50 protein-coding genes (1 of these 50 cut by a window edge) are annotated in these 56278 nt (G+C 67.3%); 29 read left to right on the forward strand and 21 right to left on the reverse strand.

The genetic code is table 11. From position 1 onward, the window contains the following. Positions 1 to 174 precede the first annotated feature (174 nt). The 6 genes from ACILR9_RS30120 (at position 175) to ACILR9_RS30145 (ending at position 6207) form a co-directional block, all read left to right on the forward strand. Positions 175 to 1632: an IS4 family transposase gene (locus tag ACILR9_RS30120; protein ID WP_395713675.1), complete on the forward strand. Its 1458-nt coding sequence runs from the start codon at positions 175 to 177 to the stop codon at positions 1630 to 1632. Between the two features lie 39 nt (positions 1633 to 1671). Then, on the forward strand, positions 1672 to 2502 hold the full coding sequence (locus tag ACILR9_RS30125; protein ID WP_395713676.1) for an ABC transporter permease: 831 nt from the start codon (positions 1672 to 1674) through the stop codon (positions 2500 to 2502). Further along, a complete protein-coding gene (locus ACILR9_RS30130; RefSeq protein ID WP_395713677.1) occupies positions 2502 to 3290 on the forward strand; it encodes an ABC transporter permease in 789 nt (262 codons plus the stop codon). The genes ACILR9_RS30125 and ACILR9_RS30130 overlap by 1 nt, the downstream gene beginning before the upstream one ends. Before the next feature lie 90 nt (positions 3291 to 3380). Continuing rightward, on the forward strand, positions 3381 to 4391 hold the full coding sequence (locus tag ACILR9_RS30135) for a dimethylarginine dimethylaminohydrolase family protein (RefSeq protein WP_395713678.1): 1011 nt from the start codon (positions 3381 to 3383) through the stop codon (positions 4389 to 4391). Beyond that, a complete protein-coding gene (locus tag ACILR9_RS30140; RefSeq protein WP_395713679.1) occupies positions 4391 to 5140 on the forward strand; it encodes a class II aldolase/adducin family protein in 750 nt (249 codons plus the stop codon). The genes ACILR9_RS30135 and ACILR9_RS30140 overlap by 1 nt, the downstream gene beginning before the upstream one ends. Beyond that, on the forward strand, positions 5137 to 6207 hold the full coding sequence (locus tag ACILR9_RS30145) for a serine hydrolase domain-containing protein (RefSeq protein WP_395713680.1): 1071 nt from the start codon (positions 5137 to 5139) through the stop codon (positions 6205 to 6207). The genes ACILR9_RS30140 and ACILR9_RS30145 overlap by 4 nt, the downstream gene beginning before the upstream one ends. A 118-nt stretch (positions 6208 to 6325) precedes the next feature. Here the strand turns inward: ACILR9_RS30145 and ACILR9_RS30150 are convergent, their stop codons facing one another. Further along, on the reverse strand, positions 6326 to 7432 hold the full coding sequence (locus ACILR9_RS30150; RefSeq protein WP_395713681.1) for an amidohydrolase family protein: 1107 nt from the start codon (positions 7430 to 7432) through the stop codon (positions 6326 to 6328). A 200-nt stretch (positions 7433 to 7632) separates the two neighbouring features. Beyond that, complete coding sequence (locus ACILR9_RS30155; RefSeq protein ID WP_395713682.1) at positions 7633 to 8739, reverse strand: hypothetical protein; 1107 nt, start codon at positions 8737 to 8739, stop codon at positions 7633 to 7635. Between the two features lie 360 nt (positions 8740 to 9099). Between ACILR9_RS30155 and ACILR9_RS30160 the strand changes: the two genes are divergently transcribed. Both ACILR9_RS30160 and ACILR9_RS30165 read left to right on the forward strand, forming a co-directional pair. Then, entirely contained in the window at positions 9100 to 9951 is an 852-nt protein-coding gene (locus ACILR9_RS30160) for a TauD/TfdA dioxygenase family protein (RefSeq protein WP_395713683.1), read from the forward strand. Next, the gene (locus ACILR9_RS30165) at positions 9948 to 10916 is read left to right on the forward strand and encodes a Bug family tripartite tricarboxylate transporter substrate binding protein (RefSeq protein ID WP_395713684.1); all 969 of its coding nucleotides are present in this window, start codon (positions 9948 to 9950) and stop codon (positions 10914 to 10916) included. Before ACILR9_RS30160 ends, ACILR9_RS30165 begins: the two co-directional genes overlap by 4 nt. Before the next feature lie 246 nt (positions 10917 to 11162). Here ACILR9_RS30165 and ACILR9_RS30170 read toward each other — a convergent pair whose 3' ends face one another. From ACILR9_RS30170 to ACILR9_RS30190, 5 genes are all read right to left on the reverse strand, one after another. Continuing rightward, the gene (locus tag ACILR9_RS30170) at positions 11163 to 12878 is read right to left on the reverse strand and encodes a gamma-glutamyltransferase family protein (protein ID WP_395713685.1); all 1716 of its coding nucleotides are present in this window, start codon (positions 12876 to 12878) and stop codon (positions 11163 to 11165) included. Between the two features lie 104 nt (positions 12879 to 12982). After that, entirely contained in the window at positions 12983 to 13582 is a 600-nt protein-coding gene (locus ACILR9_RS30175; protein WP_395713686.1) for a hypothetical protein, read from the reverse strand. 24 nt (positions 13583 to 13606) lie between these two features. After that, entirely contained in the window at positions 13607 to 13972 is a 366-nt protein-coding gene (locus ACILR9_RS30180; RefSeq protein WP_395713687.1) for a hypothetical protein, read from the reverse strand. A 221-nt stretch (positions 13973 to 14193) separates the two neighbouring features. Next, entirely contained in the window at positions 14194 to 14739 is a 546-nt protein-coding gene (locus ACILR9_RS30185) for an ester cyclase (protein WP_395713688.1), read from the reverse strand. Positions 14740 to 14788: 49 nt separating this feature from the next. Further along, positions 14789 to 17134, reverse strand: a complete 2346-nt coding sequence (locus ACILR9_RS30190; RefSeq protein ID WP_395713689.1) for a xanthine dehydrogenase family protein molybdopterin-binding subunit — start codon at positions 17132 to 17134, stop codon at positions 14789 to 14791. A 374-nt stretch (positions 17135 to 17508) separates the two neighbouring features. Here ACILR9_RS30190 and ACILR9_RS30195 point away from each other — a divergent pair, with 374 nt between their 5' ends. Both ACILR9_RS30195 and ACILR9_RS30200 read left to right on the forward strand, forming a co-directional pair. Beyond that, on the forward strand, positions 17509 to 19335 hold the full coding sequence (locus tag ACILR9_RS30195) for a serine/threonine protein kinase (RefSeq protein WP_395713690.1): 1827 nt from the start codon (positions 17509 to 17511) through the stop codon (positions 19333 to 19335). Between the two features lie 409 nt (positions 19336 to 19744). Continuing rightward, positions 19745 to 20653, forward strand: a complete 909-nt coding sequence (locus ACILR9_RS30200) for an SAM-dependent methyltransferase (RefSeq protein WP_395713691.1) — start codon at positions 19745 to 19747, stop codon at positions 20651 to 20653. Between the two features lie 94 nt (positions 20654 to 20747). Here ACILR9_RS30200 and ACILR9_RS30205 read toward each other — a convergent pair whose 3' ends face one another. Further along, complete coding sequence (locus ACILR9_RS30205) at positions 20748 to 21635, reverse strand: LysR family transcriptional regulator (protein ID WP_395713692.1); 888 nt, start codon at positions 21633 to 21635, stop codon at positions 20748 to 20750. A gap of 100 nt (positions 21636 to 21735) precedes the next feature. On the opposite strand from ACILR9_RS30205, the gene ACILR9_RS30210 reads away from it, so the two are divergent. Continuing rightward, positions 21736 to 22137: a cupin domain-containing protein gene (locus ACILR9_RS30210; protein ID WP_395713693.1), complete on the forward strand. Its 402-nt coding sequence runs from the start codon at positions 21736 to 21738 to the stop codon at positions 22135 to 22137. A 282-nt stretch (positions 22138 to 22419) separates the two neighbouring features. On the opposite strand, the gene ACILR9_RS30215 is transcribed toward ACILR9_RS30210, so the two are convergent. Then, positions 22420 to 23415 (reverse strand): LysR substrate-binding domain-containing protein, encoded by a 996-nt coding sequence (locus ACILR9_RS30215; protein ID WP_395713694.1) that lies wholly within the window; start codon positions 23413 to 23415, stop codon positions 22420 to 22422. Positions 23416 to 23530: 115 nt separating this feature from the next. Here ACILR9_RS30215 and ACILR9_RS30220 point away from each other — a divergent pair, with 115 nt between their 5' ends. The 9 genes from ACILR9_RS30220 to ACILR9_RS30260 all read left to right on the forward strand — a co-directional run bounded on the left by ACILR9_RS30220 (position 23531) and on the right by ACILR9_RS30260 (position 32103). Continuing rightward, on the forward strand, positions 23531 to 24571 hold the full coding sequence (locus ACILR9_RS30220) for an ABC transporter substrate-binding protein (RefSeq protein ID WP_395713695.1): 1041 nt from the start codon (positions 23531 to 23533) through the stop codon (positions 24569 to 24571). Between the two features lie 13 nt (positions 24572 to 24584). Beyond that, positions 24585 to 25199 (forward strand): histidine phosphatase family protein, encoded by a 615-nt coding sequence (locus tag ACILR9_RS30225; RefSeq protein WP_395713696.1) that lies wholly within the window; start codon positions 24585 to 24587, stop codon positions 25197 to 25199. A gap of 6 nt (positions 25200 to 25205) precedes the next feature. After that, the gene (locus tag ACILR9_RS30230; protein ID WP_395713697.1) at positions 25206 to 26132 is read left to right on the forward strand and encodes an ABC transporter ATP-binding protein; all 927 of its coding nucleotides are present in this window, start codon (positions 25206 to 25208) and stop codon (positions 26130 to 26132) included. Further along, positions 26129 to 26980, forward strand: coding sequence for an ABC transporter permease (locus ACILR9_RS30235; RefSeq protein WP_395713698.1), 852 nt, complete (start codon positions 26129 to 26131; stop codon positions 26978 to 26980). Before ACILR9_RS30230 ends, ACILR9_RS30235 begins: the two co-directional genes overlap by 4 nt. Positions 26981 to 27145: 165 nt before the next feature. Next, positions 27146 to 27952, forward strand: coding sequence for an ABC transporter permease (locus ACILR9_RS30240; protein ID WP_395713699.1), 807 nt, complete (start codon positions 27146 to 27148; stop codon positions 27950 to 27952). Further along, complete coding sequence (locus tag ACILR9_RS30245) at positions 27942 to 29072, forward strand: NAD(P)/FAD-dependent oxidoreductase (protein WP_395713700.1); 1131 nt, start codon at positions 27942 to 27944, stop codon at positions 29070 to 29072. Before ACILR9_RS30240 ends, ACILR9_RS30245 begins: the two co-directional genes overlap by 11 nt. After that, on the forward strand, positions 29053 to 29346 hold the full coding sequence (locus ACILR9_RS30250; protein ID WP_395713701.1) for a (2Fe-2S)-binding protein: 294 nt from the start codon (positions 29053 to 29055) through the stop codon (positions 29344 to 29346). Before ACILR9_RS30245 ends, ACILR9_RS30250 begins: the two co-directional genes overlap by 20 nt. A 199-nt stretch (positions 29347 to 29545) precedes the next feature. Continuing rightward, positions 29546 to 30955, forward strand: coding sequence for an FAD-dependent oxidoreductase (locus tag ACILR9_RS30255; RefSeq protein ID WP_395713702.1), 1410 nt, complete (start codon positions 29546 to 29548; stop codon positions 30953 to 30955). Between the two features lie 2 nt (positions 30956 to 30957). Next, positions 30958 to 32103 (forward strand): NAD(P)/FAD-dependent oxidoreductase, encoded by a 1146-nt coding sequence (locus tag ACILR9_RS30260; RefSeq protein ID WP_395713703.1) that lies wholly within the window; start codon positions 30958 to 30960, stop codon positions 32101 to 32103. Here ACILR9_RS30260 and ACILR9_RS30265 read toward each other — a convergent pair. Next, on the reverse strand, positions 32082 to 32999 hold the full coding sequence (locus ACILR9_RS30265) for a glutathione S-transferase family protein (RefSeq protein WP_395713704.1): 918 nt from the start codon (positions 32997 to 32999) through the stop codon (positions 32082 to 32084). The two genes, ACILR9_RS30260 and ACILR9_RS30265, sit on opposite strands and share 22 nt — an antisense overlap. Positions 33000 to 33017: 18 nt before the next feature. Then, positions 33018 to 33815: a phytanoyl-CoA dioxygenase family protein gene (locus ACILR9_RS30270; RefSeq protein ID WP_395713705.1), complete on the reverse strand. Its 798-nt coding sequence runs from the start codon at positions 33813 to 33815 to the stop codon at positions 33018 to 33020. Between the two features lie 117 nt (positions 33816 to 33932). Between ACILR9_RS30270 and ACILR9_RS30275 the strand changes: the two genes are divergently transcribed. Continuing rightward, positions 33933 to 35102 (forward strand): alpha-hydroxy acid oxidase, encoded by a 1170-nt coding sequence (locus tag ACILR9_RS30275; RefSeq protein WP_395713706.1) that lies wholly within the window; start codon positions 33933 to 33935, stop codon positions 35100 to 35102. 371 nt (positions 35103 to 35473) lie between these two features. Then, entirely contained in the window at positions 35474 to 36856 is a 1383-nt protein-coding gene (locus ACILR9_RS30280; RefSeq protein WP_395713707.1) for an MATE family efflux transporter, read from the forward strand. Here ACILR9_RS30280 and ACILR9_RS30285 read toward each other — a convergent pair. The 3 genes from ACILR9_RS30285 to ACILR9_RS30295 all read right to left on the reverse strand — a co-directional run bounded on the left by ACILR9_RS30285 (position 36841) and on the right by ACILR9_RS30295 (position 40663). After that, positions 36841 to 37344, reverse strand: coding sequence for an IS1096 element passenger TnpR family protein (locus tag ACILR9_RS30285; RefSeq protein ID WP_395713708.1), 504 nt, complete (start codon positions 37342 to 37344; stop codon positions 36841 to 36843). The two genes, ACILR9_RS30280 and ACILR9_RS30285, sit on opposite strands and share 16 nt — an antisense overlap. Next, on the reverse strand, positions 37293 to 38483 hold the full coding sequence (locus ACILR9_RS30290; RefSeq protein ID WP_395713709.1) for an acetyl-CoA C-acyltransferase: 1191 nt from the start codon (positions 38481 to 38483) through the stop codon (positions 37293 to 37295). Before ACILR9_RS30290 ends, ACILR9_RS30285 begins: the two co-directional genes overlap by 52 nt. A gap of 86 nt (positions 38484 to 38569) precedes the next feature. Continuing rightward, positions 38570 to 40663 carry a 3-hydroxyacyl-CoA dehydrogenase NAD-binding domain-containing protein gene (locus ACILR9_RS30295; protein WP_395713710.1) on the reverse strand — a complete coding sequence of 698 codons (2094 nt, stop codon included), beginning with the start codon at positions 40661 to 40663 and terminating at the stop codon, positions 38570 to 38572. A gap of 170 nt (positions 40664 to 40833) precedes the next feature. Here ACILR9_RS30295 and ACILR9_RS30300 point away from each other — a divergent pair, with 170 nt between their 5' ends. The 5 genes from ACILR9_RS30300 (at position 40834) to ACILR9_RS30320 (ending at position 44066) form a co-directional block, all read left to right on the forward strand. Continuing rightward, the gene (locus tag ACILR9_RS30300; protein ID WP_395713711.1) at positions 40834 to 41814 is read left to right on the forward strand and encodes a Bug family tripartite tricarboxylate transporter substrate binding protein; all 981 of its coding nucleotides are present in this window, start codon (positions 40834 to 40836) and stop codon (positions 41812 to 41814) included. 64 nt (positions 41815 to 41878) lie between these two features. After that, entirely contained in the window at positions 41879 to 42322 is a 444-nt protein-coding gene (locus ACILR9_RS30305; protein WP_395713712.1) for a nuclear transport factor 2 family protein, read from the forward strand. A gap of 12 nt (positions 42323 to 42334) precedes the next feature. Then, positions 42335 to 42562 carry a hypothetical protein gene (locus ACILR9_RS30310; protein WP_395713713.1) on the forward strand — a complete coding sequence of 76 codons (228 nt, stop codon included), beginning with the start codon at positions 42335 to 42337 and terminating at the stop codon, positions 42560 to 42562. Between the two features lie 8 nt (positions 42563 to 42570). Beyond that, positions 42571 to 43425, forward strand: coding sequence for an SDR family NAD(P)-dependent oxidoreductase (locus tag ACILR9_RS30315; RefSeq protein ID WP_395713714.1), 855 nt, complete (start codon positions 42571 to 42573; stop codon positions 43423 to 43425). Between the two features lie 80 nt (positions 43426 to 43505). Beyond that, positions 43506 to 44066: a dihydrofolate reductase family protein gene (locus ACILR9_RS30320; RefSeq protein WP_395713715.1), complete on the forward strand. Its 561-nt coding sequence runs from the start codon at positions 43506 to 43508 to the stop codon at positions 44064 to 44066. Between the two features lie 353 nt (positions 44067 to 44419). On the opposite strand, the gene ACILR9_RS30325 is transcribed toward ACILR9_RS30320, so the two are convergent. From ACILR9_RS30325 to ACILR9_RS30350, 6 genes are all read right to left on the reverse strand, one after another. After that, positions 44420 to 45283, reverse strand: coding sequence for a DUF1932 domain-containing protein (locus ACILR9_RS30325; protein ID WP_395713716.1), 864 nt, complete (start codon positions 45281 to 45283; stop codon positions 44420 to 44422). A 231-nt stretch (positions 45284 to 45514) separates the two neighbouring features. Beyond that, entirely contained in the window at positions 45515 to 46405 is an 891-nt protein-coding gene (locus tag ACILR9_RS30330; protein WP_395713717.1) for a TauD/TfdA dioxygenase family protein, read from the reverse strand. A 332-nt stretch (positions 46406 to 46737) separates the two neighbouring features. After that, the gene (locus ACILR9_RS30335; RefSeq protein ID WP_395713718.1) at positions 46738 to 48369 is read right to left on the reverse strand and encodes a long-chain-fatty-acid--CoA ligase; all 1632 of its coding nucleotides are present in this window, start codon (positions 48367 to 48369) and stop codon (positions 46738 to 46740) included. Between the two features lie 13 nt (positions 48370 to 48382). Further along, positions 48383 to 49531, reverse strand: a complete 1149-nt coding sequence (locus ACILR9_RS30340) for a mandelate racemase/muconate lactonizing enzyme family protein (RefSeq protein WP_395713719.1) — start codon at positions 49529 to 49531, stop codon at positions 48383 to 48385. Between the two features lie 239 nt (positions 49532 to 49770). Beyond that, the gene (locus ACILR9_RS30345; protein ID WP_395713720.1) at positions 49771 to 50763 is read right to left on the reverse strand and encodes an isopenicillin N synthase family dioxygenase; all 993 of its coding nucleotides are present in this window, start codon (positions 50761 to 50763) and stop codon (positions 49771 to 49773) included. 195 nt (positions 50764 to 50958) lie between these two features. Then, on the reverse strand, positions 50959 to 51948 hold the full coding sequence (locus ACILR9_RS30350) for an isopenicillin N synthase family dioxygenase (protein WP_395713721.1): 990 nt from the start codon (positions 51946 to 51948) through the stop codon (positions 50959 to 50961). Between the two features lie 409 nt (positions 51949 to 52357). Here ACILR9_RS30350 and ACILR9_RS30355 point away from each other — a divergent pair, with 409 nt between their 5' ends. Continuing rightward, positions 52358 to 52804, forward strand: a complete 447-nt coding sequence (locus tag ACILR9_RS30355) for a DUF1772 domain-containing protein (protein ID WP_395713722.1) — start codon at positions 52358 to 52360, stop codon at positions 52802 to 52804. Here ACILR9_RS30355 and ACILR9_RS30360 read toward each other — a convergent pair. Next, positions 52783 to 54411, reverse strand: a complete 1629-nt coding sequence (locus tag ACILR9_RS30360; protein WP_395713723.1) for a 3-(methylthio)propionyl-CoA ligase — start codon at positions 54409 to 54411, stop codon at positions 52783 to 52785. The genes ACILR9_RS30355 and ACILR9_RS30360 overlap by 22 nt on opposite strands. Before the next feature lie 92 nt (positions 54412 to 54503). On the opposite strand from ACILR9_RS30360, the gene ACILR9_RS30365 reads away from it, so the two are divergent. Further along, positions 54504 to 56278, forward strand: partial view of a mechanosensitive ion channel family protein gene (locus ACILR9_RS30365; protein WP_395713724.1) — the 5' portion only. The gene runs 286 nt beyond the window's last position; 1775 of the gene's 2061 nt are visible here — the first part of the coding sequence; the start codon lies at positions 54504 to 54506; the stop codon falls past the right edge of the window.

Raw genomic sequence — 56278 nt, forward strand, 5'->3', positions numbered from 1 at the left:
GGCTTCATGGTCGAGGTGGTCAGGAAGGCGGGCTTCGACACGCCGATCCCGCAGGTGATCGCCACCTTCCCGGGCGAGAGCACGACGCCGACGTGCAACACCATGACGTTCAAGGATTGATTTCCTCCCCAGCGAAGCTGCTACGGAGTGGACACAACTATTGGGTGTGGCATTTTGACTCACCTCAACATTTTGTATTCGCAAGCAGGATCGCCATGGGTTTTTATTGGCGGCACCTTTGCCGAAGCGGGGTGCATGGATGTTGGACGTCGCATATTCGATGGGAGAGTTCGGGGATGCACGCCTCGCAAAAAGGGGGCGGAGCTTCTCGAACGTGTTGTCGCGCGCGGAACGAGCTGCATTCGCCATCTGGGTGACGGCGAGGGAGCGCAGACCAAGGCGTTTCGCCGCTTTCTGGCGAACGACAACGTGACGGTCGAGCGGCTGATCGAGAGCTGGCCTCAGCAGACGGCTGGTGCGGCGGCGGGCCGCCACGTGCTGGCGATCCAGGACACCAGCGAGATCGGGTTTGCCGTCACGGCCGAGCGGACGCGGGGGCTGGGCGAGATCGGCAAAGGCAAGGGCCATCGCGGCGCCTTGCTGCACGCCATGATCGCGGTCGATGCCACAGATGGCGCCTGCCTGGGCCTGGTCGGTGGCACGATTTGGACGCGCGATGGCCGGGTCGAGGTCGAGCATGGCAAACGCGCCCTGGCCGACCGGGAGTCGAGACGCTGGCTGGACACGGCGGGCACCGCTCGCAGAGTGCTCGATGCCGCAACTTGCATCACCGTGGTGTCCGATCGCGAGAGCGACATCTACGCCGAATGGGCGACGCTGCCTGACGACAAGCTGCATCTGTTGACCCGGGTCATGCATGATCGTCGACTGATCGGGGGCAGCACCCTCTACAAGACAGCCAGCACGCTCGAGTTCGTCGATCTGCGCACCGTCGAGCTCAAAGCCACGCCGACGCGGCGCGCCCGCACCGCCACGCTGGGCTTGCGCTTCGCCACCGTGAAGCTCAAACGCCCGTCCACGACGGGCGTTAAAGGCTTGTCCCCCTTTGTCCAGCTCACCCTCGTCGAGGCCGTCGAGCTGGAGCCACCTGCTGACGTCGAGCCCGTGCACTGGCGGCTGCTGACGACACATCAAGTCGGCACCATCGCCGACGCTTGGCAGATCGTCGACTGGTACAGGATGCGCTGGACCATCGAGCAGCTCTTCCGCGTCCTCAAGACCCAGGGCTTGCGCATCGAGGACAGCCAAATCGACAGCGCTCCGCCGCTGCTCAACCTCATCGCCGTGGCAACCAAGGCTGCCGCCATCACCATCCAGCTCGTGCAAGCCCGCGATGGCCAGTCCAAATTGGCCGCCTCTGTCGCCTTCGACGCCAACCAGATCGACGCCTTGGCTGCCCTCAACGCCCGATATCAAGCCAGGTCCCCGCGACAGAAGAACCCCCATCCCGTCGCTTCCTTGGCTTGGGCCGGCTGGATCATCGCCCGCCTCGGAGGATGGGACGCCTACCCTTCCTCCAGACCACCGGGCCCGATTACCTTTAAGCGCGGCCTCGATTACTTCCTCGCAATCGCTACTGGATGGGAACTCAGAGATGTGTCCACTCCGTAGCAGCAGAGCTGGGGAGGTGAATGATCGGTCCGCACCCGCATGAGCGAGCGCGGCAAAGCCTGGCTGTTCATCGCGCCGGCGCTGGCGATGGTCGTGTTGTTCTATTTCACGCCGCTGGTGCGCGTGCTGTGGGTCAGCGTGTCGGAGCCGGCGCTGGGCTTCGACAATTACGCCATGCTGTTCACCTCGGCGCCGATCCAGCGCGTGCTGATGACCACGGCGCGGATCTGCGTTTTCACCACGGCGATCACGCTCGTGCTGGCCTATCTGGTTGCCTATGTGCTGACCCACGCCTCGCCGGCCGGCCAGCGCCTGATGATGATCGGTGTGCTGCTGCCGCTCTGGATGTCGGTGCTGGTGCGCGCCTTCGCCTGGGTGACGCTGCTGCGGCGCGAGGGCCTGGTCAACAAGGCGCTGCTCTCGCTCGGCTTGATCGACGAGCCGCTTGGCCTGATGTGGAACGAGGTCGGCGTGACCATCGGCATGGTCCACTACATGTTGCCGCTCGGCATCCTGCCGCTGTGGGCCGCCATGCGCGCGATCGACAATCGCCTGCTTGCCGCGTCCCGCGGGCTGGGTGCCGGCTCCCTGCAGACCTTCCTGCGCGTCTTCCTGCCGCTCAGCCTGCCCGGGCTGATCGGCTCGGGCGTGCTGGTCTTCATCTTCTCGCTCGGCTTCTTCATCACGCCGGCCATCCTGGGCGGCGGCAAGACCGTCATGGTGGCCGAGTACATCAACCACACGGTGCACGAATCGTTGCGCTGGGGCGTCGGCACCATGCTGGCGACGACGTTGATCGCCGTCATATTCCTGATGCTGTTCGGCCTCAGCCGCATCGTCGATCTGCGCACCCTCTTCGGAGCCAAATGATGGAAGGCGCCGTCCGTCCCACCGGCCCGACCCGCTCACTGGGCTGGCTCGTCATCTGCTTCCTGGTGTTGCCGATCACCATCGTCTTCCCGGTGTCGCTGACCGACCGGCGCTACCTCTCGCTGCCGCAGGACGCCATCTCGTTCGAGCACTACGCCAACCTGTTCGGCAGCCGCGAGTGGCTCGGCAGCATCGGCCAAAGCCTCTACATCGGGGTCTTCTCCACCGTGATCGCCGTGGCGGCCGGCACGCTCTGCGCCATCGGCTGCTGGCGGCTGTCGTCGCGCGCCTCGGAGCTCGTGCGCGCCCTGATGCTGGTGCCGATCATCGTGCCGACCATCGTCTACGCCCTGGGCATCTATCGCTTCTGGGTCGATTTCCGCCTGCTCGACACCTACACCGGGGTCATCGTCGTGCATGCCGTCACCGGCATTCCCTACGTCGTCATCACCGTGTCGACGGCCTTGGCCGGCTTCGACGTCCGGCTCGAGCAGGCGGCGCGCAGCCTCGGCGCCTCGACCTGGCAGACGCTGTGGCGCGTCCTGCTGCCCGGCATCCTGCCCGGCCTGGTGTCGGGCGCCATCTTCGCCTTCATCCACAGCTGGGACGAGCTCGTGGTCGTGCTGTTCATCGCCAGCCGCGCCGTCTTCACGCTACCGCGGCGCATCTGGGACGGCATCAACGAGCACCTCGATCCGACCATGGCGGCCGTGGCCGTGATCCTGGTCCTGCTGACCGTGGTGCTGCTGACGGTCGACATCACGGTCCGGCGCAAGGAAGACCGATGAATCCGCAGAGCAAGGCCGATCGACTGGCGCGAGATTTTCTGCCGTCCGTAGACTATCTTGGACCTTGAGAGGATCGGGGAAAGGAAACGGATGATGGGCATCATCAGCGAGGGTGAATACCGCTACAACATGCTGATCAAGACGTTCGCCTCGCGGCCCGAGCCGGCGTTCGAGGCGGAGGTGGAGCAGACCGAGGTGTGGGGCCGGCCGTGGGGCTGCAACAGCGATGTCGGCAACCTGCGCAAGGTGCTGATGCATCGCCCGGGCGACGAGCTGAAGATCGTCGACCCGGCCAAGAAGCTGCCCGACATCGGCGCCTACGGCGATCCCGAGACCGGCTGGTACTGGCGCGGCGACACCGTGCCCGATCTCGCGGCGATGCAGGAGCAGCATGACGGGCTGGTCGAGGCGCTGCGCGAGGAGCAAGTCGAGGTGGTGTTCCTCGACGATTGCGCGCCCGGCAGGATGAAGTCGGTCTACACGCGCGACAGCGTCATCGCCGTCAACGGCGGCGCCATCGTCACCCGCATGGGCCCGCCGATCCGCCGCGGCGAGGAGCTGCCGGTGACCCGCACGCTGGCCAGGATGGGCATGCCGATCCTGCGCACCATCCATGGCACCGGTATCATGGAGGGCGGCTCGTTCGCCTTCATCAATCCCAAAACCGCCGTGGTCGGCATCTCGAGCCGGGTCAACGAGGAGGGCGCCCGCCAGCTCGAGGAGGTGCTGAAGGTCCAGGGCATCGAGCTGATCCGCGTGCATCTCACCGGCTACCGGCTGCACATCGACGGCAATTTCGTGATGATCGACGTCGACACCGCCCTGATCAACCCGACGCAGCTGCCCTTCACCTTCCTCGAGCGGCTGAAGGAGCTCAAGATCCGCACCATCGAGGTCTGCCCCGACGATCCGGTGTGGACCATCAATTGCTTGGCGGTGCGGCCGGGCCGCATCCTGATCGCCGACCAAGTCTCCGACCGCACCCTCGACAAGCTGAATGACGCCGGCATCTCGATCCGGCTCGTGCCCTATGACAAAGTGTACTTGGGCGGCGGCGGCATCCACTGCTCGACCGGCCCTTTGGTAAGGGACCCCGTCTGATGAGCAACCTGCGCAACGTCGATTCGCGCGAATGGGAGCTGCGTTGCGATCTCGCCGCGGCCTATCGCCTGATCGCCCATTTCGGCATGGACGATCTGATCTACACCCACCTCTCGGTGCGCCTGCCGGGCGAACAGCACCGCTTCCTGCTCAACCCGTACGGCCTGATGTTCGACGAGATCACCGCCTCTAGCCTGGTCGCGGTCGATCCCGAGGGCCATGCGATCGAGGAGGAGGAAGAGTCGAAGATCAACAATGCTGGCTTCACCATCCACTCCGCGGTGCACATGGCGCGCGACGATGCGCAGTGCGTCATGCACACTCATACGACGGCCGGCATGGCGGTGGCGGCGCAGGAGCAGGGACTGCTGCCGCTGAATCAGATGTCGATGGAGTTCTACGGCCGCACCAGCTACCACGATTACGAAGGCATCGCCCTCGATCTCGACGAGCGCGACCGGCTGGTGCGCGACCTCGGCAGCAACAGCGCCATGATCCTGCGCAACCACGGACTGCTGACCACGGGCCGCACCGTCGCCGAGGCGTTCCACTACATGTACTACCTGGAGCAGGCCTGCCGCATCCAGATCGCCGCGACCCAGGGCGGCCAGAAGGTGACCGTGCCGCCTGATGCGGTCGCCGCGCACACTGCGGCGCAGTTTGCCAGCTGGTCGGAGACAAAGGGGCAGCGGCCGTGGGCGGCGTTGCGTCGCCTGCTCGATCGTGAGAGCCCGGACTACAAGACTTGAGCGGCGACTGGCTGCCGATCGCGCCCGAGCGGGCGGGGTTTGCAGCGAACCTCAACGAGCGCCTCGACCAGGCGATCGCCGACAAGCGCATCTGGAACGTGCACGGCGTCGTGGTGATGCGCAGTGATCGCGTGGTGCTGGAACGCTACTTCCACGGCCAGGATTATGCGCGCGGCCGGCCGCTCGGCGAGGTGTCGTTCGGCGCCGACACGCTGCATGACCTGCGATCGGTGTCGAAGAGCATCGTCGGCCTGCTCTACGGCATCGCCCTGGAGCGCGGCAAGGTGCCGCCGCCTGAGGCGCCGCTGCTGTCGTCCTTCCCGGCTCATGCCGGCCTCGCGGCCGATCCGGGACGCAAGGGCTGGACGCTCCATCACGTGCTCAGCATGACCATGGGCACCGACTGGGACGAGCTCAGCGTGCCCTACAGCGATCCGGCCAACAGCGAGATCGCAATGGACCGGGCGCCCGACCGCTATCGCTACGTGCTCGAGCGGCCGCTGGTGTTCAGGCCGGGGCAGCGATGGGTCTACAATGGCGGCGCCACGGCGCTGCTCGGCCGCGTCATCGCCGATGCGACGGGAAAGAGCCTGCACGATTTTGCTCGTGAGGCGCTTTTCGATCCGCTGGGCCTCGGCCAGACCGAATGGCTCGCCGACGACAAGGGCGACGCTATCGCCGCCTCCGGCCTGCGCCTCAGCCTGCGCGACCTGGCGCGCCTCGGTCGGTTGATGCTGCGCGGCGGCAAAGTTGCCGGCAAAGGCGTGGTGTCCGCCGAATGGCTGGCCCGATCGACCACGCCCTATGTCGCGGTCGACGAGGTGCGACGCTACGGCTACCATTGGTACCTCAGCCACTTCGCCTTCGCCGTGACCAGCGGCCCGCGCTGGAGCCGCAATCGGCTCGAGCAAGCCTGGGGCGCCTACGGCAATGGCGGCCAGCGCCTCTGGGTGCTGCCCGGCCTCGATCTCGTCGTCGCCATCCTCGCCGGCAACTACGACGACCCCGAACAATGGGTCCCGCCGATGCGCGTCCTGCGCGAGGTCGTGCTGGCGAGTTTGGAATGAAAGGAACGAAAGGTCCCTCGCTGCGCTCGGGATGACACGGGGTGCTGGCCGCAAAAGAATCTGTCATCCCGAGCAGACGCTTGCGGAGCAAGCGTCGTAAGCGAGGGACCTTTTCCTCTTACGTCGCCATGTTGAACAGCTTCGCCGCGGTGCCGCCCAGCACGGCGACCCTCTCGTCGTCGCTGAGCGAATCGCAGTCGAAGATGTGGTCGACCGGGTTCATCTGCCAGGGATAGGGATAGTCGCTGCCGAGCACGATCTGCGCGGGGCCGACCTGGGCGGCGAGATGGCGGATCGCCTGCGGCGAGAAGATCAGCGAATCGAAGTAGAGCTGCTTGAGATACTCGCTCGGCTTCTTCTTCAGCTTGATGTCGGCGTTGCAGCCGGCCGGTCCCACCATGCAGGCGTGGTCCGATCGATCGGCATAGGACGGCAGGAAGCCGCCGCCGTGCGCGGCGATGATCTTGAGGCCGGGGAAGCGATCGAGCGTGCCCTCGAAGATCAGGTGCGACAGCGCGATCGTCGTTTCCAGCGGATTGCCGATCGTGTTGCCGAGCCAGCCATTGCCCGACAGCCGCTTGGACAGTTCCGCCACGCCCTGCGGATGGATGAACAGCGGGACGCCCAGTTCCTCCGCCTTCGACCATACCGGGTAGAACTTCGGGTCGGAGAACTCGACCCCGGCCACCATGCCGCCGATCGCAGCGCCCTTCAGGCCCTGCTTCTTCACCGCCGTCTCGAGCTCCTGCGCGGCGAGGTCGGGCGCCTGCAGGGTGAGCGAGGCGAAGGCGGCGAAGCGGTCCGGCTTGCTCGCGCAGAGCTCGGCCAGCTTCTCGTTCTGCAGCTTGACGATCTGGGCGGCGAGATCGCGGTCGCGGCCGTACCAGAACGGGTTGATCGACAGCACCTCCATGTCGACCGCCTGCGCGTCCATCGCCTTCAGGCGCTTGTCGATCTCGATGAAGGCCTCGGCCGCGCCCCTGACCGGCGGAAGCTGGACGGCCGCGGCGTCAGCGCCCAGCAGCGCGCCGGCCTCGCGAAAGTGGCAATGGGCGTGCACGTCGATGGTCTTGACCTTCTTGCCGTTGACGACGACCGGCAGGGCACGCGGCGCCCCTTGGGCGTGCGCGCGCTCCAGCAGGCCGCAGCTGCAGAAGACAATTCCAGTTGCCGCGGCGGTGCCGCCCTTGAGGAAGTTTCGTCGGCTGGTCGTACGATTGGTCATGGCGCATCGTCCCTCCCAGGACAGGCCGGATTGATTTCAGGCCAGCCATGACTCTACTGCGCTCGTGCACGTGACGGCATCCCCACAGATGCACCTCTCGGAGGTTGTGAATGCAAGCGCTATCGAGCGTGACTCTCATTCTCCTCCCCAGCTTCGCTGGGGAGGAATTTGAGCGCGCGCGCCGCTAACGCGGCATCTTCTCAGCGCGCGTAATACAGCCCCGGCGTGACGCTGCCGTAGCTGCCGCGCAGGCGATTGGTCCAGCCGTAGCCGACGAAGCCGCCGGCGGCGTCGTAGAGATAGTTGAAGCCCTCGAGGAACATGCGGCTGGTGTTCACGAACACGCCGGAATCGTGGACCACCTCGACGTGCCCGGGATGCAGGGGATTGCCGCGCTCGCCGACGGTGAAGGTATAGAAGGCCGGCTGCGGATTGCGCCGGTCGGGCAGGTAGATCGAGACGGTCGTGCCCGACGGCACGCGCGCGCCGCGCCGCAATCGCGTGCCTTCGGGCGGCGACAGGAACATGTAGTTGATGCCGGTATCCATCAGGATCGTGCCGTCGCCCTCCACGCCATCGACCGAGACCGTCATCGGCGCCGGTCCCCAGCTCGGCCCGCCGGTTTCCGTCGTCGGGCCGGGAGTCAGCTTCACGAAGGCGAAATTGCGCGTCAGCTCGGGCGTCATGCCGAGATGGACGGCCGTCCGCGTGATCACGTAGCCGGGCCGGATTGACGAGGCCGGCGCCCCCGACGCCAGCGCCACGATGTTGGTGAACGGATTCTTGGGCGCGTCGGCCTCGGTGCTCTGGGCCGAATTGCGGGCGAAGCCGATGCCCATGAAGGCGACGCCGCGCGGGTTCTGCTCGGGCCGGCAATCGCGGGCGCGCTCGAGGCAGGTGATGCTGGTGACGCGCAGCACCTGGACGCGCGCCGTCGCCGCCGGCATCTCGCCGTTGCGCAGGATCTCGACATTGGTGGTGTAGCGCTCGCCGTTCAAGATGCGACCGCTGCTGGTGTAGACCAGCCGGCCGGGTCCGCCTGGAACGTCGCCCGGCGCCGGCGTGTAATGCTCGGCCGCCACCACGATGCCGGTCGAGCCGGTATCCATGCCGAAGCGGCGCGGCGGCGAGCCGTGCAGCTTCATCCACACATGCGGCACCCCCGCCATGTGGATCGGCCCATTGGCGAACGGCACCTCGATCGCGCTCAGCCCCTGGTATTGCTGCCACGGGGCATCCTGCGCGCGCGCCGGCCCGATGGCGGCCGCAATGCCCAGCGCCAGGCAGAAAATCAGGCATCGACGCATGATGGCCCCTGTCTTCATCGATCTCGACACCTTGTTCCGGCGGGCATCCTTCCTCTCCTCCCCAGCTCCGCTGGGGAGGTGTCCGCGTAATCGCGGACGGAGGGTCATGAGCAACTCCTCCGGTGCCCTTGACCCCTCCGTCGCCGATGACGGCGACACCTCCCCAGCAGAGCTGGGGAGGAGAAGTAAGGACGCGCGCGGTCCAAAAGAAGACCTTTCACCCACTCCCACTGGCACTCTGGAGCGTGGATGCCGGCGATGCAATGCACGCATTGCCGGGAGCGCGCCGCCATTTCTTGACGCTTGGAACCAGCCGGCGCACGATTCGTCGGACCTCATTTCGCCTGCAAGGGATGCCGCATGCCGATATCGACGCGACCGCTTTCTCATGCCCTGGGGGCCGAGGTCATGGGAATCGATGTCGGCCAGCCGTTGAGCAATGCCGATTTCGACCTGATCCACCGTACTTTCCTGGAGCGCGGCGTCCTCCTGTTCCGCGACCAGAAGATCAGTCGCGAGCAGCACATCGCCTTCAGCCGCCGGTTCGGCGATCTCGACAATCACGACTCGCTGCCGCGCGATCGTCATCCCGACTATCCCGAGCTGCTGCTGGTGACCAACATCCCCAAGCCCAACGGCAAGCCGTCGGATTCGAAGTACACCGGCCAGCAATGGCACTCCGACATGTCGTTCACGCCGGTGCCTTCGCTCGGTTCCCTGCTGCGCGGCATCACCATCCCGCCGGTCGGCGGCGATACGATGTTCACCAACATGTATCGCGCCTACGACGCACTCTCCGACGGCATGAAGAAGCTGATCGAGGGGCTGCACGGCATCCATACCGGCAGCCGCAAGATCGACGACCTGAGCTCCGATCGCGCGGCCGAGCAGCGCAAGCTCAATCCGCCGATCGCCCAGCCGGTGGTGCGGGTGCATCCCGAGACCGGCCGCAAGGCGCTCTATATCGGCGAGAAGGTCTCGTGCTTCGTCGGCATGACCGCGGAGGAGAGCCGGCCGCTGATCGATTATCTCGTGCGCCACGCTACGCGCCCGCAGTTCGTCTACCGCCACCAGTGGCGCACCGACGACATCGTGCTGTGGGACAACCGCTGCACCATGCACATCGCCCTGGGCGACTACGAGGACGGCGAGACCCGCCATCTCGAGCGCACCACGGTCAAGGGCACGCCGTCGGGATACTACCTGCAATGAAGCGCGCGTCCTTTCTGCGCGGCGTCGGCGCTCTGGCGCTCGCGGCCCCGTCGATCGTGTGGGCGCAAGGCGCCTGGCCGGACAGGCAGATCCGCATGGTGATCCCGTTCGCGCCCGGCGGCACGACCGACCTGCTGGCCCGCGCCGTCGGCCAGCACATGGCGCAGGTCTGGAGCCAGCCGGTCGTCGCCGACAATCGCGCCGGCGCCAATGGGGTGGTGGCGGGCGAGATCGTCGCAAAATCGCCGGGCGACGGCTACACGCTGTCGATGGTGGCGATGGGCCATGCCATCAATCCGCTGATCTACAGGAAGCTGCCCTACGACGGCGACAAGGATTTCACGCCGGTGAGCCTGGTCGCCACCTTCCCGCAGCTGGTGCTGGTGCATCCCGCGGTCAAGGCCAACACCATCGCCGAGCTGATCGCGTTGGCGAAGTCTTCCGCCAAGCCGATCACCTATGCCTCGGGCGGCAACGGCTCGTCGCAGCATCTCGCCGGCGCGCTGTTCACGCACATGGCCGGAGTGAAAATGACCCATGTCGCCTACAAGGGCGGCAATCCGGCCCAGCTCGACCTGATGGCGGGCAATGTCGACGTGATGATCACCCAGCCCAACTCGAAGGACCTGATCACGTCAGGCAAGATGCGCGCGCTGGCGGTCAGCTCGGCCCGCCGCAGCGCCTTCTATCCCGAGCTGCCCACGGTCGACGAGGCTGGCGTGCCCGACTACCAGTCGGTGGCATGGTACGGCTTGGTCGGTCCCAAGGGCATGCCGGCCGACCTGCTCGCCCGGATCGCCGAGGAGACGCGCCGCGCGGCTGCGACCGAGGCGGTCAAATCCATCGTTGCCCAGCAGGGCGGCGACGTGGCCGCGAGCACGCCGGCCGAGTTCACCGCCTTCATCGACGCCGAGCGCCAGCGCTACGCCGCCATCGTCCGCGATGCCGGGATGACGGTGGAGTAGCTCTTCCTCCTCCCCACGCCCTCGCGTGGGGAGGTGTCCGCGCAATCGCGGACGGAGGGGTCATGGGCCCCCTCACGTGACTCATGACCCCTCCGTCGGCGAGGACGCCGACACCTCCCCAGCGAAGCTGGGGAGGAGAATGAGATGAGCGTCACGGAGCGGCGCACTCCCGGCCCTGAGGCCCATGACCCCTCTGTAGCGTAAGACGCGACACCTCCCCAGCGAAGCTGGGGAGGAGATCCGAGATCAATTCACGACCGCATACGCCGGTTGCCTGAAATCCGCACCGGCGCGCAGGAAGCCGGTACGGCTTTCGAGCAGGATCGCCTCGACTGAGCAGGCGCGCCGCGTGTAGGCGGGCCACATCTCGACGTCGTGGCCGCGCCGGCGCAGCTCGTCGAGCGTCGCGGCGGGCAGGCGGTCCTCGATGTTCAGGCGGCCCGGCAGGTGCGTGTAGGGCGCGAACGAGTTGGGGAAGCTGAAGGTCGCGAAGCGCGGCTGCTCGATCGCCTCCTGGATGTCCATGCCGAAATGGAAGGTGTTGAGGAACACCTGCAGCATCGCCTGGACCTGCACGTCGCCGCCCGGCGCGCCGAACGGGATCACGCTGCCGTCGTCACGCACGGCTATTGCCGGGTTGGGTGTGAGGCGCGGCCGCTTGCCGGGCGCCACGCCCGAGGGGTGGCTGGGATCGGGCCGCGATTGCGTGCCGCGCGCCGACGGGACGATGCCGAGGCCCGGGATCACGGGCGAGCGCCACGAGCCGTCCGACGGCGTTGCCGACATCGCGTTGCCCCAGCGGTCGACGGCGCAGCAATAGGACGTGTCGGGCTCGACGACGACGTCGCTCCGAAGCGCCGACGCGGCAGTCGGCGGCGGCCGGTTGCTGGGATAGGCGCCGAGCGGCGGCGGCATGTCGGGCATGGCGCGGTCGCGGTCGATGGCGCCGACGCGTGCCGCGACATGGCCATCGGACAGCAGCTCGTCCATGCCGACATCGACGAACAGCGGATCGCCGTAGCGGTACTCTCGGTCCGAGCACGCCGCCTTCATGATCTCCGTGATCAGGTGGATATAGTCGGCGCTGTTGTGCGCCAGGCCAGCGAGGCCGCCCGCCGCCTCGATCATGCGCAGCGCCTGGGCCAGCATCGGGCCCTGGCACCACGGCCCGCAGGTGTAGACCGCGAAGTCGCGCCAGCGCACCCGCACCGGCGTCTCGTAGCGGCAGTGGAAGTTTGCGAGATCATCGCGCGCGAGATACCCGCCCTCCTGTTCGTGGTAGCGCACGATGGTGTCGGCGATGTCGCCGCAGTAGAACGCGGCGCGCGCCGCCTGCAGGCCGGCGAGTCGGCCGCGCTTCGACGCGGCGCGCTCCTGGTCGACCATGTATTGCAGCGTGCCGGCGAGGTCGGTCTGCAGGAAGCGGTCGCCCACGTTGGGCGGCTTGCCGCCGGGCAGGAAGATCGCGGCATTGGAGGGCCACGAGCGGTAGCCGTCCTCGTACTGGCGGATCATGGTGGCCATGTACTCGAACACCGCAAAGCCTTCGCGGGCGTAGCGGATGGCGGCGCCGGCGACGTCGCCGAACGACATCGTGCCGTAGTCGGAGAGGGCGGTGATCCAGGCATCGGGCGCGGCCGGCACCACGGTGCGCAGCAGGCCCAATGGCATCTTGCCGCCATGCTCGCGCATGAACAGGTCGGCCGGGAAACGTGACGGCCAGTGCCCGAGGCCGGCGATGGTGACGACCGTGCCCTGCCCGGTACGGATCATGATCGGGGCCACGCCCGCCACGTTCACCTCGTCGGGATGCAGGACAGCGAGCGCGATGCCGGCGGCGCATCCGGCATCGATCGCATTGCCGCCCGCTTCGAGGATCGAGAATCCCGCCGCAGCGGCCAGGTGGTGGCCGGCTGAGACGGCATGGCGGCTGCCATAGAGGGTCGGGCGCATGGACTTCATCGAGGTACTCCCCATCATTGCGCAAGCGCGTCGAAATCTCGAATGTACCGCCGGGCGTTCGCAAGCGCCTTGCTCAGGACGACGGAACAGTGGTTTTCAGGCCGTCAGTGGCGGACGAACGGACCCAGCAGGTGGCGCCGGAAAACCTGGTCATTGAACACCACCAGGAAGAGTTGCGCGATCAGCGGACCGAGACGCGGGTCGTTCGGACCAGTCGCGTCGCTCCACGCCGTGGTCTGCGACAACGCGAGATCGTTGCGGCAGTACACGGCGAAGACGTTGAATGGCCGGCTGGCGATCGGCGGCTTGTGCCAGTGCTGGCCATCGCACACCCGTGCGGCCGTCAGGTCATTGGCGGGGTCGAACACCAGCACGAGCCGGTAGTATGGCTGCGGCATCTCGACGGGCGGCTCGTAGGTGAAGGTGAGGTTGGGCCGCGGCTTGTTTGCCTGCATGAGTGGCAGCAGGCGGCGATTGACCTCGGCGGCCGGCAGGCTGGGGAAAGGGCTGCCGGCCATGAAGACCCGGAAGCTTCTGCCGTCGGTCACGGCGAAGAACTCGCTGTAGTCGTATTGCGGTGCGTAGTAGGCCCCGCCGATCCCGCTTCCCGCGACGTCGCAGGCCGCGAGCACGGCGGTAACCAGCAGGCCAGGCAACGTCTTGAGGGGGCGGTGACGAGAGAGCTCGGGTAGTCGTCTCATCATGACCACATCCTGCTTCAGTGGGCCTCAGCCAGAGATGATTGTCGCGAGCCAGGCGCGCGCCTTGTCCTCTGTCGCGAAGTACTTCGCGGGCCGGTCCGACGGCGAGATCTTGACGAAGAGCTTGAACGTGCTGCGCAGATTGGGTTTTCCCACGACGGCAAGTGGACCGCTGGGAAGCGCCTCCGTGTAGGCGCTGAGCCGCGCCCCCATCAGCATCACATCGTTATCGGTGTATATCGGCTCGGCGTTCGCCACGTTGACGAGCTTGGCGTAGCCCATGGCATTTGCGACGACCAGGGCATCGAAATGCTCCTCCATATGCCGGAGCGTGAGGGGCCCGTCGGCGACGATGTACACGAACTTGCGCGAATGATCGATGTCCCAACGCATTGGCATCGTGTGACCCCCTGCAAGACAACTCGTACCTCTTCCCGAGGCCCAACGGAAATCTCACCAATATCGTGGTTGTCAGAGCCCAGTGTGTGACGATCTTCGCGAGCGATGCACGTGCCTTCTCTTCCCGACCCGAAGAACCTCGCCGCCCGGTGTAGGGCGACGAGCTGTCGGCGAAGCACAACGGCATCGATGGCGAGCGTTGACAACTCGTCTGCTCAGATCGGCTTGCCGGCGCTGTCTGGCCAGCGCCGCATCAGGGTGTTGGACGGCTGGCTGTTGTCGACGACCTTGCGCGCCGTCTCGATGCCTGCGACCGGCAGGCCCTCCGGGTCGAGCAAACCGACCTGGACCAGCACCGAGGCCTGGTCCCAGTAGATGTGCTCGTGCGCGACCTTGTCGCCTTCGAAGCGCACGATGGCGACCAGCGGGATCTCGACCCGCTTGCCGGTCGGCGCAATGCCCGGCAACAGCCAGTCGATCTCGCTCGTGTGGGTGAAGCAGAACACCAGCTCGTCGACGATCTGGTCGGTGCCGGTGGTGCGGCTGATCGGCCTCAACTCGGTGTCGGGTGGATTGCCGCCGATGAAGTGATACTTGTAGAAGCGCTTCAGCTGGTCGTGACCGACGCCGCCGGTCATGGTCGGGATGTGATTGACATACGGCTTCGCCACCATGGTCGCCATCGTGGCGTCGACATCGCGGGTCTCGAATTCGTGGCGACAGTGGGCTTCCCAGAGGGCTGCTAGATCGGGAGCGGACATCGTATTTCCTGCATGTTCGGAGCTCGCACCGGGCGAGGAGAATAGGGCCCTACGCCGCCTTCTTCGCCCTGTTCGCCGCGATCAGAGCCCACAGGCTCGCCGCGGTCACCGGCATGTCGGCGTGCTTCACGCCGGTGTGCGGATGGATGGCGCTGACGATGGCGTTGATCACCGCCGGCGGGGCGCCGATGGCGCCCGCTTCGCCGGCGCCTTTGACGCCGAGCGGGTTGGTGGTGCAAGGGCTGTTGTGCATGTCGAAGGCCACCGCCGGCACGATGTCGGCGCGCGGTAAGGCATAGTCCATGAAGCTGCCGCTCAGCAGCTGGCCCGAGTCCTTGTCGTAGACGGTCTTCTCGGTGAGCGCCTGGCCGACACCCTGGCCGACGCCGCCATGGACCTGGCCCTGCAAGAGCAGCGGATTGAGCGCCATGCCGAAATCGTCCATCACGCTGTAGTTGAGGATTTCCAGCGTGCCGGTATCGGGGTCGACCTCGAGCTCGCAGATGTGGCAGCCGTTGGGGAAGGTGTCGGCGTCCGGCATGCGCGTGAAATCGTCGTCGAGGCCGGGCTTCTTGCCCGCCGGCACGTGCTTGGGGTTCCTGGCCGCCGTGGCGACGTCGAACAGGCTCATCGTGCGGTCGGTGCCGACGATCTTGAAGCTGCCGTCGGCGAAGTCGATGTCGGCGGCGCTGGCCTCCAGGACGCTCGCCGCCACCATCTTGCCCTTGGCGATGATCTTGTCGGCGAGACCCAGCGTCGCGACGCCGGCCACCGAGACCATGCGGCTGCCGCCGGTCATGCCGTCGGGCGTGACGTCCGAATCGCCCTGCACGATGTCGATGCGTTCGGCATCGATGCCGAGTCGCGCCGAGGCGATCTGCCGGATCGCCGTCTCGTGGCCCTGGCCGTTGGTCTGGTTGCCGAGATAGAGCGTCAGCGAGGCATCGTCGTTGAACTTGGCGACCGCGGTCTCGGGCATGCCGCCGCCGCCGCATTTCTCGACATAGGTCGCCATGCCGATGCCGCGCCATTTGCCCCTGGCTTCGGAGGCGGCACGACGCGACGCGAAGCCCTTCCAGTCGGCCTTGTCCATGGCCTTGCGCATGACGGTCTCGAAATCGCCCGAGTCGTAGGTGTCGCCGAGCGCCGTCTTCCAGGGAATCTGGCTGGGCTTGATGAAGTTGCGGGCGCGGATCTCGTCGGGACCGAGCCCGGTCTCGCGCGCGATGTGGTCGACGAAGCGTTCGAGCAGATAGGCCGCCTCGGGCCGGCCGGCGCCACGATAAGCATCGGTCGGCACGGTGTTGGTCATCACGCCCTTGACGTTCACGTAGGTGGCCGGCGTCTGGTAGAGGCCGACCAGCATCGAGCTGCCGGCAAGGGTGGGGATGAACGGCGCGAAGTGATTGAGGTAAGCGCCCAGCGCCGCGTAGGTGGTGATGCGGCAGCCGATGAATTTTGCGTCCTTGTCGAGTGCCATCTCGGCGATCGAGACATGGTCACGGCCCTGGATGTCGGACTGGAAGGCCTCCTGGCGATCGGGGATCCACTTCACCGTGCGCTTCAGCGCGCGCGATGCCCACACCACCATCGGGTATTCCGGATGGACGAAGATCTTCATGCCGAATCCGCCGCCGACATCGCCGGTGCGTACGCGGAGCTTCGGTGAGCCGATCTTGAGGATGAGGTCGGCGACGACGGGGCGGATCATGCTGACGCCCTGGCAGGAGAGCCACAGGGTCGAGCGGTCGTCCTTGGCATCGTAGGTGCAGATCGCGCCGCGCGGTTCCATCGAGTTCACGACCAGGCGGTTGTTGACCAGCTGCAGCTTGACCACGCGATCGGCCTTGGCGAAGGCCGCCTCGGTCGCGGCGCGGTCGCCCATCTCCCAATCGAACACGATGTTGTTCTTGATGTGGTCGTGGACCAGCGGCGCGCCGGGCTGCGCGGCCTCCCAGGTCCCGACGACGTGCGGGCGCGGCTCGTAATCGACCTCGATCAGCTCGGCGGCGTCCTTGGCCTGCTCCAGCGTCTCGGCCACGACCAGGGCCACGGGATCGCCGACGTGACGCACGCGGCCCTGCGCCAGCATCGGCCGGGGCGTGTCGCCGCGTGGCGTGCCGTCGCGATTGTCGAGCGGCACGAGGCAGGGCACGTCACCGAAGCCGGCCTTCGTCACGTCGTCGCCGGTGAAGACCACCAGCACGCCCGGCGCCTTGGCGGCGGCCGAGACATCGATCCTCTTGATGTCGGCATGGGCATGCGGAGAGCGCAGCACATAGGCGCGGGCCGCCGCAGCCTCGAGCCTGGTATCGTCGGTGTAGCGCCCGCCGCCAGTGAGCAAGCGCGGATCCTCGACCCTGCGGATCGACTGACCAATGCCGAACTTTGCCATCGAACCCTCCGTGTTGGCCAGAGGTTAGCAAGCCAGGATGAAAGAAGTCACCCGGCTTGGCGATGCGTCCTGACGAGCTCGGCGCGGTATCAGCTCAAGACGGTCCAGGCCACCGATAGCAAGAGGATGGCGGCAGCTGCGCCGACGGCGCCCAGCCAAGTGCCGGACGTTGCAAGCGCGGGCACCGGGACGGGCGTGCCCTTTTCATCCTCATGAGCCCATCTCTCGGAGGCCAGTCTCATGGCGAACTCCCTTGGTTCCGGACAATGCAACGTTGCCTGGGCTAGAAGCGTTGCTCGATCAGGTTTCCCGCCGCGATGAGTGCCCGTTCCCTTCGTTCCCGTGCCGACGACCCGGTCCCCAGGGTCGACCATGTGGCGCTGGCGCCGGGATCGCAGGTCGGGCGCTACGAGATCGAGGCTGTGTTGGGGCAGGGCGGGTTTGGCATCACCTACCGGGCACGCGATACCCAGCTCGGCCGCACGGTGGCGATCAAGGAGTATCTGCCGGCCGCCTTGGCCGTGCGTCAGGACGGCGCCAGCGTGCTGCCGCGTTCGACCGAGGTTGCCGAGGACTTCGACTGGGGCCGCCAGCGCTTTGTCGAGGAGGGCCGTACGCTCGCCAGCTTGCACGCGGCGCCTTCGATCGTGCAGGTGTTCGACTTTCTCGAGGAAAACGGAACTGGCTACATGGTCATGGCCTTGGTCCAGGGCCAGACGTTGGAGAAAGGCATTGGCGGCGCCGGAACGCTTGGACCGTCCGATATCGACACTATCCTGTGGCCGCTCCTCGATGGCCTGGAGAAGGTGCACGAGGCGGGCTTCCTGCACCGCGACATCAAGCCCGCCAATGTGTTGCTGGACGATGACGGCAAGCCGGTCCTGATCGACTTCGGCGCCTCGCGCGCGTCGCTCGCCGATCGCACGGCGACCATGACGGCAATCTTCACGCCGGGCTATGCCGCCGCCGAACAGTTTAGCTCGGCGCGGCAGGGGCCGTGGACCGACATCTATGGCCTGGGGGCCACGCTCTACCACGCCATCACGGGCGCGCCGCCGTCGAGTGCCATCGACCGCCTGCTGCGGGACGATTGGGTGCCGCTTGCCCGGCGCTCGCCAGAGGGTTTTTCGCGCAAGCTCCTGACAGGTATCGACGCAGCCCTCGCGCTCCACGCCGAGGAGCGTCCGCAGTCTGTCGCCGACTGGCGCCGGCTGCTGCGCACGCACGTCGACGAAGCGGCGTCGACCGTGGTGATGGACAGCGGGGAGCCCCGCACGGTCGCGATGCCCATCACGATGCCGACGCCGCCCACGCCGCCCACTCCGCCGACCAAGCTCGCCGTCGGCGCGCGTCGTCGCAACCTCGGAAAATGGCTGGCACTGGCATCCTTCGCGGCGATCTTGCTGGCGGTCGGCGACTATGCTTTCTATTCGACGCGCGTGCCTGTCGGACAGGATGAGACGACGCGCGCTGCGCTGTCGCCGATCGCGGACGCCGAGCCGCCTGCACCGTCCCTTCCCGCGGCAATGCCAGAGGCGCCGCCAGGGCAGGTGGAGGAGGCGGCGCTCCACCTCGGCACGGAGGATCGTCAGCGCGTCCAGCGTGCCCTAACGGTGCTGGGTTTCGATACGAACGGCGCGGACGGCGCCTTCGGTCCGAGGTCGCGCGAGATGATTGCCGGCTGGCAACGGCGCCAGGGCCAGACGCCGACCGGATACTTGACGGCTGGTCAGCACAAGGAGCTGTTGCGTGACGCCAAGCCGCTCGTCGATCGGGCCGAGGCAGGGAGAAAGACCGCGTCAACGTCACCGGCCACACCGGGAGTCGAGGCCAGCTATGTTGGATCACTGACGGTGTCGGCGACCGGCGGGGGGCAGGCGGCGCTCAGTCCGGTCGAAGCCGACGTAGTCGTTGCCGGCGGTTACGTGAAGGGCCGCCTGGTCCATTCCCAATGCGGTGCGGTGCCGGTGCTCCTCGCCGTCGACGGGGCCGGCGCGATCAGCGGCAGCCTGCGCATTCCAGAAGCTGTCGGCTGTACCCTGAACCATGCCTCGGCCAGCGGTCGCGTCACCACGGAAGCGCTGTCGCTCGACATTCGTGGCGTCGATGTGACCCTGCGCGGCACGCTCTCCGTGCGCACCGGACAGGAGCGGCGCGCCCCAACACCGGACCCGACAGGGCTGCGCAACAACGTCCCCTGAAATCGGATCGCCGCCACTCTTGCTGCGGTTGCCGGCCGGGATTGTAGGATTGCGCCGGGCGAACTCATTCATCTGGGCGGCGGCCCTAGGGACGTTGCCCCGGTGATCACGCCCTCCGTCCCGGCAGTGCGGTGCGCGCCCACGAAGCCGTCGCCTGCTCGCGCAACAGTGCCTCGGTCACCGGCAGGCTGAGCCCCAAAGGGCTCACCCTGGGCTGGCTCTGGCCGAGGGCGCCAGTCGCACTCAGAGCGCGCCGCCTGCGATTGCCGTAGTCAGGTGCCTTCTGCGGACTACGATGTCCCCTTCTGCAGTTCGATCTGCAGCTTGGCTACTAGCACGATGCCGCCTCAACGAGCTATGGCCCGCTTGTTACAACGCGTTGAGGATGAGGCGAGTTGGGGATGAGGGCATGACCACGGCCTACCTCGCGGCCGACGGGTTCGCCGACCAGTTGACCGAGGAGCTGCGGCGCGCCGGCGTACCCGAGAGCCTGTGCCATGGCCGGTTGATCCTGTGCGAAGGGCCGCCGGTCGCCGCGGCCTGGGCGGCCAATACTTGGCACGACTGCGTCGAGCTGCCGGTCGCGTCGATCGGCGGTGCGGCACGGTCGCTGCGCGCCATCCAGCGCAACTGGGCAATGTATGCGCCGGTGCACCATCGGCGCGCGGCGCTGATCGAGCAGCGCCTGCCGCATGTCTCGGCCAAGCCCATCGCCTTTCCCGCCGCGGTGCCGGCCGCGCCGCTCGGATCTTGGACGCTGCTCGCACCGGACCGGCTGCTGGCGTCGGCGCGCTGCAACTCGCCCTTCGCCAATGGCGAGGTTGCCTTCATCGAGGATCGCACGGGCCCGCCCAACCGCGCCTATCTGAAGCTGTGGGAAGCCTTGGTTCGTCTCGGCTTCTGGCCTCAGCCGGGGGAGCGCTGTCTCGATCTCGGCGCCTCGCCCGGCGGCTGGACGTGGGTGCTGGCGCAACTTGGCGCCGAGGTGCTGGCGGTCGACAAGGCGCCGCTCGCGCCGCGCGTCGCGGCAATGCCGGGCGTGACATGGCGCGGCGAGAGCGCCTTCGCCCTGGCACCCGAGAGCGTCGGGCCGATCGACTGGCTGTTCTCCGACATCGTCTGCTATCCGGCGCGCCTGCTGCGGCTGGTCGATCGGTGGCGGGCGTCGGGTCTGGTGCGAACTTTTGTGTGCACCATCAAGTTCCAGGGCGCGACGGATCATGAGACCGCCGCCGGGTTCGCCGCCATTCCAGGGGCGAGAGTGCTGCACCTGCACCACAACAAGCACGAACTGACGTTCTTGCTCGAAGGGAGGTAGCCGGAGCGAGTGTGCCTTCGGCGAGTGGGAACTCGACGGAACGTCCCTCTGGGAGCCGGCGGGCCTATGGAGCTGCGGCTTCCAGATGGGCGGGTCAGCGCGGCAGTCCGCGGGCACGCAGGTCGCGGACGATGTGGTCGACGAAGACACGCACGCGCGGCGCCAGCAGGCGATTGGTCGGATAGACGGCGTAGATGCCGCCCGATGGCGGTTCGTAGTCGGTCAGCACGCGGGTCAGCCGGCCGGCGACGAGGGCGTCGGCGACGAGCCATTCCGGCGCCGGTGCGAGGCCGAGCCCGGCGAGCGCGGCGGTCCGAAGGGATTCGCCGCTATTGGTGAGCAGCCGCGGCTGGACCGCAATGGTCTCGCGGCCGAGGCGCCATGTGTCGCGCCAGGCGAGCGGCGCGAAGGCGATCAGGCGATGGGCCAGGATGTCGCGTGGTTGCCGTGGCGTGCCAGCGCCAGCCAGGTAGCTCGGCGAGGCGACGATGACGATGCGCGAGGTGGCGATGCGGCGCACCACCAGGCGCGGCTCGGGCTTCTCAACGATGCGGATGGCGAGATCGAGCTGCTGGTCCACCAGGTCTGCCGCGCCGGCCGCTTCGACGAGCTCGATCGAGATCGTCGGCCAGGCGGCAAGGAACGCGCCAAGGCCCGGCACGATGTAGCGCTCGGCAAAGGCATCGGGCGCCCCGACACGCAGCTTGCCGACCGGGTGCCTGTGTGCCGCCTGGGCCTCGCTGCGCGCCGCCGCAGCCGCATCCAGCAGGCGGCGGCACTGCGCGTAGTAGGCAGCGCCGGCCTCGGTCGGCCGCACGCGGCGCGTCGTGCGCTCGAGCAGGCGTACGCCGAGGCGCTCTTCGAGCGCGCGCACCGTCTCGCTGACCGATGATTTTGCCGTCTGCAGCATCGTCGCCGCGGCGGTGAAGCTGCCGCGCTCGACGACGGCGGCAAAGGCTTCGATGCCGGCAAACGAGTCCATGCTCGATTGTTCGCCAGGGCGAACGATCTGTCCAGAACGACCATCTGCTCGCGGCCCGCCGGGCGCCGTAAGTACAGACCGTCACAACACGGAGGACGACATGATGACCGAGATTTTGGACGTGATGGGTGCCGAGATGATCGTGCGGCGCGATGCCGGGATGTTCGTCGCCGAGCATCCCGTCCCGCCGGGTTATTTCGTGCCACCGCACCAGCACGATCACGACGAGGAGACACTGCTGGTGATGGAGGGCGAGCTCACGCTGATCGGCGAGGGCGGCGAGACCAAGGCTGGTCCGGGAGCCTGCTGCACCTTCGAGCCCGGCCAACTGCACGGTTTTCGCAACGACACCGATGGCACGGTGAAGCTGGTCGTCCTCGCGAGCCCGGGCGTGCAGCTCGCCGAGATGTTCCGCCACTTCGACCGGGCTGCCCGCAAGGGACCGCTGACGCCGCCGGACGTCATGGCGATCGCCGCCGAGTACGGTGTGACGTTCGGCTAGGACGATGGCTGGAAGGTGCCCCCGCGCCGGTTCTTGGAGGAGGGAGCACGCACTTCAATCTTGTAATCCTGAGCGCAGCGAAGGATCTCGTCGCCGTCCGCCACGGTGTGCTTTGAAACTTCTGGCGATGAGATCCTTCTCTGCGCTCAGGATGACAGTAAGGCTGCTTCCCTTGGCCGGTTGATGGCCCAAGCCGGCGTGATTCTCTCCAAAGAGCACCCGCAGCCCGGAAGTTGGAGCCTGTGCAATCAATTGCACAGGCTCCAGTACGAATTCATTGCGCTATGCCGGAACCTTGGGGGCCACACGGATCGCCGCTCTCCGGGATCTGGAACCTGCTCGAACGGGGAGATCGGCATGAGCCTGTTCCCAGCCTTCGCGGCGTACGAACCCGGCGACATGCGCCCTGAAGGCATCGATGAACTCCCGCGCCACTGGCGGTACGCTGCGTTGCGCCAGGTAAAGGGTGGCGAATTCGAAGTCGATGCGCGGCTCGAACGGGCGGGCGACGATACCGCGCGTGGCGTACTCGGTCGCCGTAAAGGGCTCGCAGAGGGAGACACCGGCGCCCGCGCCGGCGAGCGCGCAGGCGATCTCCGACAGTGGCGTCTCGATGCGCATGATGCGGGTCACGCCGTGCTCGGCGAAGACGCGGTCGATTCGGAAGCGCGAGAGCGTCGAATGGCCGAGCGAGATGAAATTCTCGCCCTCGAAATCCGCCGGGCGCAGCCTGGCCTTGCGCGCCAGGCGATGCGCCTGCGGCAGGACGGCGACCATCGGCGCGACCGGCATGTCCTCCTTCAGGACGGCGGCATGCTCGAGCGAGGCCTCGGCGAACCCGAGATCGCACTGGCCGTGGGCGACGGCGATGACGACGGCATGCGACACCAGGCCCGACAGCACGATGTCGAGCTTGGGGCGGTCGGCGAGGAAACGGCCGACGAAGCGTGGCAGGAAGCCGTTGGCGAGGGCGGGCAGGGCGGCGATGCGCAGGAAGCCGGCGCGGCGCGTGCGCAGCTCGGTCGCCATCTCGGCGATGCGGTCGAGGCCGACGAAGGCGCGCTCCACCTCGCCGTACAGCGACAGCGCCTCGCCGGTCGGCACCAGGCCCGTGCCGCGCCGCTCGAACAGGACTAGGCCGAGATGCTGCTGCAGGTCGCGGATCAGCCGGCTGACCGCGGGCTGCGTCACGTTGATCAGGGTGGCGGCGGCGCCGACGCTGCCGGTCAGCACGACCGCGCGGAACGCCTCGATCTGGCGGGGGTTCAACGGGCGCATGGGGCTTTATAACACTCCGTTATGAAAGGGGCGGCGAAATCGGATTTGACGTCACGGTGAGGGAACGAAAACATGAGCGATTGCGGCGACGGGGCGCCGCGGAGGAGGAGGAGTAATGAGGCATTCGACCTATCGAGCCGCGATGGCGGCCGGCCTGGCCGCGCTGCTGGGCGCGACCGCGACATTCGCGCAGACCAAGTCGCTGGTCGTGGCGGGCTATGGCGGCTCGTGGGAGCAGCAGCTGCGCAAGGACGTGTTCCCGGCCTTCGAGGCCAAGCATGGCGTGAAGATCGACTACGTCGCCGGCAACTCGACCGACACGCTGGCCAAGCTGCAGGCCCAAAAGGGCAACCAGCTGATCGACGTCGCGATCGTCGATGACGGGCCGATGTATCAGGCGATCCAGCTGGGCTTCTGCGGCAAGCTCGACGGGCTCGACAAGAGCGAGCTCTATCCGGCCGCCCTGTTCAAGGATGACAAGGCGGTCGCCGTCGGCCAGACCGGCACCGGCTTCATGATCAACACCAAGACCTTCAAGGACAAGAGCTGGGCGACGCCGACCTCGTGGAACGACCTCAAGGATGCCAAGTTCAAGAAGCTGCTGGTGATCCCGCCGATCAACAACACCTACGGGCTCTACACGCTGATGATGTTCGCGCGCATGAACGGCGGCGGCGAGAAGAACATCGAGCCCGGCTTCAAGGTGATGAAGGCCGACGTCAATCCCAACGTGCTGGTCTACGAGCCGTCCCCAGGCAAGATGACCGAGCTGTTCCAGTCCAATCAGGGGCAGATCGCCGTGTGGGGCACCGGCCGCGTCCAGGCCTTCGCGAATACCGGCTTCCCCGTTGATTTCATCTATCCCAAGGAGGGGGCGCCGATCCTGCTCGCCTCGGCCTGCCCGGTCGCCAAGGCGTCGCCCAACCCGCTGGCCCAGGAATTCATCAAGACGCTGATCTCAGCGCCGGTGCAGACCGTGCTGGCCAAGGAGATGGGCAACGGCCCGGTCAACACCAAGGTCGACGTCAACATGCCGGAGCTGCGCATGGCACCGGTCGGCGAGCGCGCCAAGCTGGTGATCCAGCCCGACTGGGATGCCATTAACGCCCAGCGCGAAGACTGGACCAAGCGCTGGAACCGCGAGGTCGAGCGCTAGGCTCGCCGCGAACGTGCGCCATCCGATCTTTCTCTTCCGCCACGGCGAGACCGTGTGGAATGCCGAGAAGCGCGCCCAGGGCTATCTCGATTCGCCGCTGACCGCGGCGGGACGCGCTCAGGCCCGGGCGATGGGCGAGACGCTGGCGCGCCAGCTGCAGCTTGGCGGCTATCCGCCGTCCGGCGTCATCGTGCGGGCAAGCCCGCTCGGCCGCGTGCGCGAGACATTGGCGATCGCGGCCGCGGCGGCCGGTCTGGCGCATGACGAGCAGGCTTTCGATCATCGGCTGCGCGAGATGAGCTGGGGCGATTGGGATGGCCTGATCCTCCCGGAGATCGAGGCGCGCTGGCCGGGTGCCATGGCGCTGCGGCGGCAGGACCACTGGAGCTACCAGCCGCCGGGCGGCGAGAGCTACGCCATGGTGGTCGAACGAGCGCGGCCGGCGCTCGACGAGATCGTGGCGCTGGCGCAGGAGCAGCCGGTCGCGGTGTTTGCCCATGGCGGCGTCGGCCGCGTGCTGCGCGGCCTGTTCCTGGGCGCACCGCAGGTCGAGATCCTGAAGATGGACCAGCCGCAAAACGCCTTCTATCGCCTGCATGGCGGCGCCGCGGCGCGCGTCGACACCTGACCGGCGATGGCGTTCCTCACCCTCGACGGACTGACCAAGCGCTTCGGCACGCACGCCGCGGTCGACGGCCTGTCGCTCAGCGTCGAGAAGGGCGAGTTCGTCTCGCTGCTCGGGCCGTCGGGCTGCGGCAAGACGACGACGCTGCAACTGATCGCCGGATTCGTCGAGCCGACGTCGGGCGCGATCCGCCTCGAAGGGCGCGATCTCCTGACGGTGAAGCCGGCGAAGCGCGGGCTCGGCATCGTGTTCCAGAGCTACGCCCTGTTCCCGCACATGACTGTCGCGGAGAACGTGGCGTTCGGGCTCGAGATGCAGGGCGTCGCGGTGACGGAGCGGGCGCGGCGGGTCGGCGAGACGCTCGAGCTGGTCGGGCTCGCCGCGTTCAGCAGCCGCTTTCCGCGCCAGATGTCGGGTGGCCAGCAGCAGCGCGTGGCCCTTGCCCGCGCGCTAGTCATCCGGCCGCAGATCCTGCTGCTCGACGAGCCGCTTAGCAATCTCGACGCCAAGCTGCGCGAGGAGATGCAGATCGAGCTGCGCCAGATCCAGCGCAGTCTTGGCACGACGACCATCCTGGTGACGCACGACCAGGCCGAGGCGATGGCATTGTCGGACCGCCTGGTGGTGATGAACCACGGCCGAGCCGAGCAGATCGGCCCGCCGCACGAGGCCTATGAACGGCCGGCGACGCCGTTCGTCGCGAGCTTCCTCGGCAAGACCAACGTGGTGAACGGGGCGACGGTGCGGCCGGAGAAGATCGCGTTCGCGGCCACGGGCCTAGCCGGCACGGTGCGCACGCGCATCTTCCAGGGCAGCCACTGGCTCTACCAGGTGGAGACGGCTGGCGGGCTCGTGACGGTGATCCGCCAGAACACCGGCGAGCCGGTGCCGGCCGAAGGCGATGCCGTGCATCTCGCATGGGCAGCGGCGGCATGAGGGCGGCACCCTACCTGCTCAGCCTGCCGGCGCTGCTGCTGTTCGGCGGCGTGGTGATCGTGCCGCTGGTCATGACCGTGCTGCTGTCGTTCCACGACTGGGGCCAGTACAAGGGCATCGAGCCGGTGTTCGTGCTGAAGAACTGGCACGAGGTCCTGACCGACTCGTACTTCCTGGAGATGTTCTGGCGGACCTTCCGGATCGCCTTTCTGGTCACGCTGCTGACGGCGCTGTTCGGCGCGCCCGAAGCCTACATCCTCAATCGCATGAAGAGCCCGTGGCGCAGCCTGTTCCTGCTGGTGATCCTGGGGCCGCTGCTGATCTCGGTTGTGGCGCGCACGTTGGGCTGGGCGCTGCTGTTCGGCGGCAGCTCGGGCGTGGTCAACAAGGCGCTCGCCTCGATGGGCCTGATCTCCGCGCCGCTGCCCTTCATGTTCACCGAGACCGGCGTGGTGATCGCGCTGGCTCACGTGCTGATGCCCTACATGGTGCTGGCGGTATGGGCGGCGCTGCAGCGCCTCGATCCCCAGGTCGAGAATGCCGCGGTGGCGCTGGGGGCCGGGCCGTTCACCGTGCTGCGCCGCATCGTGCTGCCGCAGATCATGCCCGGCATCCTGTCGGGCGCCGTCATCGTCTTCGCCCTGGCGGCGAGCGCCTTTGCAACGCCGGCGATCATCGGCGGCCGGCGGCTCAAGGTGGCGTCGACCCTGGCCTACGACGAATTCCTGAACACGCTGAACTGGCCGCTCGGCGCGGCCGTCGCCGTGCTGCTGCTTGTCGCCCTGGTCGCGATCGTCATCGGCGCCAGCCGCCTGGTCGAGCGCCGCTACGCCCAGGTGTTCTCATGAGTGGCGGACCGCGTACACCTTCCTCCCCAGCTGTGCTGGGGAGGTGTCGCCGTCTTACGGCGACGGAGGGATCATGAGTCACGAGTCTCGATCCCATGACCCCTCCGTCGCGTATGACGCGACACCTCCCCACTTCGTGGGGAGGAGCATGACGAAGGGCCGCGCATGAGCCGCAACGGCCCCCTGGCGCTCGCCTACCACACGCTGTTCGTCGCCTTCATGCTGGCGCCGATCCTGGTCGTCTGCATCGTCGCCTTCACGCCGGAGGGATATCTGTCCTTCCCGACGGATCGCTGGTCGCTGCGCTGGTTCTATGCCATCGGCCGTTATCCCGAGTTCATCTCGGCGTTCTGGCGCAGCCTGTGGCTGGGGGCGCTGTCGTCGGCCGTCGCCGTGACGATCTCGGTGCCGGCCGCGCTCGCCATCGCGCGCCATCGTTTTCCCGGTCGCGAGGCGATGACGGCGCTGTTCATGTCGCCGCTGATGATCCCGCACGTCGTGCTCGGCATCGCCTTCCTGCGCTTCTTCACCCAGGTCGGATTGGGCGGCACCTTTGCGGGTTTGGTGCTGTCGCACATCGTGATCGTGCTGCCGTTCGCGCTGCGCCTTACGCTCGCCTCGGCGGTCGGGCTCGACCGGTCCATCGAGCATGCCGCGGTGTCGCTCGGCGCCTCAGACTGGACGGTGCTGAAGCGCATCACCCTGCCGCTGGTGCTGCCCGGCCTGGTCAGCGGCTGGGCGCTCGCCTTCATCAATTCGTTCGACGAGGTGACCATGACGGTGTTCATTGCCGCCCCGGGAACCGAGACCCTGCCGGTGCGCATGTTTCTCTACATCCAGGACAATATCGATCCGCTGGTGACCTCGGTATCGGCCTGCGTCATTGCCATCACCGTGCTGGCCCTGGTGGCGCTCGATCGCGCCTACGGGCTGGAGCGGTTGCTGGTGGGAAGGAGCGGAGATGGCCGATAGCGGCACTGGCTACGACGTCGCGGTGGTCGGCGGCGGTCTGGTCGGGGTGGCGACCGCGTGGGGCCTGGCGCGCGAGGGCTGCCGTGTCGTCGTGCTCGACGAAGGCGATCGCGCGGTGCGCGCGAGCCGCGGCAACTTCGCGCTGGTGTGGGTGCAGAGCAAGGGCCTCGGCCTGGCGCCCTATGCTGGCTGGACGATCCGCTCCTCCAATGCCTGGGGCGGGCTTGCGGCGACGCTCAAGGAGGAGACGGGACTCGATGTCTGCTTCCAGCGGCCGGGCGGTTTTCACTTGGCGCTGTCGGAGCGCGAGCTCGAGGCGCGCGCCCTGGTGCTGAAGCGCCTGCACAACCAGCCGGGCATCGTCGATTACAAGACCGAGATCCTGGGTCATGCCGAGGTCGCCAAGATGCTGCCCGACATCGGCCCGGAGGTGGTCGGTGGCAGCTACTGCCCGCTCGACGGCCATGTCAATTCGCTGCGCCTGTTCCGGACCCTGCACACCGCCATCCAGGCCCGTGGCGTCACTTACCTGCCGAGCCATCGCGTCGAGACGATAGACAAGACGGGCGGCGAGTTCCGGCTCACCACGACCAAGGGCGAAGTGCGCGCCAACCGCGTCGCCTTGGCGGCCGGCAACGCCAACATGCGGCTGGCGCCGATGGTCGGGCTCGAGGCGCCGATGAAGCCCGAGCGCGGCCAGATCGTCGTGACGGAGCGTCTGCGGCCGTTCCTGCACCATCCCGTGGTCACGCTGCGCCAGACCGACGAAGGCACGGTGATGATCGGTGATTCCAAGGAAGAGAGCACCGATCCGGCCGGCCTGACATTGGGCGTCAGCGCCACCGAGGCCGAGCGCGCGGTGCGCCAGTTCCCGCTGCTCGCCCGCGCCAACGTCGTGCGGACGTGGAGTGCGATCCGCGTCATGACCCAGGACGGCTTCCCGATCTACGACGAATCGGAGACCCATCCCGGCGCTTTCACCGTGTGCTGTCATTCCGGTGTCACGCTGGCGGCCAATCACGCTTTCACAATTGCGCCGATGATCGCACGCGGCGCGCTCGACAAATCGCTGGTCGCTCCTTTCAGCGCGCGGAGGTTCCATGTTCAAGAGGCTGGCTGAAGCGGGAGCGGCGGTGGCGATCACCATCGACGGCAAGCCGGTGACGGCACGCGGCGGCGACACGGTCGCGGCGGCCCTGCTGGCTGCCGGGATCGACCATTGCCGCACCACGCCGGTGACCGGCGCGCCGCGCGCGCCCTACTGCATGATGGGCGTGTGCTTCGAATGCCTGGTGACGATCGACGGCGTCGGCAGCCGTCAGGCCTGCCTAGTGCCGGTGCATCCCGGCATGAAGGTCGAAACCCAGCTCGGCAGGCGCGAGGCCGGACGATGAAGCGAGTGTCAAACTCCTCCCCAGCTTTGCTGGGGAGGTGTCGCGTTATACGCGACGGAGGGGTCATGAGTCGTGAGTCACGCTTCATGGCCCATGACCCCTCGTGCGCGTTCGCTGTCGCGAGCCGCGCACCTGTCCGCGATTACGCGGACACCTCCCCAGCGAAGCTGGGGAGGAATGAAGAGGGGAGCCTCCTCCCATGAACGCCGCCGACCTCTCACCGATCTACGACCTCATCGTCATCGGCGGCGGGCCTGCGGGCCTTGCCGCGGCGTCGGTCGCTTCGCGCGCCGGCCTCTCGACCGTGCTGCTCGACGAGAATCCCGGCATCGGCGGCCAGATCTATCGCGCCATCACCACCAGCCCGGTGACCGACCGGTCGATCCTGGGCGACGACTACTGGGTGGGCAAAGCGCTCGCCGCCGAGGCGAGGTCGAGCGGGGCGGCGATCGTCGTTGGCGCCACGGTGTGGAGCCTCGATCCGCATCGCATCGTCGGCGTCTCGATTGCCGGCCAGACCCGCCTGATCGAAGGACGGCGGATCATCGTCGCCACCGGTGCGCTCGAGCGGCCGTTCGCCATTCCCGGCTGGACGCTGCCCGGTGTCATGACGGCGGGCGGTGCACAGACGGCGCTGAAGGCCCAGGGCCTGGTGCCGTCGGGCCGGACGGTGCTGGCCGGAACAGGGCCGCTGCTGTGGCTGCTGGCGGCGCAGATCCTGCGCGCCGGCGGCCAGATCGCGGCGCTGCTCGACACCACGCCGACGCGCAACTGGCTGCTCGCCCTGCCGCACCTGCCGGAGTTCGCCCTGTCGCCGTACTTTCCCAAGGGCCTGAAGCTGTTGCGCGAGGTGAAGGCCCGCGTGCCGGTGCACAAGGTCGATCGCATCGCCGCGGTGGGCGAGGGCAAGTTGCGCGAGGTCGCGTTCGGCCTGGACGGCGGCGCGGAGCGGCGCCTGCCGGCTGATCTCCTGTTGCTGCACCAGGGCGTCGTGCCCAACGTCAATCTCGCCCTGGCGGCCGGTCTGGCGCATCGCTGGAACGCGCGCCAGCTCTGCTTCGAGCCGGTGCTCGATTCCGACTTCGGCGGCTCGATCGCAGGCATCGCCGTCGCCGGCGACGGCGCGGGAATTGCCGGCGGTACGGCAGCGGCCCAGCGCGGCCGGATTGCCGCCATGGCGGCGGTACGGGCGCTTCGGCCCGAAGCGTCGTTGCCCGACCCGCAGGCGGCGCGGCAGCGCCTGCAGCGCGAGGAGATGGGCCGCGCCTTCCTCGATTGGCTGAACCGCCCCGCCGATGCCTTCCGCCGGCCCGACGGCGACACGCTGGTCTGCCGCTGCGAGGAGGTCACGGCACGCCAGGTGCGTGAGGCGGCGCGGCTGGGCTGCGAGGGGCCGAACCAGATGAAGGCCTTCCTGCGCTGCGGCATGGGCCCGTGCCAGGGCCGGCTGTGCGGCCTCACCGTCACCGAGTTGATCGCCGAGACCCGCGAGTCCACGCCGGCCGAGGTTGGCTACTACCGCCTGCGCCCGCCAGTGAAGCCGATCACGCTGGCCGAGCTGGCGTCGCTGCCGATCAGCGCCGCCGAGCGCAAGGCCGTGGAGCGCTGAAGATGGCCCGCTCCCAGGCCACCAAGACGGCAGACGTCGTGGTGATCGGTGGCGGCATCCATGGCTGCTCGACGGCGCTGCATCTGGCGTTGCGTGGCCTGAAGCCGATCCTGGTCGAGAAGGACTATGCCGGCCGTCACGCCTCGGGGGTCAATGCCGGTGGCGTTCGCCAGCTTGCCCGTCACCTTGCTGAGATTCCGCTGTCGATCTCGTCGATGGAATTGTGGGAGCGCATCGAGGATCTGGTCGGCGACGATTGTGGTTTCTCGAGCCATGGCACGGTGCTGGTGGCGGAGAGCGAGGAGGAGCTCGCGGGCTTCCGCGCCCGCGTCGACGAACTGCGTCTCAGGGGTTTTGCCCACGAAGAGCTGATCGGTCGCGACGAGCTGAAGCGGCTGGTGCCGGCGGTGTCCGAGCATTGCCCGGGCGGAGTGGTGTCACGGCGTGACGGCGCCGCCGATCCGTTCCGCACCACGCAGGCGTTCCGTCGCCGCGCCGTCGAATGCGGCGTCGAGGTGATGGAAGGCGTCACGGTGACCGGCCTGGCGCGCGCCGGCTCGGTGTGGCGGGTCGAGACCAGCGACGGCCCGCTCGAGGCGCCCAAGGTGGTGAATGCCGCCGGCGCGTGGGCCGACCGCATCGCCGCTCGGCTCGGCGAGCCGGTGCCGCTCGAGGTCATCGCACCCATGCTGATGGTGACCAGCCGGCTGCCCGTCTTCATCCAGCCGGTGGTGATCCTGCGTGGCCGCAAGCTCTCCTTCAAGCAGCTCGAGAACGGCACCGTCGTGATCGGCGGCGGCCATCTCGCCGAGCCCTATCGCGACGAGAATCGCAGCGTGCTCGACTGGTCGAAGCTCGCGATCAGCGCGCGCACGGTATGGGAGCTGTTCCCGGTGATGCGCGCGGCGACCATCGTGCGCGCCTGGGCCGGCATCGAGGCGCGCATGCCCGACGACATCCCCGTGGTCGGGCCGAGCTCGACCAGCGAAGGCGTCTATCACCAGTTCGGCTTCTCGGCGCACGGCTTCCAGCTCGGGCCGGGCACCGGCGCGATGATGGCCGAGCTGGTCGCCACCGGGCGCACCAACGTGCCGATCGACGGCCTCGGTATCGCGCGCTTCCAGGATCAGGCGCGGCGCCAGTCGTAGCCGAGCCGCGGGAAATGCACGACGACCTCGCCGACCAGCGGGTCGTGGTGCGCGAGGGCGATCTCGTGAGCATCGATGAACCGCACCTCGCCCTCGATCCAGTCCCTGGCGTTGTCGGCGGGCCGCACGCGGGCGCGCTCGCCGGGGCGCGGGTCGCCGTCCTGCGGCTCGGACGGGCGCGGCGGCGCCGGCGTGGCGGCGCGGGCGATGGCGAGCGCCTGATCGGCATCGATGTCGGTGCGCGTGCCGTGGCCGATCGCGGCCATGCGGTCGCGCCACGCCAGCAGTCGGGGGTACGGGTCGAGCTCGCCGCGGCAATCGATGCGGCGGCCGCGGAAGAACCACACCACGTGGTAGGCGGCGAAGTCGGCGATGCAGGGGGCGTCGCCCAACAGGTAGGGCCGCCCGTCCTGCAGCATGTCGGCGAGCCACCTGATCTGCGGGCGCACCAGGTTGCGGTTGCGGATCGCCGCCTTGCGCACCGCCTCGATCGAGGGCTCGGGCAAGCCGTGCAGGCGGGCACGATCGGCGTGCAGGCCGGCCGGCATGTGATCGGCGTTGATGCCCGACACGAACAGCGCCACTGGCCGCATGAATTGCTGCTCGGCCCACCAGGCGATGGCGTTGGCGCTGCCGGCGGTCGCCGCCGGGTACAGCGTCGGCTCGGGCACGCGGCGCTCGAGCTCGCGTGCGATCAGGTTGGTGTCGCACCAGACGTCGGCGCCGTCCTGCAGCACCGGCGTGCGGCGGTAGCCGCTGGTCAGTGGCACGAGCTTGGGCTTGGGCAGGATCGGCGGGATCTCGACGCCCTGCCAGGCGAGGCCCTTGAAGCCCAGCATCAGGCGTGCCTTCTCGGCGAAGTTCGAGAAGTCGTAGTGATGCAGGATCAGGCTCATGCCCGGCCGGCTCGCGCGTTACGCCGCCTTCAGCACACCCTGGTCATCCTCGATCTGCAGCGGCTTCCAGTTGCGCGAGACGACCCAGTCGGGACGCGGGCTCGGGCCGAGGTTGGGCTTGTTCGCCACCGTGTTGCAGGAGACGTAGATGTGCCAGCGATCGTCGGCCGACAGGTTGTGCCCCGAGGCGTGCAGCGTGTTGCAATGGAACAGCACGCAGGTGCCGGCCCGCCCGGTGACCGCGACGGGCTCGGGCGAGCTCTTCAGGATCTCGATCATGCGCTGCTTGGGCATCGCCCAGAACTTGTAGGAGGTCTGCTCGTCGTAGACCGGCTCGATGCGGCCGAGCCTGTGGCTGCCCGGGATGATGTAGAGCGCGCCGCCCATCTCGGTCGTGTCGGTCATCATCAGGTTGAAGGTCACCATGTCGGGCCGCGCGCAGCCGTCGCGCTTCCACGAGCCGTAATCCTGGTGCCACTGCCAGACCGTGCCTTCGATGGCCGGCTTGGTGTTGATCTTGGTGTGATAGACGTAGACGGCGTTGTCCTTCAGGGCCTGCTGGACCGGCCGCAGCAGGCGCGGCGTGTGGACGAGGGCGCGGAACGGCGCCGAGCGGGTGGCGCCGTCGGGCTCGTGGCAGCGGAAGATGGTGCGGACGGCGCCGGTGTGCTCGCGGACCACCTCCTCGCCGTCGACCTGGCTGAGCCGCGCCACCTCGCGCCGCAAAACGGCGACTTCGGTCCGCGAAAACAGGTCGGGAAAGATCAGGAATCCGTCTCGGTCGAACTGCTCGAGCTGCTGAGGCGTTAGCTCCATCTGGTGAATTTCCTAGGCTATGCAGGTGGTCGTGACGCTATCATTGCTGGCTCGTGACGGCAAAGATGGTCAAAATCCAGGTGACTGACCCTGCGGGGTCGGAAGGGGAGCGAAGCGATGGATGGCGTGGTCAATATCGATGATCTGCGCAAGCTCGCGAAGAAGCGGTTGCCCAAGATCGCCTATGATTTCATCGAAGGCGGCACCGACGACGAGGTTGGGCTGGTCACCAACGAGCAGGCCTTCCGCAAGGCCCGCATCGTGCCGCGCTATCTCGTCGACGTGACCACGCGCGACCAGTCGACGACCCTGTTCGGCCGCACCTACTCGAGCCCGATCGGAATCGCGCCGACCGGCATCGCCGGCCTGTTCCGGCGCGGCGCCGACCTGATGCTGGCCGAGGCGGCGCGCGACGCCAACGTGCCCTTCATCATGTCGGGCTCCAGCACCGGCTCGATCGAGGCTCTTGGCAAGCTTGCGCCCGACCATGGCTGGTACCAGCTCTATTCCGCCAAGGACCAGTCGATCTCGGAGGACATGATCAAGCGCGCCGGCGAGGCCGGCCTGCGCACGCTCGTCTTCACCGTCGACGTGCCGGAAGGCTCCAACCGCGAACGCAACACGCGCAACGGCTGGGGCCGGCCGCTCAAGCTCACCTGGAAGACCAAGTTCGAGGCGCTGACGCATCCGGCCTGGATGATGGAATGGATGAAGCACGGCACGCCGTACTTCGATAACTGGGCGAAGTACGCCGGCCCCAACGCCACTGCCGAGCAGATCGCCGACCTGGTCGCCCAGCAGAACCGCGCGCCGATGACCTGGAAGCACGTCGAGCGCTATCGCGAGCTCTGGAAGGGCAACTTCGTGCTGAAGGGCATCATGCATCCCGACGATGCCATCCGTGCCCATTCCCTCGGCGTCGACGGCCTGATGGTGTCGAATCACGGTGCCCGGCAGCTCGATAATGCGCCGTCGCCGCTCGAGGTGCTGCCCTCGATCCGCGACGCCGTCGGCGACAAGATGACCCTGATGCTCGATGGCGGCGTGCGCCGCGGCCTCGACGCGATCATCGCGCTCTGCAATGGCGCCAAGTTCGTCTTCTGCGGCCGGCCGACGCTCTACGGCGTGGCCGCAGGCGGCACTCCGGGTGCCGCCAAGGCGCTCGGCATCTTCCGTCGCGAGATCGACATCAGCATGGCACAGATCGGCGCCACCAAGATCGCCGACCTCGGCCCGCAGTTCCTGATGTGGGAGGACGAGGAGGACCTGCGCCGCAACCGGCGCTGATCGTCCCGGTCTTCCGGGTTGCGAGCCTCTCGCTCGCTCACTCGGGACGACAGAAGTTCCGACGTCGGCCTGAGCGATGCTGGCCAGCCGCGGAGAAGTTGGACGCTCGCCACAGCCGCCCTTGTCAGGGGTGCCGCAACAGGCCTTAGCCGGCGCATACGCGCGAACTGGTGCCGCGCAATTTCATTGCCGCGCGTCCTTCCGTGCGCCACACTGCCGGCGGCAAGGAAGGGTTCCTCTACGTGAGTCAGCGCTAATCGCACGGTCCCGAGCCGATTTCGATCGGCAGTGATGACCGGCTTTCGATTTCCCGTCGCCTGACGGGACCACGCGCGGCGATGCCGTGCAGCGGCTGTTCTCCGGAGTCTCCCTTGTCCCATCCTCTTCTGACCGCGCCGATCGGGCGGAGTCTGCTTCGGCTGGCGGGGCCCACCACCGGACTCATGGTGGTGCAGATCCTCGTCGCGGCGATCGATGTCTGGCTCATCGGCAGTCTGGGCACCGATGCGCTCGCCGCCGTGGCCCTGGTCTTTCCGTTCCAGATGCTGATGATGAATATCGCCATGGGCGGCATGGGCGGCAGCGTTGCGTCGTCGATGGCGCGCGCCCTGGGAGCAGCCGGCCGGCTCGACGATGCGCGCGCTCTCGTGGTGCATGCGCTGGCCCTGGCCGCGGTGCTCGGCGTTGCCTTCACGACCCTTGCCTGGACGCTCGCACCTGCACTCTACCGCCTGATGGGAGGCGACGGTGACGCGCTGCACGAAGCTGTCGCCTACAGCCATGTCTGGTTCGCCGGCGCCGTCCTGTTGTGGCTGTTCGCCTTTCTCGCCTCGCTGCTGCGCGGCGGCGGCGATGCCGTGACGCCGGGCCTCTACGGCCTCGTTGCCTCGATCGTCTACGTGCCGATGGCGGCAATCCTGGCGCTCGGCGTGGGCTCGTGGCCCGGGCTCGGCCTCATCGGGCTAGCCCTTGCCGCCATGCTCACCACGACGGCGAACGTGCTGCTGCTCGCTCGCGTGCTATGGCGTGGCCGGCTTGGCTTCGTGCCTGCCCTTGGCGGCATCAGCTTGCAGAGGCGGCTGTTCGCGGAGATCCTGCGCGTCGGTCTCCTCGGCTCGCTGACGACCGTGACCGCCAATGCGACAGCCATGGTGATGGCGGGCCTGGTCGGCCAGTTCGGTGTCGCGGCGCTGGCGGGCTATGGCATCGGGGTGCGTCTGGAGTTCATGGTGGCGCCCATCGCCTTCGGCATCGGCACCGGACTCACGACGCTGGTCGGCGTCGCCGCCGGCGCCGGGGCATGGACGCGCGCCGTCAGGGCGGCATGGATCGGCGGCCTCGCCTCGTTCGCCTCGATCGGACTGATCGGCTGGACCGTCGCGCTCATGCCCGAGACCTGGGCACGCCTGTTCACCTCGGACGACGCGGTGGTTGCCGCCAGCGTCGTCTACATCACGCGCGTGGCGCCGTTCTACTGCCTGTTCGGGCTGGCGCTCACGCTCTATTTCGCGAGCCAGGGCGCGGGTCGCATGACGGTGCCTGTGGTGGCCGGAATCGTGCGCATGGTGGCAACGATCCTCGCCGGCTGGCTCGCCGTCGAGGCGTTCGAGCTTGGATTGGCGGGGGTGTTCGCGGCGATCGCCGTCGGCATAGCAGTCTACGGCGGCCTGATGGCGGGACTGCTGTTCACAATGCCGTGGAGCGGCGACGCAGTCCGTTTCCGAGATTCGAACGCACCTCAATCCCCGTCATAGTCGGGATATTGCTCGGGTGCCTTGCCGACCGATGCCACGAGACGCGGATAACGCGTCCTGGGAGCGATCTCACCTTTGGCCTTTGCCTCGATCAGGAAGCGCCAGTCATCGCCGTAGTCGAACACGAACAGCATCTTCTTCCCGGGCACGTCGAAAACCTGGGCCACCGTCGTTTGCTCGACGCTGCCGGCGTCGCTGTCCCCGTCTTCCATATCGGCGAACAGCTCATATCGTTCGCTGCTGCCGCGGTGCGGGTCCTTCACGTTGCTGTAGTAGCCGAAGGCGTGGTCGAACTCGAAATCGAAGGCCATGACAATCGCCTCCGCCAGCGCAGAGAGCGACCTGCTGCCTTCGATCTCGATCTCGCGATAGACCCTGGCCTTGAACGACGCACGCAGTACGTGCGTCGTTGGCGCCGCCGCGGCTGCCCGCGGTTTCAGTGCACGACCTCGAACAGGCCGGCCGCGCCCATGCCGCCGCCGATGCACATCGTGACCACGACGTTCTTGGCCTTGCGGCGACGGCCCTCGATCAGGGCGTGGCCGGTGCAGCGCGCGCCGGTCATGCCGAACGGATGGCCGATCGAGATCGAGCCGCCGTTGACGTTCAGCTTCTCGTTGGGAATGCCGAGCTTGTCTCGGCAGTACAGCACCTGCACGGCGAAGGCCTCGTTCAGCTCCCACAGGTCGATGTCGTCCATCTTGAGCCCGAAGCGCTTCAGCAGCTTGGGAATGGCGTAGACCGGGCCGATGCCCATCTCGTCGGGCTCGCAGCCGGCGACGACCAGCCCCTTGTAGATGCCGAGCGGCTTCAGGCCGCGCTTGGCGGCTTCGGCATCGCTCATGATCACCGCGGCCGAGGCGCCGTCGGACAGCTGGCTGGCATTGCCGGCGGTGATCCACTTGTCGGGACCCATGACCGGCTGCAGCTTGGACAGGCCCTCCAGCGTCGTGTCGGGACGATTGCCTTCGTCCTTGGTGAGCTTGACCGTCTTCTTGGAGGTCTCCTGGGTGTTCTTGTCGGTGACCAGCATCGTGGTTTCCATCGGCACGATCTCGTCATCGAACTTGCCGGCCTGCTGGGCCGCCGCGGTGCGCAGCTGGCTCTGCAGCGAATACTCGTCCTGGTACTCGCGGCTGATCTTGTAGCGGCCGGCGACGGTGTCGGCGGTGGTGATCATGGCGTGGTAGATGCCCGGCACGTGCTCCTGCACCCACGGATTGACCAGGCGGTTCTTGTTGCCGCCTGGCGGGCCCTGGACCAGCGACACCGATTCGAGGCCGCCGGCGATCATCACCGGCACCTTGTCGACCAGCACGCGCTGGGCCGCCATCGAGATGGTCTGCAGGCCGGACGAGCAGAAGCGGTTGACGGTGACTCCCGAGACACTGACCGGCGCACCGGCGCGGATCGCCGAGACGCGCGCGACGTTGGAGCCGGTCGTGCCTTCCGGCGCGGCGCAGCCCAGGATCACGTCCTCGACCTCGCCCAGCTCGAGCTTGGCGCGCTCGGCGGCGTGCTTGATGACGTGGGCGCCCATGTCGGCACCATGCGTGTCGTTGAAGACGCCGCGGAATGCCTTTCCGATCGGCGTGCGGGCGGTTGAGACGATGACGGCGTCGGCCATGATGTTGTTCCTCCTGGAATGTGCCGGCCTGTGGCTCGGTGTTGCAATGCGATGGGTGTCATCCCGAGCGCAGCGGGGGTACTGCGTCAGACGGTAGAGAACTTCTTGCCTTCCTGCACCAGCTTCTTGAGCAGCGGCGCCGGCTCCCAGAACGGGTCGCCGGAGGCATCGCGATATTTCAGCAGGGCGTCGTGGATGGTCTTGAGGCCGACCACGTTGTCGGCCCACCACATCGGGCCGCCGCGGTAGACCGGCCAGCCATAGCCGTTGACCCAGATCACGTCGATGTCGAGGGCGCGTTGCGCCATGCCTTCCGCGAGGATCTTGGCGCCCTCGTTGACCATCGGAAAGAGGCAGCGTTCCTGGATCTCCTGGTCGGAGATGGCGCGCCGCGTGATGCCGAGCTTGCGGGAATTCTCCTCGATGATCTTCTCGACCTCAGGGTCGGGGATCGGCGTGCGGTCGGGCAGGTTGTACTTGTAGTAGCCGGCGCCGGTCTTCTGGCCGAAGCGGCCGAGCTCGCAGATCGCGTCGGCGACGTAGCCGGTGTAGCGCACGTTGCGCTTCTCCTTCTCGTTCTTGCCCTGGCGGATGCGCCAGCCGACGTCGTTGCCGGCGAGGTCGCTCATGGCGAACGGGCCCATCGGGAAGCCGAAATCGTAGATCACCTTGTCGACCTGATGGGGCAGGGCGCCTTCCTCCAGCATGTAGGCCGACTGCACGCCGCGCTGGCGCAGCATGCGGTTGCCGACGAAGCCTTCGCAGACGCCGACCAGCACCGGGATCTTGCCGATCTTCTTGCTGAGCGACATCACGGTGGCGATGACGTCCTTGGAGGTCGCCTTGCCGCGCACGTTCTCCAGCAGCTTCATGACGTTGGCCGGCGAGAAGAAATGCATGCCGATCACGTCGCCCGGCCGCTGCGTGTAGCCGGCGATCTGGTTGACGTCGAGGCCCGAGGTGTTGGTCGCCAGCACGGCACCGGGCTTGGCGACCTCGTCGAGCTTCTTGAAGACGCGCTCCTTCACTTCCATGGTCTCGAACACCGCCTCGATGATGACGTCGGCGTCCTTGAGGTCGTCGTAGGACAGCGTCGGCGTGATCAGCGCCATGCGCTTGTCGACGTCCTCCATCTTCATGCCGCCGCGCTTGGCGGTGTTCTCGTAGTTGGTGCGGATGGTCTTCAGCCCGCGATCCAGGGCTTCCTGCTTGACCTCGAGAAGGGTCACCGGGATGCCGGCATTGGCGAAGTTCATGGCGATGCCGCCGCCCATCGTGCCGGCGCCGACGATGCCACCGCTCCTGATCTCGCGCTGCGGCGTGTCGGCCGGCACGTCGAGCACCTTGGCCGCCTCGCGCTCGGCGAAGAAGTAGTAGCGCTGCGCCGCCGATTCCGACGAGGTGAGCAGCTCGACGAACAGCTCGCGCTCGCGCTTCATGCCCTCGTCGAACGGCAGCTCGACCGCGGCCTGCACGCACTTGATGATGTTCCACGGCGCCTTGAAGCCGCGGGCGCGGCGGGCGATCGCCTTCTCGGTCTCGGCGAACAGGTCGGGCGATTCCAGGGTCACCGAGAGGTCGCGCACGCGCCGGCGTGGCGCGTTCTGGGCGACCAGCATCTGGGCATGCGCCACCGCGCCGGCCAGCAGGTCGTCCTCGACGATCGCATCGATGATGCCCTTGCTCTTGGCTTCGGGGGCGGGGATGTGGCGGCCCGAGATGATGGCGTCGAGCGCGTACTTGGCGCCGGCCAGCCGGGGCAGGCGCTGCGTGCCGCCGGCACCGGGCAGCAGGCCGAGATGGACCTCGGGCAGGCCGACCCGGGTCGACGGCAGCGACACCCGGTAATGCGCGCCCAGCGCGGTCTCGAGCCCGCCGCCCAGCGGCGTGCCGTGCAGGGCCGCCACGATGATCTTCGGGCAGTTCTCCATGGTGGCGATGACGTCGTTCAGGTTAGCGCCTGCGGGCGGCTTGCCGAACTCACGGATGTCGGCGCCGGCGATGAAGGTGCGGCCGCCGCCGATCAGCACGATGGCATCGATGCCGGGGTCGGCGGCAAAGGCGTCGACGCCCTCCTTGATGCCGTCACGCACGGCCGCAGCCAGCGCGTTCACCGGCGGATTGTTGACGGTGAGAATGCCGATGCGCCCCTGCGTGGAGCGTAGCACTGCGTCGGACATGGACGTTCTTCCCCTGATTTCTGCCGGTTGGCGACGGCTGTCTTTAGCAATCCCGGAGCGCGCCGCCCAGCGGCCTTGGGTTCCGCGATGCGATGATCGCACGCTGGCGTTCTCCGCTAGCAGTCGCTATGCATCCCCGCAGAAGAAAAGCTCATGGGGGCATGCGGGAAATGACGACGAGACGGACCCTGTTGCGCGCCGCCGGCGGCCTCGTTCTGGCTGCGCCGGCGATCGTTCGGGCACAGACGACAATGTGGCCGACCAAGCCGATCACCATCGTGGTCAACTTCCCGCCGGGCGGCCTGACCGATGGCATCGCCCGGGCCTTTGCCCAGCATGTCCAGCAGGCCACCGGCCAGCAGGTGATCATCGACAACAAGCCGGGAGCCAGCGGCAACATCGGCGCGGCACTCGTCGCCCGCGCCCCGGCCGACGGCTACACCTTCCTGCATTCGGTCTCGGGCACGCTGGTGGTGAACCGGGTGATGTTCAAGTCGATGGGCTTCGATCCGGACAAGGACTTCACCATCGTGTCGGGCACACCGTCGGGCGTGCTGCCGATCGTGGTGCTCAAATCCGTGCCGGCGACCAATCTCAAGGAGTTCGTCGAGTACGCTCGCACCAACAAGGTGAATTTCGGGTCGTGGGCGATCGGATCGGCGGCCCACATCTTCGCCCAGGCGCTGAACGAGAAGTTTGGCCTCAAGATCGAGGTCGTGAATTACAAGGGCGAAGCGCCGATGTGGCAGGACATGGGCGCCGGCTCCCTGCAGGCGGCGATGGGCAGCCCGCAGGCGATGAACGCGTTGCTGGTCAAGGGCGACGTCAGGCCCATCGTGGCGCCGGGCCGCGTGCGCTACGCGCGCCTTCCCGATCTGACCACCGCCGCCGAGCAGGGCTTCACCGATGAGGCGTTCCTGCCGCGCGGCTGGCTGGCGTTGTCCGCGCCGGCGGCGACGCCCAAGCCGATCGTGCAGAAGATGTCCGATCTCTGGGTTGGCGCCGCCGAGTCGGAGCCGGGCCGCAAGATGATGGAGAGCTTCGGTCTCACCGAGAAGCCGCTCAACCACCAGGAGGTCACGGCCGACTTCGAGCGGCTGAAGGCCACGGTTATCCCGCAGATCGTGGCGCTCGGCATCACGCCGGAGTAGGCTCGGGGCGACCGGGCACGACTCCCGGTCGTGACAACAACAATCGATATGGGAGTGAACCAGGATGAGTATCACTCGACGTCACGTCGCGGCCGCCGGCGTGCTGGCGCTCGCCGCTGCTGCTTTGCCGGCTCGTGCGGAGTCGGCCGACGAAGCCGCGGTCAAGAAGGCTGTCGACGATCTCGGCAAGGCGATGATCGCCGCCGACAAGGCCAAGCTCGACGCCCTGCTGTCCGATCAGCTGAGCTATGGTCATTCGGCCGGCCGCCTCGAGACCAAGGCCATCTTCATGGATGTCGTCGCCGGCAAGAGGACGATCTACAAGTCGATCACGCTCACCGAGCCTACGGTCGCCGTCGCCGGCAACAACGCGATTGCGCGGCATACGATGGCCGTCGAGACTGAGACCGACGGCAAGCCCAGCTCGGCCAAGGTCGGCGTGCTTCAGGTCTGGGTAAAGGACGGCGCAAACTGGAAGCTGCTGGCGCGGCAGGCCTTCCGGACCTGAGCGTCCTCGACGATGGCGCGCACGTCGCTCTGCCAGTCGCTGCGCGCCCTCGGCCGGGCGACCTGCGCCATCACCGCCTCTGAAGGGCAAGGTCCGTTCTCCGTTGTCCTGTTGATCCATGGCGGCGGCGCCACCCACGCCATGATGCTCGATCAGTACCCGCCCTTCGTCGAACGGATCGTCTCCGATCAGATCGCGTTCCTGAGACGACACCTGAGCGAAGGACGCGATCCGGACTAGACTGTCGCATGTCTAAAATTCGCTTCGACGGCCAGGTTGTCGTCATTACGGGAGCTGGGCGAGGGCTCGGTGCAGCCTACGCCCGGCTGATTGCAGCGCGAGGAGGATCCGTCGTCGTCCATGACGCGGGCGTAGCGGGCGATGGCAGCGGGTTCGACCCGTCGATCGCCGATGCCGTGGTTGCGGAGATCACGGCGGCGGGTGGCCAGGCCGCGGCTTGCTACGACAATCTCGAGGAGCAGGCCGCCGGCGCCGGGATCGTCGAGTTTGCAGTCGCCCGCTTCGGGCGACTGGACGCGCTGATCCACAATGCCGGGCTCGTCGTCTTTGCCAACCTCGAGCAGAGCGATCCGGTGCTGTGGCGGCGCATGCTCGCGATAGGCGTCGACGCGCCCTTTCATCTTGCCCGCGCGGCCGTGCTGCACATGCGGCGGCAGGGTTATGGGCGCATCGTCCTCACCACGTCGGGGCGGGCGATGCGGATCGAGGATTGCGTGCCTGGGCTGATCGCCTATTCGACGGCGAAGATGGCCCAGGTCGGTCTCATGGTCGGGCTGGCGGCGGAGCTGCAGGGCAGCGGCATTGAGGTCAATGCCATCTCGCCGGTGGCGGCGACGCGCGTGCTGCGCCGGCATGCGCCTGAACTGTTGCCCGAGCTGGTGGCGCCGGCGGTGGCGTTCCTGGCATCGCCGGCCTGCGACAGATCGGGCGTGGTGATCGATGCCGCAGGCGGCCGGTTTGCAGCCGGCTTCTGGCAGCACGGTGAGGCGGTCGACCTCGGACCGGCGCCTGTGCCACCCGAAGGGTTTGCCGAGCTGTGGCGTCGCGTGGCCGGGCGCGACGGCGCTGCTAAGGCAGGCTAGTCTCGGAGCAGCAAGGGGAGATCAATGGCATTCGCCGGCATGAACTTTCAGGGCATCCTCATCGGCGCCAAGGGTGTCTGATGACGAACAGGCGCCCGCGTATCGAAGGTTACGCCATCGTCTCGCACGAAGGCATGATCGCCCTGTCCGACGGCTCCTTCCCCAAGCAGCTCGAGATCCCGGCCGATCAGGCGTTCTATCGCCAGTCGCTCGCGCGAGCGTCGGCGATCGCCAACGGTCGGCATTCCGCCGAGGGTGGTCCGGGGCAGAAGGATCGCAAGCGCATACTGCTGACGCGTCGTGTCCAGCGAGTCGTCGTCGATGCCGACAATCCCAACGTCGTGTTGTGGAATCCGGCAACGGCGTCGTTCGACGAGGCGTGGCAGCGACTGGGCGTAGACGACGGCACGCTGGCGGTGGTCGGAGGCACCGATGTGTTCGCCCTGTTCCTGACCTTGGGCTACGACGCCTTCTTCCTCACACGTGCGGCGGCGAGCGTGCCACATGGCCGCCCCGTCTTTCCCGGCGTCGGCAATGGTGTCACGCCTGAGGAGGTGTTTGGCCGATACGGCATGGTGCTGCGCAACACGCGGCTTCTCGACCCGCTGACCCCTGTGCAGGAATGGGGGCCTAAGGCCTGAGACGGCGTGAGTTCAGTCAAGCCCCGCGGCCATTCCTTCCATGAACATGCGCTGGGGGCGCGCCACTCATAGACGCTTTAGCCACAAAGCGACCTCACCCTGAGGGCGGCTGTAAGCCGCGTCTCGAAGGGTCGGCAACAGAGCGGGTGTGGCGACACCAGTTTTCCAACGATTTCGTTGGGGCCCATCCTTCGAGACGGCCGCTACGCGGCCTCCTCAGGATGAGGATTTGTTGAGCCTTCGACCAAGGCTAGCGCCTATGACCGCCACTCCCGTGGCGCTCATGGGAGCTGTGATCGACGAGAAGAGCGCCACAGGAGTGGCGCGCTCCCAGCCATGACCGACTGTGCTGCCTAACGACCGGCTTCGCTCACCAGCAAACGCTCGGCGGCCTCGACGAACGCCGTCAGGTTCTGCGAGCTCACGCCGTCGGTCGCGATCGTCCGGTAAAGTCGCGCCATGCCATCGTAGATGTCGCCGCCGATCGCGGGTTCGCCGATGAATTCGGCGATCTCCGACATCTCGCCATCGAATCGGTAGGCCTTGGGCAGCATGCTCGGCACCGAGCGCGTCAGCCAGGCGAGCAGCTGCGGCTGGCTGGTGCGCAGCTCGGCCGCCAGGTCGGCCGCGGCGCCGGCACGGGTGGCGGCCAGCATCATGGTGGCGCCGAGCGCCGTCAGGCCCTTGGTGATGCCGGCATAGGACATCTTCAGCGCCGATGCTGCGCCGATCGGTCCGTCGACCACCCGCACATCGAGGCCGTGCTTGCCCAGCACCGTCAGCGCCTCGGCGTCGGGGCCGGAGGCGTAGATGACGGTGCGTGCGCCGGCTTTCGGCGGGCCGCCGATGATCCCGGCGTCGACGACGCGATCGCGGGTTCCGGTGAACCGCCGCGCGACGTCCTGCATGGTCTGCGGGCTGATGGCATTGCAATCGGCGTAGAGCCGCCCGGGCCTGCTCGCCGCGATATCGGCTACCGTCGCGGCGATCGCGGGCGCTTCCGATGGCGGGACGATCGACAGGACGAGGTCGGCATTCTCCAGATCGGACCAGGTGCCGGCGCGCACGCCCGCAGCCTCTGCGCGCTTGCGGCTCGACGCGCTCCGTCCTTCGAGCACCGATACGACGTCGATGCCGGACTCGACCATGCGGCCGGCGACGGCGCTTCCCATCGCGCCCAGGCCGAGAACGGCGACGACACCTACGCTATCGACCATGGGGCTCTCCTGGCAAAGCTTCGAAAGCATTGGTTGCGGATGAACACGGAATCCTGAGCATGAATTCTGTCATCCTGAGCGCTGCGAAGGATCCCATCGCCAGAAGCTTCACCATACTCTTGTGGCGAGCGGCGATGAGGTCCTTCGCTTACGGCACTTGCTTCGCAAGTGCCTTACTCAGGACGGCAGAAGTCTCATGCGATCTCGGACTCAAGCGAGACTTCACCCCAGCTAAGGTGCCTGCTCCAGGCTGGAAACTTCGTTGGTGAGGGTGGTGCGCCGCATATCGCGCACCTCGGCGTAATCGTAGCGACGGGCGCGATGCATGGTGACGCGATTGTCCCACATCACCAGGTCGTGCGGCTTCCAGACATGGGCGTAGACGAGCTGGCGCTGCGTGGCGTGCTCCGTGAGGTCGCGCAGGAAGGCGCGGGCTTCCGGCACCGGCCATCCTTCGATGCCGCCGGCATGGCTCGCGAGATAGAGCGACAGGCGGCCGGTCGTCGGATGCTTGCGCACCAGGCGCTGGCGCACCGGCGCCCATTTCTCGCGCTCGGCGTCGGTGAAGTCCGTGAAGCCGAGAATGCCGCGCGAAAAAATCTGGCTGTGCAGGCAGATCAGGTCGTGGACCTCGTGCTTCGTCGCCTCGTCGAGCGTGTCGTAGGCGGCGCGCATGTCGGCGAACTCGGTGTTGCCGCCGGTCGGTGGGATGTGGCGCGCCGACAGCAGGGAGTACTTGGCGGGGATCTCCTTGAACGAGCTGTCGGAGTGCCACAGCTGGTTGCCGAGGCCGAACAGGCGGCGGCGATCGTCGCGCGCCAGGATCTTGTTGTTCTTGTCGAGGTTGGAGATGTCGTTCAGGTCCATGCTGACCCGGCGGTCCTCCGGTGCGGCGATATCACCGGTGGCCAGTTCGAGCGGGCCGAGGCTGCGGCTGAAGACCAGCTGCTGGTCGTCGTTGATCTTCTGGTCGTGGAATACCAGCACGCCGAATTCGTCCATGCCGGCATGGACCGTGGCGACCTCCTGCGGCGACAGCGGACGCGAGAGGTCGAGACCGGAGACCACGCCCGCAAAGAAGGCGCGGTTCACGGGGTCGATGGGTTGAATGTCGATCGTCATGGGCCGAAGTCTACTGCGAACCTGGACGGGCGGCGAGAGCACGGCTGGCGGTTCACCATACCGCGCTGCGGTAGGCGAAGGGGCGCGCCACTTCCGTGGCGCTCTTTCACTTTTCCTCCCCAACTCTGTTGGGGAGTGCCGCCGTCTTCGGCGGCGGAGGGGTCATGAGCCCCAGGCTCGACCCTCTCCCATGACTCATGACCCCTCCGTCGCGTATGACGCGACACCTCCTATGAAAATCGGGGCGGGCACCGCCCCGATTTTCTCAGCATCGTGGTGCGCGCCGGCGTGCTGGGGGTCTCCCCAGCGAAGCTGGGGAGGCGGAGACCGGCCTAAGCCGTCGGCAGCTTGTAGTCCCCGAAGTGCTTGCGCAGCGCGGTCTTGAGGATCTTGCCGGTGGCGCCGTGCGGGATGGCGTCAATGAACTGCACGTCGTCGGGCATCCACCATTTGGCGATCTTGCCCTCGAGGAATTTCAGCAGGTCAGCCTTGGTGACGTCGGCGTCGGGCCGGCGGACCACGATCAGCAGCGGCCGCTCGTCCCACTTGGGATGATGCACGCCGATCACCGCCGCCTCGGCGACGCCGGGGCAGCCCATCGCCGCATTCTCGAGGTCGATCGAGCTGATCCATTCGCCGCCCGACTTGATGACGTCCTTGGAACGGTCGGTGATGACGACCGAGCCGTCCGACTCGATCCTGCAGACGTCGCCGGTCTGGAACCAGTCGTCGGTGCCGAACTGGCTCTTGCCGTCGCCCTTCATGTAGCCCTTCACGATCCACGGGCCGCGCACCACCATGTTGCCCGACACCGAGCCGTCGCTCGGCAGGTCCTTGCCGGCATCGTCGACGATCTTCATCTCGCAGCCGAACACTGGGCGGCCCTGCTTGGCGGTGATGGCGAAACGCTCCGCATCGGGCAGGTCGCGCTCGCCCCTGTTGAACCGGGTGAGGGTGCCGAGCGGGCTCATCTCGGTCATGCCCCAGCCCTGCGCCACCTCGACGCCGTGCTCCTTCCAGAAGCGCTCGATCATGGCGAGCGGCACGGCGGAGCCGCCGATCAGGGTGCGCTTGACCGACGACATCTTGAGCTTTTTCTGGGCGCAGTAGTCGAGCAGGGCGAGCCACACGGTGGGCACGCCGGCGCTGAGATTGACCTGCTCCTTGTCGAGCAGCTCGTAGATGCTCGCGCCGTCGAGCTTGAAGCCGGGGAACACCAGCTTGGTGCCGCACATCGGGCCGGCATAGACCAGCCCCCAGGCATTGGCATGGAACATCGGCACCACCGGCAGGATGGTGGTGTCCGGCGTCATCGCCAAAACCGGCCCCGAGCACATCATCATGGAGTGGATGACGGTCGAGCGGTGCGAATAGAGCACACCCTTGGGGTTACCGGTCGTTCCCGACGTGTAGCAGAGCGACGACGCCGTGCGCTCGTCGAAGACAGGCCATTTCAGGGTCCCCGGCTTGTCCGCGATCAGCTCCTCGTAGCACAGCAGGTTGGGAACCTTGGACGACGCGGGCATGTGCGCGCGGTCGGTCATGACCACGACGTGCTTCACCGTCTGGAGCTTGTCCCACACACTCTCGACGACCGGCAGCAGGTTCAGGTCGACGAAGAGGACCTGATCCTCGGCGTGATTGGCGATGTAAGCCACGTGCTCGGGCGCCAGGCGCGGGTTGAGCGTGTGCAGCACGGCGCCGATACCGGAGATGCCGAAATAGAGCTCGAAGTGGCGATAGCCGTTCCAGGCGATGGTACCGACCCGATCGCCGAGCTTGATGCCCAGACCCTCCAGCACCTCGGCGATCTGCTTGGCGCGCTTGGCCGCGTCGCGGTAACCGTAGCGATGGACCGGCCCCTCGACCGTGCGCGAGACGATCTCGACCTCGGGGTAGTAGGCGGCGGCGAAGTCGATGATCTGCGAGATCAGTAGCGGACGGTCTTGCATCAGGCCGAGCATGGCGTTTCCCTTGTTAGGCGTGCCGCTCGATATGCAGGCTTCGGAGGCTGGCGAGCGGTTTCAAGTCAGGTTCTAGACCGAGTCCTTGGCCGCCGGGAAGCGATACGCAGCCGTTGTGAACGGTCAAAAGGTCGCCCAGCAGCCCCTCGCGCAGCGGATTGGCGTTGGCGTCGACCTCGAGCATCCCCGGCCCGCGAACCGCCGCCAGCAGGTGCAGGGAATGCAACAATCCAATCGCCCCGCCGAGATAGTGCGGGCAATAGGTGCGGCCGGCTGCCAAGGCGGCCCGCGCCACCGGCAGGCAGCCGGAATGACCGCCCCATTTGGCGACGTCGGGTTGGAGGATGCCGAACACACCCGAGTCGACTGTCGTCTGGAATTGACCGGCGCCGCGCAGGTTCTCGCCGACGGCCAGCGGAGCGGGCGCGACGGCGGCGACCTGGGTCCATTCGGCCGGTGGCCGATCGGCCATCAGGGGTTCCTCGATCCAGCCCAGATTGAACGCCGCGAGCCTGGGTGCCAGTCGACACGCGGTGGCGAGGTTCCAGGCTTGGTTGGCATCGACCATCAGCCGCTCGCCTTCGCGCAGGCGGGCAGCGACCGGCCGCAGGGAAGCGAGGTCGGTCTCCTCGCCGAAGCCGATCTTGAGCTTGAAGGCGCGGTAGCCGGCAGCGCGACTGCGCTCGACGGTGTCGGAAGCAGCCTGCCCGGGATTGATGCCTGACGCGTAGACCGGCACCGGACCGTCGTCGCGGCCGCCCAGGGCGCGCCACAAGGGCAGGCCGCGCTTGCGCGCCCGCAGGTCGTGGATCGCGAGATCGAGACCGGCGGCTGCGGCCGAGAAGCCGCCTGCATCGCCACTCTGGATGCGCAGGACGTGCAGGGCGCGGTCGATCTCCGCCCACAACGCCACCGGATCGTCGAGCGATCTCCCCAGCGCCCGCGGCGCCACGATATCGGCGAGCAGGCGTGCGCGGTATTCGGCGCCCGCATTGGGGAAATTGCACCACACCTCGCCCCAGCCGCGCGCGCCGTCGCTGTCCTCAGCGCGCACGAACACCGCAGCCCGCTCGGTCATGGTGCCGAAAGAGGTGCGCACCGGCTCCGCGATGGGCGCGCGAAAGACATACGCCTCGACCCGGGCGAGGACGGGGGAGGTCATCTAGACCGCGATGATCATGCTCCTCCCCAGCGAAGCTGGGGAGGTGTCGCCGTCATACGGCGACGGAGGGGTCATGAGTCTTCGCCGGGAGCGCGCCACTCCGTGGCGCTCTTCTCTTGGTGATCGTACACCGCATGAGCGCCACAGAGTGGCGCGCTCCCGGCCTATGACCCCTCCGTCCGCGATTACGCGGACACCTCCCCAGCGAAGCTGGGGAGGGGGATGAGAAGCTTCGTCGCTCACTCGGCGGCGTCGCGGTTGGCGTCGGCCAGCAGGTCGTAGGTCCGCTTCTGATACTGGACCATGTAGTCGGTGTACGACGTCGTGGGATATCTGGGCGGCTTGTCGGGGCCGACGGTGGTCGGCACGGCGGCCACCGGCCAGTCGATGTTGCTGTCGCAGAAAAAAGCCAGCGCATAGCGTTCGCCGCCGCTGCGGTTGATGGCGCGATGCGGCGTCGCCAGGAAGGCGTCGTTGGTCCAGCGCTGCAGGAACTGGCCGCCGTTGACGACGTAGGCGTTGGGCAGGGCCGGGGCATCGATCCACTGGCCGCTTTGGGTGCGGATGGAGAGGCCGGGCACCTCGTTGGGCGCCAGCAAGGTAAGAAAGCTCGTGTCGGTGTGCGGGGCGATGCCGAACTCGTCGTCGACCGCTGCATCCTGGTGCGGATAGTGGGTCATCCTGAGCTTGTACTGGCAGTCGCGGAACGGCCCGTCGAACCAGGTTGCCGGCAGGCCGAGGGCACGGGCGTAGAGTGGCACCAGCTTCAGCACGAGCCGCTCCATGGTGTCGCAATAGCCGGCGACGCTCTCGCGGAAGCCCGGCAGGTTGGCCGGCCATTGATTGACGCCGCGGAAGCGCCGGTCGACCCGGGCTTCGGGATGATCGGGCGGCAGGTCGCGGGCGATGAACAGCGCCTCGTTGAAGTTCGCCCGCGTCACCTTCTGCACCGTCGAGGTGCGCAGCGTGTCGCCGCGCATCGGCAGATAGCCGACATTGTGCCGGTCGATGCGGATCTCCATTTTCCGCTCGATCGGCTGGGAATGGAAACGCGCGGCCTGGTGGAACGCGTCGCGGATCTGCTCCGGCGGCACGCCGTGATTGACGATGAAGTAGAAGCCGATTTCGGTCAGCGCGAAGCGCAACTCGGCGGCGGCGGCCTCCATCGCTCCCGGTTGCCCCGCCAGATACGGCCCGAGGTCGATGACGGGGATGGTCTCGGTCGTGCTCACGTGAAGGCCTCCGGCAGGGTCCGTGGCGAAGTAATCAATCCTCCCCACCTACGCTGGGGAGGTGTTGCGTCATACGCGACGGAAGGGTCATGAGCATCGCGACTGTGGCCCTTGACCCCTCCGTCCGCGATTACGCGGACACCTCCCCAGCGTAGCTGGGGAGGATCAGGATGCTTGCTTCGCACTCGACTGGCCTCATTCAGCGGCTTGCAGGTCGGGCGCGTTCAGCACGTCGTAGTTCCGCTTTTGATACCAGGCCATGTAATCGGTGTAGTAGGTGGTCGGGTACTTGGGCGGCTTGTCCGGGCCCACTGTGGTGGGCACGGCGGCGACCGGCCAGTCGATGTTGCTGTCGCAGAAGAACGGGATGGCGTAGCGCTCGCCGCCGCTGCGGTTGATGGCGCGATGGGGTGTCGCCAGGAAGAAGTCGTTGGTCCAGCGCTGCAGGAACTGCCCGCCGTTGACGACATAGGCATCGGGGATCGCCGGAGCATCGATCCAGGTGCCGGCCTGCGTGCGGATCGACAGGCCTGGCACGTCGTTGGGCGCCAGCAGGGTGAGGAAGCTCGTGTCGGTGTGCGGTGCCAGGCCGAACTCGTCCTCGACGGGGCCATCCTGGTGGGGATAGTGGGTCATGCGCAACGAGAACTGGCAGTCCTCGAACGGGGCATCGAAATAGTTCGCGGGCAGGTCGAGCGCGCGCGCGTAGATTCGCACCAGCTTTTTCACCAGCGCTTCCATGGTGTCGCAGTAGCCGACGACGATCTCGCGGAAGCCCGGCAGCTCGCTCGGCCAGCGGTTGGCGCCGCGATAGCGCCGGTCGGCCAGCACGTCGGGATGATCGGCCGGCATCTCGCGCTTGACGAAGAACGCCTCGTTCAGGTTGGGCTTGGTGCCGCTCTGCACGGTCGAGGTGCGCAACGTGTTGCCGCGCATTGGCAGGTAGCCGGTGCCGTGCGGGTTGATCTTGTAGGCGAGCTTGCGTTCCACCGGCAGGTCATGCACGCGCTTCACCTGATCGAACACGCCGCGGATTTGCTCGTGCGGCACCCCGTGGTTAACGATGAAATAGAAGCCGATCTCGGTCAGGGCGAACCGGAGTTCCTTGGCCGTCCGATCCAGCGCGCCCGCCTCGCCGGCGAGGTACGGGCCGAGGTCGATGACGGGGATAGTCTCGGTGGCCATGGCGCCTCTCGAATTTGTTACGGAACATGACGATACTGCCGAGCGCCGGCAAGGGTCCAGCCACGTGCCGATACCGGACGCGATGACTGGTCATTGCATCTTGCATGCCATGGCGCGGTTCGGCGGGCCGTTCATAGGGGAGTCATGGGCCGGGAGCGCGCCACTCCGTGGCGCTGATGTCATTTTCCTCCCCAGCTTTGCTGGGGAGGTGTCGGCGTCTTCGCCGACGGAGGGGTCAATGGCACAGGAGGGGTTGCTCATGACCCTTCCGCAGCAAAGCTGGGGAGGAGGGAGAATGAGATGAGCGCCACGGAGTGGCGCGCTCCCGGCCCATGACCCCTCCGTCGCCGTATGACGGCGACACCTCCCCGGCGAAGCTGGGGAGGAGGATCAGTGAGGGAGGTTTGGCGTGTTCTTCGGGATACTGGCGTTCGGCGTGGCGGCAGCCTTCACGGGGGCGGCCTTCTACATCACCTTCGCCGAGCAGCCGGCGCGGCTCATGCTCGACGACCGGGCGATGCTGGTGCAGTGGAAGCCGGCCTACGCCCGCGGCTACGTCATGCAGGCGAGCCTGGCGATGCTGGGCTTCCTGCTCGGCGCCGCCGCCTGGTGGACGACGGACGACCTGATGTGGCTTGCCGGCGCCATCGCGCTGGTCGCCAATTGGCCCTACACGATGTTGATCATCCTGCCGGTCAACAATCGGCTCAATGCCGTCGAGCCCGATCGGGCTGGCCCGGAAAGCCGTGCCCTGATCGAGCGGTGGGGCCGATTTCACGCCCGGCGGACGATGCTCGGCGCGGCGGCCAGTGTCCTGTTCCTCTGGGCCGCCTGTCAGCCGGTCGGCAGCTTGTAGTCCTTGAAATCCTCGCGCAGCTTGGTTTTCAGGATCTTGCCGGTCGCGGTGTGCGGAATGGCATCCACGAACTGTACGTCGTCGGGCAGCCACCATTTGGCGACCTTGCCGGCGAGGAATTCCAGCAGCTCCGACTTGTCGACCGTGGCGCCGGCCTCGCGATGCACGATCAGGAGCGGACGCTCGTCCCATTTGGGATGAGCGACGCCGATCACCGCCGCCTCGGCCACGGCCGGATGGGCCATGGCGGCGTTCTCGAGGTCGATCGAGCTGATCCATTCGCCGCCCGACTTGATGACATCCTTGGAGCGATCGGTGATCTGCATGTAGCCGTCGGGATCGAGCGTGGCGACATCGCCGGTCGGGAACCAGCCGTCTTTCAGCACCTCGCCACCCTCGCCCTTGAAGTAGCCCGAGGTGATCCACGGTCCGCGCACCAGCAGGTCGCCGAACGCCTTGCCGTCGCGCGGCAGTTCCTTGCCGGAATCGTCGACGATCTTCATGTCGACGCCGAACGGCGGGCGGCCCTGCTTCAGTCGCACCTCGAGGAGCTCCTTGGCGGGGAGACGGGCGTGCTTGGCCTTGGGATGATTGACCGAGCCGAGCGGGCTCATCTCGCTCATGCCCCAGGCATGCAGGACCTCGACGCCGAACTCCTTGTCGAACGCCTCGATCATGGCCGGCGGCGCGGCCGAGCCGCCGATCACCGCGTATTTCAGGGTCGAGAGCTTGAGATTGTTGGCGCGCATGTGGTTGAGCAGCGCGAGCCACACGGTCGGCACGCCGGCAGTGAAGACCACGCCTTCCTTCTCGAACAGCTCGTAGAGGCTGGCGCCGTCGAGCGCCGGGCCCGGGAACACCAGCTTGGCGCCGACCAGCGGGCCGCTATAGGGCAGCCCCCAGGCGTTGACGTGGAACATCGGCACCACCGGAAGCACCACCGACCGGGCCGACAGGCCGAGCGTATCGGGCAGGGCGCTGCCATAGGCGTGCAACACGGTCGAGCGATGATGGTAGAGCACGCCCTTGGGGTTGCCGGTCGTGCCCGACGTGTAGCAGAGCGAGGAAGCGGTCCGCTCGTCGAATTCCGGCCACTCGTAGGCGCCCGGCTTGTCCTGCAGCAGCTCCTCGTAGACCAGCAGGTTGGGAACGTTGAGACCGGCCGGCAGATGGGCGCGATCGGTCATGGCCACGACGTGACGCACCGACTTGAACTGCGGCAGGAGCTTCTCGACCGCGGGCAGAAGGTTCAGGTCGACGAACAGCAGGCGATCTTCGGCGTGGTTGACGATGTAGACGATCTGCTCGGGGAACAGCCGTGGATTGATGGTGTGGCAGACCGCGCCCATGCCGGAGATGCCGAAGTAGAGCTCGAAATGGCGGTAGCCGTTCCAGGCCAGGGTGCCGATGCGGTCGCCCGGCTGGATGCCGAGGGCGATCAGGGCCTCGGCAACCTGCTTGGCGCGCATGCGGGCGTCCCGGTAGGTGTAGCGGTGGATGTCGCCTTCGACCCGCCGCGACACGATTTCCGTGTCACCGTGGTTGAGGGCGGCGTGGTCGATCAGCTGTTGGATGAGCAGGGGCCGATCCTGCATGAGGCCGAGCATCGGGACGTCTCTCTGGTCGTGTGTTGGGGCCTGTTCTGGCGGGGTTGGGCCGTTTGGCCTAGGGTGATCCGGCATCCTTTGGGGGTAAACCGATGATGCGGTCAAGATATCGGTTTGGCGCGCTGGCTGGAGGCTGGGCGGCGTTCTGGGCGACGGTTGCCGTGGCCGACTCGGCCTACAATACCGAGGCGGGCACCACCGGGTCGTTCCTGAAGCTGCTGACCGAGCGCCTCGAGTTCACGCTGAGGGAGATTCCGGCGCTGGGTGCCCATTTGACGGGTCTACCGGGTCAGATCAGCGATCGCGTCGCCCTGCTGCTCCTGGGCATCGTGGCGGCGGGCCTGCTGGCAGAGTTCCTTGTCCGTCTGCTGCTCAGCCGGGCGCGGCTGCGCGGTTTCGATCGCCTGGTGGGCCAATCGCCTTTGCGCGCCTTCGGACGGGCGCTGCTGCTCGATGTGCTGGCGCTGGTGGCGCTGGGCGTCGCCGGACGGGTCGTCGTTGCCCAGATCGGCGATCCACAGAGCGTTGGCAACAAGCTCGGGCAACAGGTCTTCGCCGCGATGCTCTACTGGCGCTCCTTCAATCTCGTGTTCCGGGCTTGGCTGCGGCCAGGTACGCCGGAAGGGCGGATCGCGCCCATCGACGATGCCGCGGCGCGCGGCCTGCTGATTGCGCTGAACTGGGTCATCGTGCTGCCGCTGCTGGGCAGCCACATCGCCCGTGCGCTGGAGGTAACCGGCGCGGCTCGCGAGGTGATCAGCGCTGCGGTCATCCTCTATGCGCCCCTGATTGCGGCTTGCCTGCTGTGGGTGGTGTGGCACTGGCACAAGGAGATGGCGGCATGGCTTTCGGCCATGGTGTCGCCGAACCGGATCGGCCGGCGTCTCAAGCTCGACACCGCCGTCCGCTGGTGGGTCTTCGGCCTGCTCTTCTACGCCATGATGGGCTTGGCCGCGGTCTATGCGGCCTTGACCGAGGCGAACATGGCGGCGCGCGGCTTGACCATCATCGAATCGGCCCTGATCGCGCTCCTGTTGTTCGAGACGCTGATGCACCGGATCAGACGTCATATCGTCTCGGAATTGCCCATGGCGGGCGACGTGGTCGCCGACTGCCTGCGCCTGGTCGCCAGGCTCTACGTCGTCATCCTGGTGGTCGACGCCATGATGGTGCGCGTGCTGGGCGCCATGACGGCGGCCGAATGGGCGACGCATGATCGCGGGGCCAAGATCGCCGCGGTGACGGCAGTGGCGATCTACGCGCTATGGCGCTTCATCCGCTACCGCATGGATTCGTATATCGCTGCCAACCCACTGCCCTCGGCCGACGCCACGGGCGATGCCGAGGAGGACGTCAAGGTGGCAGCCTCGCGCCTGCGGACCTTGATGCCGCTGTTGCGCGCCATCACCGGCGCCACCATCCTGGTGGTCGGCGGCCTCCTTGTGCTGGCGGAGCTCGGCGTCAACATCACGCCACTGATCGCCGGCGCGTCGGTGTTCGGCCTGGCGGTGTCGTTCGGCAGCCAGTCGCTGGTGCGCGACATCGTCTCCGGCGTCTTTTTCCTGGCCGAGGATTCGTTCCGCATCGGCGAGTATGTCGATTGCAGCAGGGTCAAGGGCACGGTCGAAGGCTTCAGCGTGCGCTCGCTGAAGCTGCGCCATCAGAACGGCCAGCTGCATATCGTGCCGTTCGGCCAAGTCGGCCACATCACCAACTTCAGTCGCGACTGGACGGTGGTGAAGTTCAACCTGGCCTTCGCGCCGGGTACCGACATCGAGCTCCTGCGCAAGACGGTGAAGAAGCTCGGCCTCGAGATGGCCGAGGACCCGGCTTTCAAGCCGATCATCATGCAGCCGCTCAAGATGCA

It is taken from the genome of Reyranella sp. (assembly GCF_044224635.1).
GTDB lineage: Bacteria > Pseudomonadota > Alphaproteobacteria > Reyranellales > Reyranellaceae > Reyranella.

Bases quoted from the DNA above. Each gene is read 5' to 3' on its own strand.
- ACILR9_RS30125 (WP_395713676.1), top strand. From the start codon at position 1,672: ATGAGCGAGCGCGGCAAAGCCTGGCTGTTCATCGCGCCGGCGCTGGCG.
- ACILR9_RS30130 (WP_395713677.1), top strand. From the start codon at position 2,502: ATGGAAGGCGCCGTCCGTCCCACCGGCCCGACCCGCTCACTGGGCTGG.
- ACILR9_RS30135 (WP_395713678.1), top strand. From the start codon at position 3,381: ATGATGGGCATCATCAGCGAGGGTGAATACCGCTACAACATGCTGATC.
- ACILR9_RS30140 (WP_395713679.1), top strand. From the start codon at position 4,391: ATGAGCAACCTGCGCAACGTCGATTCGCGCGAATGGGAGCTGCGTTGC.
- ACILR9_RS30150 (WP_395713681.1), bottom strand. From the start codon at position 7,432: ATGACCAATCGTACGACCAGCCGACGAAACTTCCTCAAGGGCGGCACC.
- ACILR9_RS30155 (WP_395713682.1), bottom strand. From the start codon at position 8,739: ATGCGTCGATGCCTGATTTTCTGCCTGGCGCTGGGCATTGCGGCCGCC.
- ACILR9_RS30160 (WP_395713683.1), top strand. From the start codon at position 9,100: ATGCCGATATCGACGCGACCGCTTTCTCATGCCCTGGGGGCCGAGGTC.
- ACILR9_RS30165 (WP_395713684.1), top strand. From the start codon at position 9,948: ATGAAGCGCGCGTCCTTTCTGCGCGGCGTCGGCGCTCTGGCGCTCGCG.
- ACILR9_RS30170 (WP_395713685.1), bottom strand. From the start codon at position 12,878: ATGAAGTCCATGCGCCCGACCCTCTATGGCAGCCGCCATGCCGTCTCA.
- ACILR9_RS30175 (WP_395713686.1), bottom strand. From the start codon at position 13,582: ATGATGAGACGACTACCCGAGCTCTCTCGTCACCGCCCCCTCAAGACG.
- ACILR9_RS30180 (WP_395713687.1), bottom strand. From the start codon at position 13,972: ATGCGTTGGGACATCGATCATTCGCGCAAGTTCGTGTACATCGTCGCC.
- ACILR9_RS30185 (WP_395713688.1), bottom strand. From the start codon at position 14,739: ATGTCCGCTCCCGATCTAGCAGCCCTCTGGGAAGCCCACTGTCGCCAC.
- ACILR9_RS30190 (WP_395713689.1), bottom strand. From the start codon at position 17,134: ATGGCAAAGTTCGGCATTGGTCAGTCGATCCGCAGGGTCGAGGATCCG.
- ACILR9_RS30200 (WP_395713691.1), top strand. From the start codon at position 19,745: ATGACCACGGCCTACCTCGCGGCCGACGGGTTCGCCGACCAGTTGACC.
- ACILR9_RS30205 (WP_395713692.1), bottom strand. From the start codon at position 21,635: ATGGACTCGTTTGCCGGCATCGAAGCCTTTGCCGCCGTCGTCGAGCGC.
- ACILR9_RS30210 (WP_395713693.1), top strand. From the start codon at position 21,736: ATGATGACCGAGATTTTGGACGTGATGGGTGCCGAGATGATCGTGCGG.
- ACILR9_RS30215 (WP_395713694.1), bottom strand. From the start codon at position 23,415: ATGCGCCCGTTGAACCCCCGCCAGATCGAGGCGTTCCGCGCGGTCGTG.
- ACILR9_RS30220 (WP_395713695.1), top strand. From the start codon at position 23,531: ATGAGGCATTCGACCTATCGAGCCGCGATGGCGGCCGGCCTGGCCGCG.
- ACILR9_RS30230 (WP_395713697.1), top strand. From the start codon at position 25,206: ATGGCGTTCCTCACCCTCGACGGACTGACCAAGCGCTTCGGCACGCAC.
- ACILR9_RS30235 (WP_395713698.1), top strand. From the start codon at position 26,129: ATGAGGGCGGCACCCTACCTGCTCAGCCTGCCGGCGCTGCTGCTGTTC.
- ACILR9_RS30240 (WP_395713699.1), top strand. From the start codon at position 27,146: ATGAGCCGCAACGGCCCCCTGGCGCTCGCCTACCACACGCTGTTCGTC.
- ACILR9_RS30245 (WP_395713700.1), top strand. From the start codon at position 27,942: ATGGCCGATAGCGGCACTGGCTACGACGTCGCGGTGGTCGGCGGCGGT.
- ACILR9_RS30250 (WP_395713701.1), top strand. From the start codon at position 29,053: ATGTTCAAGAGGCTGGCTGAAGCGGGAGCGGCGGTGGCGATCACCATC.
- ACILR9_RS30255 (WP_395713702.1), top strand. From the start codon at position 29,546: ATGAACGCCGCCGACCTCTCACCGATCTACGACCTCATCGTCATCGGC.
- ACILR9_RS30260 (WP_395713703.1), top strand. From the start codon at position 30,958: ATGGCCCGCTCCCAGGCCACCAAGACGGCAGACGTCGTGGTGATCGGT.
- ACILR9_RS30265 (WP_395713704.1), bottom strand. From the start codon at position 32,999: ATGAGCCTGATCCTGCATCACTACGACTTCTCGAACTTCGCCGAGAAG.
- ACILR9_RS30270 (WP_395713705.1), bottom strand. From the start codon at position 33,815: ATGGAGCTAACGCCTCAGCAGCTCGAGCAGTTCGACCGAGACGGATTC.
- ACILR9_RS30275 (WP_395713706.1), top strand. From the start codon at position 33,933: ATGGATGGCGTGGTCAATATCGATGATCTGCGCAAGCTCGCGAAGAAG.
- ACILR9_RS30290 (WP_395713709.1), bottom strand. From the start codon at position 38,483: ATGGCCGACGCCGTCATCGTCTCAACCGCCCGCACGCCGATCGGAAAG.
- ACILR9_RS30295 (WP_395713710.1), bottom strand. From the start codon at position 40,663: ATGTCCGACGCAGTGCTACGCTCCACGCAGGGGCGCATCGGCATTCTC.
- ACILR9_RS30300 (WP_395713711.1), top strand. From the start codon at position 40,834: ATGACGACGAGACGGACCCTGTTGCGCGCCGCCGGCGGCCTCGTTCTG.
- ACILR9_RS30305 (WP_395713712.1), top strand. From the start codon at position 41,879: ATGAGTATCACTCGACGTCACGTCGCGGCCGCCGGCGTGCTGGCGCTC.
- ACILR9_RS30310 (WP_395713713.1), top strand. From the start codon at position 42,335: ATGGCGCGCACGTCGCTCTGCCAGTCGCTGCGCGCCCTCGGCCGGGCG.
- ACILR9_RS30315 (WP_395713714.1), top strand. From the start codon at position 42,571: ATGTCTAAAATTCGCTTCGACGGCCAGGTTGTCGTCATTACGGGAGCT.
- ACILR9_RS30320 (WP_395713715.1), top strand. From the start codon at position 43,506: ATGACGAACAGGCGCCCGCGTATCGAAGGTTACGCCATCGTCTCGCAC.
- ACILR9_RS30325 (WP_395713716.1), bottom strand. From the start codon at position 45,283: ATGGTCGATAGCGTAGGTGTCGTCGCCGTTCTCGGCCTGGGCGCGATG.
- ACILR9_RS30330 (WP_395713717.1), bottom strand. From the start codon at position 46,405: ATGACGATCGACATTCAACCCATCGACCCCGTGAACCGCGCCTTCTTT.
- ACILR9_RS30335 (WP_395713718.1), bottom strand. From the start codon at position 48,369: ATGCTCGGCCTGATGCAAGACCGTCCGCTACTGATCTCGCAGATCATC.
- ACILR9_RS30340 (WP_395713719.1), bottom strand. From the start codon at position 49,531: ATGACCTCCCCCGTCCTCGCCCGGGTCGAGGCGTATGTCTTTCGCGCG.
- ACILR9_RS30350 (WP_395713721.1), bottom strand. From the start codon at position 51,948: ATGGCCACCGAGACTATCCCCGTCATCGACCTCGGCCCGTACCTCGCC.
- ACILR9_RS30360 (WP_395713723.1), bottom strand. From the start codon at position 54,411: ATGCTCGGCCTCATGCAGGATCGGCCCCTGCTCATCCAACAGCTGATC.